General features: G+C 62.3%; 51 protein-coding genes and 1 tRNA gene. 31 read left to right on the forward strand and 21 right to left on the reverse strand.

Annotated features, from left to right (window positions below):
• The first annotated feature begins 816 nt into the window (after window positions 1-816).
• Entirely contained in the window at window positions 817-1,008 is a 192-nt protein-coding gene (locus C0Z16_RS39020; RefSeq protein WP_244201400.1) for a hypothetical protein, read from the forward strand.
• A gap of 44 nt (window positions 1,009-1,052) precedes the next feature.
• On the opposite strand, the gene C0Z16_RS29475 is transcribed toward C0Z16_RS39020, so the two are convergent.
• The gene (locus C0Z16_RS29475) at window positions 1,053-1,973 is read right to left on the reverse strand and encodes a dTDP-4-dehydrorhamnose reductase family protein (RefSeq protein ID WP_102635580.1); all 921 of its coding nucleotides are present in this window, start codon (window positions 1,971-1,973) and stop codon (window positions 1,053-1,055) included.
• A 13-nt stretch (window positions 1,974-1,986) separates the two neighbouring features.
• On the reverse strand, window positions 1,987-2,229 hold the full coding sequence (locus tag C0Z16_RS29480) for a heavy-metal-associated domain-containing protein (RefSeq protein ID WP_102635581.1): 243 nt from the start codon (window positions 2,227-2,229) through the stop codon (window positions 1,987-1,989).
• A 119-nt stretch (window positions 2,230-2,348) separates the two neighbouring features.
• Between C0Z16_RS29480 and cueR the strand changes: the two genes are divergently transcribed.
• From cueR to C0Z16_RS29500, 4 genes are all read left to right on the forward strand, one after another.
• The gene (cueR, locus tag C0Z16_RS29485) at window positions 2,349-2,771 is read left to right on the forward strand and encodes a Cu(I)-responsive transcriptional regulator (RefSeq protein ID WP_102635582.1); all 423 of its coding nucleotides are present in this window, start codon (window positions 2,349-2,351) and stop codon (window positions 2,769-2,771) included.
• 300 nt (window positions 2,772-3,071) lie between these two features.
• Window positions 3,072-3,218: a DUF3563 family protein gene (locus C0Z16_RS29490; RefSeq protein ID WP_102635583.1), complete on the forward strand. Its 147-nt coding sequence runs from the start codon at window positions 3,072-3,074 to the stop codon at window positions 3,216-3,218.
• 224 nt (window positions 3,219-3,442) lie between these two features.
• Window positions 3,443-3,784: a hypothetical protein gene (locus C0Z16_RS29495; protein WP_102635584.1), complete on the forward strand. Its 342-nt coding sequence runs from the start codon at window positions 3,443-3,445 to the stop codon at window positions 3,782-3,784.
• A gap of 218 nt (window positions 3,785-4,002) precedes the next feature.
• Window positions 4,003-5,040 carry an ABC transporter substrate-binding protein gene (locus C0Z16_RS29500; protein ID WP_102635585.1) on the forward strand — a complete coding sequence of 346 codons (1,038 nt, stop codon included), beginning with the start codon at window positions 4,003-4,005 and terminating at the stop codon, window positions 5,038-5,040.
• Between the two features lie 51 nt (window positions 5,041-5,091).
• Here C0Z16_RS29500 and C0Z16_RS29505 read toward each other — a convergent pair whose 3' ends face one another.
• Window positions 5,092-5,937: a 23S rRNA (adenine(2030)-N(6))-methyltransferase RlmJ gene (locus C0Z16_RS29505; RefSeq protein WP_102635586.1), complete on the reverse strand. Its 846-nt coding sequence runs from the start codon at window positions 5,935-5,937 to the stop codon at window positions 5,092-5,094.
• Window positions 5,938-6,176: 239 nt separating this feature from the next.
• A complete protein-coding gene (locus tag C0Z16_RS29515; RefSeq protein WP_102635588.1) occupies window positions 6,177-7,148 on the reverse strand; it encodes a potassium channel beta subunit family protein in 972 nt (323 codons plus the stop codon).
• A 244-nt stretch (window positions 7,149-7,392) separates the two neighbouring features.
• Here C0Z16_RS29515 and C0Z16_RS29520 point away from each other — a divergent pair, with 244 nt between their 5' ends.
• Together C0Z16_RS29520 and C0Z16_RS29525 are read left to right on the forward strand one after the other, a co-directional pair.
• A complete protein-coding gene (locus C0Z16_RS29520) occupies window positions 7,393-8,190 on the forward strand; it encodes a 3-hydroxybutyrate dehydrogenase (RefSeq protein WP_102635589.1) in 798 nt (265 codons plus the stop codon).
• Window positions 8,191-8,200: 10 nt separating this feature from the next.
• Window positions 8,201-9,439, forward strand: a complete 1,239-nt coding sequence (locus C0Z16_RS29525; protein WP_102635590.1) for a DUF3734 domain-containing protein — start codon at window positions 8,201-8,203, stop codon at window positions 9,437-9,439.
• A gap of 162 nt (window positions 9,440-9,601) precedes the next feature.
• Here C0Z16_RS29525 and C0Z16_RS29530 read toward each other — a convergent pair whose 3' ends face one another.
• Window positions 9,602-10,801 (reverse strand): amino acid aminotransferase, encoded by a 1,200-nt coding sequence (locus C0Z16_RS29530; RefSeq protein WP_102635591.1) that lies wholly within the window; start codon window positions 10,799-10,801, stop codon window positions 9,602-9,604.
• Between the two features lie 325 nt (window positions 10,802-11,126).
• Here C0Z16_RS29530 and uvrB point away from each other — a divergent pair, with 325 nt between their 5' ends.
• From uvrB to C0Z16_RS29555, 5 genes are all read left to right on the forward strand, one after another.
• Window positions 11,127-13,235, forward strand: coding sequence for an excinuclease ABC subunit UvrB (gene uvrB / locus C0Z16_RS29535; protein WP_102635592.1), 2,109 nt, complete (start codon window positions 11,127-11,129; stop codon window positions 13,233-13,235).
• Between the two features lie 353 nt (window positions 13,236-13,588).
• The gene (locus C0Z16_RS29540; RefSeq protein ID WP_102635593.1) at window positions 13,589-14,137 is read left to right on the forward strand and encodes an iron transporter; all 549 of its coding nucleotides are present in this window, start codon (window positions 13,589-13,591) and stop codon (window positions 14,135-14,137) included.
• 116 nt (window positions 14,138-14,253) lie between these two features.
• Window positions 14,254-14,586, forward strand: a complete 333-nt coding sequence (locus C0Z16_RS29545) for a cupredoxin domain-containing protein (RefSeq protein ID WP_102635594.1) — start codon at window positions 14,254-14,256, stop codon at window positions 14,584-14,586.
• An 80-nt stretch (window positions 14,587-14,666) separates the two neighbouring features.
• Complete coding sequence (locus C0Z16_RS29550; RefSeq protein ID WP_102635595.1) at window positions 14,667-15,512, forward strand: FTR1 family iron permease; 846 nt, start codon at window positions 14,667-14,669, stop codon at window positions 15,510-15,512.
• Window positions 15,509-16,915 (forward strand): 4Fe-4S binding protein, encoded by a 1,407-nt coding sequence (locus tag C0Z16_RS29555; RefSeq protein WP_102635596.1) that lies wholly within the window; start codon window positions 15,509-15,511, stop codon window positions 16,913-16,915. Before C0Z16_RS29550 ends, C0Z16_RS29555 begins: the two co-directional genes overlap by 4 nt.
• A 291-nt stretch (window positions 16,916-17,206) precedes the next feature.
• On the opposite strand, the gene C0Z16_RS29560 is transcribed toward C0Z16_RS29555, so the two are convergent.
• From C0Z16_RS29560 to C0Z16_RS29575, 4 genes are all read right to left on the reverse strand, one after another.
• Window positions 17,207-17,479, reverse strand: a complete 273-nt coding sequence (locus C0Z16_RS29560; protein WP_102635597.1) for a hemin uptake protein HemP — start codon at window positions 17,477-17,479, stop codon at window positions 17,207-17,209.
• 242 nt (window positions 17,480-17,721) lie between these two features.
• Window positions 17,722-18,204 carry an SRPBCC family protein gene (locus C0Z16_RS29565; RefSeq protein ID WP_102635598.1) on the reverse strand — a complete coding sequence of 161 codons (483 nt, stop codon included), beginning with the start codon at window positions 18,202-18,204 and terminating at the stop codon, window positions 17,722-17,724.
• A 76-nt stretch (window positions 18,205-18,280) separates the two neighbouring features.
• The gene (locus C0Z16_RS29570) at window positions 18,281-18,679 is read right to left on the reverse strand and encodes an OsmC family protein (protein ID WP_102635599.1); all 399 of its coding nucleotides are present in this window, start codon (window positions 18,677-18,679) and stop codon (window positions 18,281-18,283) included.
• A gap of 212 nt (window positions 18,680-18,891) precedes the next feature.
• Window positions 18,892-19,770, reverse strand: a complete 879-nt coding sequence (locus C0Z16_RS29575) for a pirin family protein (protein ID WP_102635600.1) — start codon at window positions 19,768-19,770, stop codon at window positions 18,892-18,894.
• A gap of 122 nt (window positions 19,771-19,892) precedes the next feature.
• Here C0Z16_RS29575 and C0Z16_RS29580 point away from each other — a divergent pair, with 122 nt between their 5' ends.
• Window positions 19,893-20,876 (forward strand): LysR family transcriptional regulator, encoded by a 984-nt coding sequence (locus C0Z16_RS29580; protein ID WP_102635601.1) that lies wholly within the window; start codon window positions 19,893-19,895, stop codon window positions 20,874-20,876.
• Window positions 20,877-21,269: 393 nt separating this feature from the next.
• On the opposite strand, the gene C0Z16_RS29585 is transcribed toward C0Z16_RS29580, so the two are convergent.
• The 8 genes from C0Z16_RS29585 to C0Z16_RS29620 form a co-directional block, all read right to left on the reverse strand.
• Window positions 21,270-21,689 carry an ExbD/TolR family protein gene (locus tag C0Z16_RS29585; RefSeq protein WP_102635602.1) on the reverse strand — a complete coding sequence of 140 codons (420 nt, stop codon included), beginning with the start codon at window positions 21,687-21,689 and terminating at the stop codon, window positions 21,270-21,272.
• Window positions 21,690-21,717: 28 nt separating this feature from the next.
• The gene (locus C0Z16_RS29590) at window positions 21,718-22,449 is read right to left on the reverse strand and encodes a MotA/TolQ/ExbB proton channel family protein (RefSeq protein ID WP_027779251.1); all 732 of its coding nucleotides are present in this window, start codon (window positions 22,447-22,449) and stop codon (window positions 21,718-21,720) included.
• A 26-nt stretch (window positions 22,450-22,475) separates the two neighbouring features.
• Window positions 22,476-23,213, reverse strand: coding sequence for an energy transducer TonB (locus C0Z16_RS29595; protein ID WP_102635603.1), 738 nt, complete (start codon window positions 23,211-23,213; stop codon window positions 22,476-22,478).
• 284 nt (window positions 23,214-23,497) lie between these two features.
• Window positions 23,498-23,734, reverse strand: coding sequence for a (2Fe-2S)-binding protein (locus C0Z16_RS29600; protein WP_102635636.1), 237 nt, complete (start codon window positions 23,732-23,734; stop codon window positions 23,498-23,500).
• Between the two features lie 218 nt (window positions 23,735-23,952).
• Window positions 23,953-24,840: a glutamate racemase gene (gene murI, locus C0Z16_RS29605; protein WP_102635604.1), complete on the reverse strand. Its 888-nt coding sequence runs from the start codon at window positions 24,838-24,840 to the stop codon at window positions 23,953-23,955.
• Between the two features lie 149 nt (window positions 24,841-24,989).
• The gene (gene bfr / locus C0Z16_RS29610) at window positions 24,990-25,469 is read right to left on the reverse strand and encodes a bacterioferritin (RefSeq protein WP_020069969.1); all 480 of its coding nucleotides are present in this window, start codon (window positions 25,467-25,469) and stop codon (window positions 24,990-24,992) included.
• A 218-nt stretch (window positions 25,470-25,687) separates the two neighbouring features.
• Window positions 25,688-27,223 carry a fumarate hydratase gene (locus C0Z16_RS29615; protein WP_102635605.1) on the reverse strand — a complete coding sequence of 512 codons (1,536 nt, stop codon included), beginning with the start codon at window positions 27,221-27,223 and terminating at the stop codon, window positions 25,688-25,690.
• 52 nt (window positions 27,224-27,275) lie between these two features.
• Window positions 27,276-27,842 carry a TIGR00645 family protein gene (locus C0Z16_RS29620; RefSeq protein ID WP_217479636.1) on the reverse strand — a complete coding sequence of 189 codons (567 nt, stop codon included), beginning with the start codon at window positions 27,840-27,842 and terminating at the stop codon, window positions 27,276-27,278.
• Window positions 27,843-28,738: 896 nt separating this feature from the next.
• Between C0Z16_RS29620 and acs the strand changes: the two genes are divergently transcribed.
• The 6 genes from acs to C0Z16_RS29660 all read left to right on the forward strand — a co-directional run bounded on the left by acs (window position 28,739) and on the right by C0Z16_RS29660 (window position 35,951).
• Window positions 28,739-30,721 carry an acetate--CoA ligase gene (gene acs / locus C0Z16_RS29630; RefSeq protein ID WP_102635637.1) on the forward strand — a complete coding sequence of 661 codons (1,983 nt, stop codon included), beginning with the start codon at window positions 28,739-28,741 and terminating at the stop codon, window positions 30,719-30,721.
• Between the two features lie 144 nt (window positions 30,722-30,865).
• Window positions 30,866-31,303, forward strand: coding sequence for a DUF4212 domain-containing protein (locus tag C0Z16_RS29635; protein WP_102635608.1), 438 nt, complete (start codon window positions 30,866-30,868; stop codon window positions 31,301-31,303).
• 4 nt (window positions 31,304-31,307) lie between these two features.
• Entirely contained in the window at window positions 31,308-33,326 is a 2,019-nt protein-coding gene (locus C0Z16_RS29640; protein WP_102635638.1) for a sodium:solute symporter family protein, read from the forward strand.
• A 60-nt stretch (window positions 33,327-33,386) separates the two neighbouring features.
• Window positions 33,387-33,477, forward strand: a tRNA-Ser gene (locus C0Z16_RS29645).
• A 393-nt stretch (window positions 33,478-33,870) separates the two neighbouring features.
• Entirely contained in the window at window positions 33,871-35,169 is a 1,299-nt protein-coding gene (locus tag C0Z16_RS29655) for an MFS transporter (RefSeq protein WP_175130713.1), read from the forward strand.
• A 137-nt stretch (window positions 35,170-35,306) separates the two neighbouring features.
• On the forward strand, window positions 35,307-35,951 hold the full coding sequence (locus C0Z16_RS29660) for a pyridoxamine 5'-phosphate oxidase family protein (protein WP_102635609.1): 645 nt from the start codon (window positions 35,307-35,309) through the stop codon (window positions 35,949-35,951).
• A 305-nt stretch (window positions 35,952-36,256) separates the two neighbouring features.
• On the opposite strand, the gene C0Z16_RS29665 is transcribed toward C0Z16_RS29660, so the two are convergent.
• Window positions 36,257-37,231, reverse strand: coding sequence for a chemotaxis protein (locus C0Z16_RS29665; protein WP_102635610.1), 975 nt, complete (start codon window positions 37,229-37,231; stop codon window positions 36,257-36,259).
• Window positions 37,232-37,616: 385 nt separating this feature from the next.
• Here C0Z16_RS29665 and C0Z16_RS29670 point away from each other — a divergent pair, with 385 nt between their 5' ends.
• Genes C0Z16_RS29670 through C0Z16_RS29675 form a run of 3 tightly spaced genes read left to right on the forward strand, consistent with a single transcriptional unit; the run spans window position 37,617 to window position 39,442 of the window.
• Entirely contained in the window at window positions 37,617-38,189 is a 573-nt protein-coding gene (locus C0Z16_RS29670) for a DUF4142 domain-containing protein (protein ID WP_102635640.1), read from the forward strand.
• A gap of 5 nt (window positions 38,190-38,194) precedes the next feature.
• Window positions 38,195-38,377, forward strand: coding sequence for a hypothetical protein (locus C0Z16_RS37550; RefSeq protein ID WP_146014371.1), 183 nt, complete (start codon window positions 38,195-38,197; stop codon window positions 38,375-38,377).
• 39 nt (window positions 38,378-38,416) lie between these two features.
• On the forward strand, window positions 38,417-39,442 hold the full coding sequence (locus C0Z16_RS29675) for an aldo/keto reductase (protein ID WP_102635611.1): 1,026 nt from the start codon (window positions 38,417-38,419) through the stop codon (window positions 39,440-39,442).
• A gap of 165 nt (window positions 39,443-39,607) precedes the next feature.
• On the opposite strand, the gene C0Z16_RS29680 is transcribed toward C0Z16_RS29675, so the two are convergent.
• Window positions 39,608-40,351 carry an SDR family oxidoreductase gene (locus tag C0Z16_RS29680; protein WP_102635612.1) on the reverse strand — a complete coding sequence of 248 codons (744 nt, stop codon included), beginning with the start codon at window positions 40,349-40,351 and terminating at the stop codon, window positions 39,608-39,610.
• Between the two features lie 123 nt (window positions 40,352-40,474).
• On the opposite strand from C0Z16_RS29680, the gene C0Z16_RS29685 reads away from it, so the two are divergent.
• The 8 genes from C0Z16_RS29685 (at window position 40,475) to rfbC (ending at window position 54,337) form a co-directional block, all read left to right on the forward strand.
• A complete protein-coding gene (locus tag C0Z16_RS29685) occupies window positions 40,475-41,389 on the forward strand; it encodes a LysR family transcriptional regulator (protein WP_102635613.1) in 915 nt (304 codons plus the stop codon).
• A gap of 93 nt (window positions 41,390-41,482) precedes the next feature.
• On the forward strand, window positions 41,483-42,406 hold the full coding sequence (locus C0Z16_RS29690) for a LysR family transcriptional regulator (protein WP_102635614.1): 924 nt from the start codon (window positions 41,483-41,485) through the stop codon (window positions 42,404-42,406).
• Window positions 42,407-42,514: 108 nt separating this feature from the next.
• On the forward strand, window positions 42,515-42,832 hold the full coding sequence (locus tag C0Z16_RS29695) for a single-stranded DNA-binding protein (RefSeq protein WP_102635615.1): 318 nt from the start codon (window positions 42,515-42,517) through the stop codon (window positions 42,830-42,832).
• A gap of 263 nt (window positions 42,833-43,095) precedes the next feature.
• Window positions 43,096-49,032 (forward strand): excinuclease ABC subunit UvrA, encoded by a 5,937-nt coding sequence (gene uvrA, locus C0Z16_RS29700; RefSeq protein ID WP_244201402.1) that lies wholly within the window; start codon window positions 43,096-43,098, stop codon window positions 49,030-49,032.
• A gap of 35 nt (window positions 49,033-49,067) precedes the next feature.
• Window positions 49,068-50,504 carry a TldD/PmbA family protein gene (locus tag C0Z16_RS29705; RefSeq protein WP_102635616.1) on the forward strand — a complete coding sequence of 479 codons (1,437 nt, stop codon included), beginning with the start codon at window positions 49,068-49,070 and terminating at the stop codon, window positions 50,502-50,504.
• Window positions 50,504-51,865, forward strand: coding sequence for a metallopeptidase TldD-related protein (locus tag C0Z16_RS29710; protein WP_102635617.1), 1,362 nt, complete (start codon window positions 50,504-50,506; stop codon window positions 51,863-51,865). The genes C0Z16_RS29705 and C0Z16_RS29710 overlap by 1 nt, the downstream gene beginning before the upstream one ends.
• Before the next feature lie 823 nt (window positions 51,866-52,688).
• Window positions 52,689-53,684 carry a GlxA family transcriptional regulator gene (locus C0Z16_RS29720; protein ID WP_102635619.1) on the forward strand — a complete coding sequence of 332 codons (996 nt, stop codon included), beginning with the start codon at window positions 52,689-52,691 and terminating at the stop codon, window positions 53,682-53,684.
• A 101-nt stretch (window positions 53,685-53,785) separates the two neighbouring features.
• Entirely contained in the window at window positions 53,786-54,337 is a 552-nt protein-coding gene (rfbC, locus tag C0Z16_RS29725) for a dTDP-4-dehydrorhamnose 3,5-epimerase (protein ID WP_102635620.1), read from the forward strand.
• A gap of 39 nt (window positions 54,338-54,376) precedes the next feature.
• On the opposite strand, the gene C0Z16_RS29730 is transcribed toward rfbC, so the two are convergent.
• On the reverse strand, window positions 54,377-55,267 hold the full coding sequence (locus C0Z16_RS29730) for an EamA family transporter (protein WP_102635621.1): 891 nt from the start codon (window positions 55,265-55,267) through the stop codon (window positions 54,377-54,379).
• A gap of 99 nt (window positions 55,268-55,366) precedes the next feature.
• On the opposite strand from C0Z16_RS29730, the gene C0Z16_RS29735 reads away from it, so the two are divergent.
• Window positions 55,367-56,269 carry a LysR substrate-binding domain-containing protein gene (locus C0Z16_RS29735; protein WP_102635622.1) on the forward strand — a complete coding sequence of 301 codons (903 nt, stop codon included), beginning with the start codon at window positions 55,367-55,369 and terminating at the stop codon, window positions 56,267-56,269.
• Window positions 56,270-56,489: 220 nt separating this feature from the next.
• On the opposite strand, the gene C0Z16_RS29740 is transcribed toward C0Z16_RS29735, so the two are convergent.
• Entirely contained in the window at window positions 56,490-56,651 is a 162-nt protein-coding gene (locus tag C0Z16_RS29740) for a DUF1328 domain-containing protein (RefSeq protein WP_102635623.1), read from the reverse strand.
• Between the last annotated feature and the right edge of the window lie 25 nt (window positions 56,652-56,676).

Consider the following 56,676-nt stretch of genomic DNA (forward strand, 5'->3'; position numbering starts at 1 on the left):
AACAGGACCGTGAAACGACTCTACGCCGATGATAGTGCGGATTACCCGTGTGAAAGTAGGTCATCGTCAGGCTCCCCTGCAGCACCAGAAACCCCACCCCGAAAAAGGTGGGGTTTCTGCGTTTACGGCGCGATAACACGCCACACACCGCGGCAGGAACATATCCCATCGCTCGTCAGTCCTTGCCGGTCCGCGTTCATGCGGCCCCAGCGCACTGTTTCACCAAACATTGGCGTAGAACGGCTTTCCACAAAGCCATCTTCTTGCCAGTATCTGTTTCATAGCGCTACGGACGGCAAACCAGCGTTCAATGGCAAGAAAAAAACCTGATCCAATCGTCTTCTCGGCACCTCAGCCGCCCCTCGTCCCGTCTTAACACCAACTCCAAAATACTGTATAAATATACAGTTCCGGCTCGTCGTCATTATTTGGCCCGAGGTCGGGCAGGGCGGAGCATTCTCTTCGAACGAGCGTGTCTATGGCAGCAGCGATTCAGCTTGCGACAACTCCGTTGACGCCACAATTGCGACGTCAAATATGGCAAGGCAATGAGCTTGCCGAGGCGGACTTGCGTGTGGCGCCGAGCGGCTCTACCGAGCGGGATCGGGCGTTATCGTGACGGGGTCGCCGGCCGGTAGCGTGACGGAGTTGCTGGTCGAACATTGTGGCGTTGGTGAAATGCGTTTGCTGGCCAACGCGCTTCGGCATCTTGCGAGGCAAGCCGGACGGCATGTCATGCTTGTGGCGGCGCCTCCTTACCAGCCATGCACCGCGGCATTGAAGGCTTGGGGTGTCGATGTCGAGTGAGTCCTATGAGTGCGTTCGAACGAAGACAACGCGCTGGGTGTGGCCGCTCAAGCATTGAAGCAGGATGGCATCGGCGCGAATCAGGCTGGCAAGGCAAGACGGAAGCACAAAGGCGAGGTGGTTCATCTAGTCGCCCATCATCCGGAAGATCTAAGTGAGTGGCTCGGGGATCTGGCTACCGCGAGCCGCGATTTTCATTGACGCCGATTTCCCTCCGTTCAGCCCGGCTATCTGCCATTCGCTTGTCAGGCCGCCGTATCGCCGCGCCACGGAAAGGCGGCCAATACCTGAGGTATCGCCGTCTCGAACGGCGTGCGGCGGCCGATACCAAGCTGTTCGAGTCGGTCCGACGCGAGATGGCAATTATGCGGGCGAGGCGTCGTATCGGTCGGCGTGTGCTGCGGCGTCAATCGCGCGTCGAGTTGCAGCGCATGCGCCAGACGCAGGGCGATCTCGTACTTCGTCATCGGTTCGTCACCCGACCATTGCACGATGCCGCGGATCGCGTTGCCCTCGGCATGACGCTCCAGCATCTGCCGGATCACGTATGCGACGTCCGGCGTGAAGGTCGGATAACGGATCGCCCAGGCGTCCATGGCAGCCGCCTCGCCCTGCGCCGAAGCCGCTGCGGCAATCGCCGGTACGAGACTCGTCACGGCGGATTCCGCCCAACTGACGATAGGCCCATATAGCAGCGGCAAACGCAGCACGCAGCCCAGGTCGGTCGTCTCCGTCAGCGCGTGCTCGCCCTCCAGCTTGCTGCGCCCGTACGCATTGAGCGGCGCGGGCGCGGAATCGTGCCGATAGGGCGGGTGTGTGCCGTCGAAAACGTAATCTGTGGAGATCGACAGCGTCCATGCGCCGCTCCGGTGCGCGGCAGCGGCGATTGCGCGCACGGCATCGACGTTCAGTGCGCGGGCAAGTTCGGGATGACGCTCGCACACGTCCGGGCGGCGCTCGGCGGCCGCAATCACGAGCGCGTCCGGCGCTTCGCGTTCGACAAACTGCCCGATTGCCCGCGTGTCGCGGACATCGAGCGCGACGGTGTTCGGACCGGGCCGGCTGAACGCGGTGGCCACGACGTCCCAGGTCTGCTGCCTGACCAGCTCATCGACGACAGCGCGGCCAAGCAGGCCCGAAGCCCCGATAACGGCGACTTTGAACATGATTGCGTCCGCCCTAATGTGCCGCGCCGCCGCTCGGGCCGCTCGCCGCGTCGGACGAGATGTCTTTGACGGTATAGCCGGCCTCGTCGATGGCGGCCTTCAATGTCTCCGCAGACTGGGTGGATTCAACCGCCACGCGGCCCGACGCGAGATCCACCTGCACTTGCGCGCCTTCGTCGTGTTCACGGATAGCGTTCGTGACTGCCGCCACGCAATGCTGGCAGCTCATGCCTTCGACCTGGAACTCAGTTTTCATCGAGATTGCCTCAGCAAACTATTGCGATAGTTGAATTATGCCTGCGGGACCCGATTTAAGTCGCTGACCTTCCCATGATGGGAAGGTGTACGATCGACGCAAACAGTGGGGAAACAGTGATGAACATCGGTGAAGCGGCCCGCGCGTCGGGCGTCACGGCGAAAATGATTCGCTACTACGAAAGCGTCGGCTTGCTCGCGGCAAAGGCTCGGACTAGCGCCGGCTATCGGGTCTATGGTCCGCAAGAGGTACATTCGCTGCGTTTCATTCGCCAGGCGCGGCGGCTCGGCTTTCTGGTCGAAGACATTCGACGGCTGCTGGCGCTGTGGCACGACCGCTCGCGCGCCAGTGCGGAAGTGAAGGCCATCGCGCTAGACCATGTGGCCGACCTTGATCGACGCATTGCTGAGCTCACCGATATGCGCGACACCTTGGCGCACCTCGCCAATCATTGTCACGGCGACGACCGCCCGGATTGCCCGATCATCGAGCGACTCGCCGACCACGAGGCGGTCCGCGGGACAGATTGCACGGCAGCGTGAGCGGCTACGGAGCGGCAGGGTGGAACCACGAGAGTTAAAACATCGCCACCGGTGGAAAATGCATCGTTATGGTGCAATATGCGCAAATTAGCTCGCCCTTTCAAAAACCTCGCAGCGGCGTTAATGAAATCAAGGACTTCTTTGCACCGTCGCCGTGCACCATTCCAAATCGGAATGCACTCCATGCGAGCATTTCACTGGCGCGGTTGCACCACGGGCCTATAATCAGGGTTAACCCTTTAACGGGAAATCCCTGATGCCCAATCCGCCGGGGATTCAATCTGATCCTTGGAGAACATCATGTTTGCATACGTCCTTGAAAAGCTGAGTACCTGGTTTGAAACTGCCGAACGCGATCGTCGCGAAGCGTACCTGGCTTCGTCGTCGGACATCGTCCAACTCGAGCAGCGCATCCGTTCGCTGGAAACCAATGGCTATTCGCTGTAAGTAGCATCCGGCGGCGCATGTTTCGCTGCCAGCGCAGTTCAGTTAAGTCAAGTGTTGAGCCCCGTCTGCGCGGGGCTTTGTCACATCTGGGCGCCACAATTGCTTCGGAAGGGCCGCCGAAAAAGTCAACGTGGCGAAAATCGCCTAGCCTCCGGCCCCGCGTCGCGGTAAGGTAAGACGTTTTCCGCGCAACCCCGGCATTCCTGAGTCAAACCGGTCCGCCCATGTCTCCCATCCGCTCGCTCAAAACCGCTGTGACCGCCATAGCAATCTCGCTGACCGTGGCGTGTTGCGCCGTGTCGAGCGTATTAGCGGCGTCGAGCAATAGCCGCAAACCGGTGATCCTCGACTCTCAGAGCGGTATCAGCGACGGCCAGAGCGGGACTGTCCTGCAGACAGCGCCGCTGTCGCGGCAGCCCATCGTCGAAGCACAGCCGATCGCGACGCCTACCGAACTGGCGCCGAATTCATCGGTGCCGATCGTCGTTGCGCCTTATATTCAGTTGCCTATCGGTGCGGGCGCGACGCCGCAACCGCAGCCTCGTCCAGCGCCGCATCCGCAGTAGGCGCAATCGCGCAAATCCCGTCTGTAGCTGTTGCTCACGTGCGCGTCGACGCGCCGAGCTGGCGAACGTGCGGCTCGCGTGCGCCATTCGGGTTTGGGCGCATGGCGCGGCTCCACTTGGACGACGACAATCTTCAAGCGGTCTCTCGCCCAAAGCGCAGGCTTCAGCTAGCCGGCTCAGCCACCGCATCGAACGAAAACAGAAAAAGGAGACGTCAAATGCCCAATCACTGGATGCGACGTGCCGTCGGCGTCTGTGCCGCCTTGTTTGCCGTCGTCGCGCTGCACGGCCAGGCGCTTGCGAAAGACACACCCGAAAAGCCAACGCTGACCATGGCCGTCGGCGGCCTGCCAGGTCTTTATTATTTGCCCGTACTGACCGCGCAGCAGTTGGGCTACTTCAAGGACGAGGGCCTCGACGTCACGCTCGAAGATTTCGCGGGCGGTTCTAAAGCACTGGAGGCGGTGGTAGGCGGCAGCGCGGATGTCGGTGCCGGTGCATTCGAGCACACGCTTTTCATGCAGGCCAAGGGACAGCGGTACCGGGCATTTGTGCTGATGGGCCGCGCGCCGCAGATCGTAGTCGCGGTATTGACGAAGGCTGACAAGATAAAAACGCTCGCAGACTTCAAGGGCGCGAAGGTCGGTGTGAGCGCGCCGGGATCGTCGACGGATCTCGTGCTTACCGTGGCGTTGCGCAAGGCAGGTGTCCAGAGAAGCGACATTTCCGCAATCGGCGTAGGCAGCGGCGCAACGGTGCTCGCAGCGGTGAGCAACGGTCAGATCGACGCGCTTTCCAACGTCGACCCGATGATAACGAAGCTCACGCGCAGCGGCGCGATCAAGGTGCTCGTGGATACTCGCACCGTAAAGGGCACGCAGGAAGTGTTCGGCGGGACGATGCCCGCAGCCACACTTTACGCGCCGGAGAGTTTCATCCAGAAGTATCCGAAGACGACGCAGGCGCTCGCCAATGCCATTGTGCGCGCGGATCATTGGCTACAGACCGCGAGCGATGCCGATCTGCTGAAGATGGTGCCGCCGGCCTATCTGCTCAACGACTCCGCGCTCTATGTCGAGGCTTTCCACAACGTACGCGACGCCTATTCGCCGGATGGCCTGATGCCCGCCGACGGTCCAGCGACCTCGTTGCGCGCGCTCGCGTCGTTCGATAACCGGCTCGACCCAAAAAAGATCGATCTGAACGCGACTTATACCAACGACTTTGCTCGCAAGGCCGCCGCACAACTCAAGTAAGCGACCTGGCTGGAGGCGCATCGTCCGCTTGCTTGCGCCTCCGGCTGAGACTCAATCGCCGCGGTATTCCACCTTGAACTGCGCGGCCTTGTCTTCGCCGAGGGCTTTCACCAGCCACGGCATCTCATCCTTCAGCATTTTCGGCAGCGTGTACGGCGGATTCAGGATGAACATGCCGCTGCCGAAAAGCCCAAAGCCGTCCTCCGGCGGATTGCTCACGGTCAGACTCACGTGCAACCAGTTGCGGTCCTGCAGCTTTTTCAACTGATCGGGAAAGCGCTGGGATTCAGGCCGCCTCACCTGCGGATACCAGACCGCGTACGTGCCGGTCGGAAATCGCTTCAGGCTTTCTTCGACGCAGCGTAGCGTGCGCGTGTAGTCGCGCTTGTCCTCATATGACGGGTCGAGCAGCACCAGCGCGCGGCGCGGCGGCGGCGGGAGCAAAGCCAGAATGCCGTCGAAGCCGTCGCCCGCATAGAGCATCGCGCGACGGCCGGCGTCGCGGAAATTGTGACGCAGTACGTCGATTTCAGTGGTGTGCAACTCGAACAGACGCATGCGGTCCTGCTCGCGCATCTGCCGCCAGGCGATATACGGCGAACCGGGATAGAAGCGCAAGTGGCCGTCGGAATTGAGTGCAGCGACTTCATCGACATAGTCGGCGAACATGGGCGGCAGATCGTTGCGTTCCCACAGCTTGGCGATGCCCGTCTGGAATTCGCCGGTCTTGACCGCGTAGCCTTCCTTCAGCGAATAGACGCCTGCGCCCGCGTGCGTGTCGATGTACCAGTAGGCTTTGTCCTTCTGGCCGAGATAGCGCAATAGCTGCAACATGACGGCGTGTTTCAGAACGTCGGCGTGATTGCCTGCATGAAAGGCGTGGCGATAGCTGAGCATGATGAGGAGACGCTGAAAGAGGGCGCGCCGCTCCAGATGGATTCGGCGATGCGGATGCAATGCGGCGGCACAGCGGCAAGGAACGCCGGAGTGCAGCGCGGTCGCGTATTGTACGCGACGCCGCGCGCTGCGCAGCGCAGTGCGTTGACGCGGCGCTTCTTGCGCGTTACCTGAGCGCAATGCTCACTGCGCGGCCACGATTCTGCCGCGGCCATAGCCAGAAGTCGGATACAGCGGCGTTAGTCGTACACATCGCCGAAAATCCCTTCGATCCGCTCCTTGATCTCCGGCGTGATCCGCTCGGCGACCTCGGCTGATTTCATGTTCTCGGCAATCTGCTCGACGCGCGATGCGCCTGTAATCACCGTGCTGACATGCGGATTTTTCAGAACCCACGCAATGGCGAGCTGACCGACGGTGCAGCCCAATTCGTCGGCCACTTCGGCGAGATTGCCGACCACATTGTTTTTGCCCGCGTCGGTAAGCTGTTTGCGCAGCCAGTCGTAACCTTGCAACTGCGCGCGGCTTTCCGCCGGCACGCCGTTGCGGTATTTACCGGTCAGCAGGCCCGACGCAAGCGGGCTCCACGTGGTCAGCCCCAGACCGATATCCTCGTAGAGACGCTTGTATTCCTGCTCCACGCGTTTGCGGTGAAACAGGTTGTACTGCGGCTGTTCCATGACCGGCTTGTGCAGATGGTGCCGCTCCGCAATGTCATAAGCGGCGCGGATTTCGTCGGCGCTCCACTCGGACGTGCCCCAGTACAGCGCCTTGCCGCGCGTGATCATGTCGCTCATTGCCCATACAGTTTCCTCGACCGGCGTGTTCGGATCCGGACGATGACAGAACACCAGATCGACATAGTCGAGCTGCAGACGTTTGAGCGATGAATCGATTGCGTTCAGCAGATATTTGCGGTTCAGCGTGTGGTACTGATTGGGCGCTTCCTCGAGTCCCCAGAAGAACTTGGTCGACACGACATAGCTCACGCGTGGCCACGCCAGTTCTTTGAGTGCCCCGCCCATGATCTCTTCGGACTTGCCGCCGGCGTACACCTCGGCATTGTCGAAAAAGTTGACGCCCGCGTCGCGAGCGGCCGCGAGCGACTCGCGCGCCGCGCGATGGTCGACCTGATTGCCGTACGTGACCCATGAGCCGATGGACAATTCGCTGACTTGCAGGCCTGAGCGGCCCAGACGCCGATAATTCATGCAATTCTCCTCGATAGTGATGCGACTTGAATGCTGCCGAAACGCCTAGTTTAAATAGATAAGCCCGGATGTGCGTTTTACCGATCGAGTCCACACGGTTCATGCACAATAGCAGGATTGGCCGCAGTGCAGCATTCAGCCGGACGGTATAGGAGAACGCCTATGCGGGCCTATGCCATTCGGCTGACTTCACACTGCGCGCGGCTCGTGGTCTCATTGCTCATCAACTGCATGGAGGTTCTGGATGTCGTCACTGAACACAAATCTGAATGGCAAGGTCGCGGTGGTTACGGGCGCGGCGAGCGGCATCGGCAAGCAGATTGCGTTGACTCTTTCGGCTGCGGGCGCGGCTGTCGCAATCGCCGATCTGAACCAGGACGGGGCGAACGCCGTCGCTGAAGAAATCACGAAGGGCGGCGGTAAGGCGATCGGCATTGCAATGGACGTCACAAACGAAGACGCGGTCAACCAGGGCATCGACAAAGTCGCCGCGGAATTCGGCTCGGTCGATATTCTCATTTCAAACGCCGGCATTCAGATCGTGAATCCAATTGAAAACTACTCGTTTTCGGACTGGAAAAAGATGCAGGCGATTCACGTGGACGGTGCGTTCCTGACCACCAAGGCGGCGCTCAAGCATATGTACAAGGACGATCGCGGCGGCATTGTGATTTACATGGGCTCCGTTCATTCGCATGAGGCGTCGCCGCTCAAGTCCGCATACGTGACGGCCAAGCATGCGCTGCTCGGGCTCGCGCGCGTGCTTGCGAAGGAAGGCGCGAAGCATAACGTGCGCTCGCATGTCGTGTGTCCCGGCTTCGTGCGTACGCCGCTCGTCGACAAGCAGATTCCGGAGCAAGCGAAGGAACTCAACATCAGCGAAGAAGAAGTGGTCAAGCGCGTGATGCTGGGCGGTACCGTCGACGGCATTTTCACCACCGTGGAAGACGTCGCGCAAACGGTCCTGTTCCTCTCGACTTTCCCCACGGCGGCGCTGACAGGCCAGTCCTTTATTGTGAGCCACGGCTGGTACATGCAATAAGGAGGCGCGCATGGCGCAACGCAATCTCAAGCGGGCGCGCATCGGCGCGCCCGGCAATGGGGAAGGCGCAGGCGCCGGCACGGCGTCCGCAACGGCTCCAGGCGGGCACACCCAATTGCCGGACTACGAAACCATCGCGCTGACGCTGCAGGGCGGCGGCGCACTGGGCGCTTACCAGGCCGGTGTTTTTCAAGGGCTTCATGAAGCCGGTATCGAGCCGAACTGGTTGGCCGGCATTTCTATCGGCGCTTTGAACACGGCGATCATCGCAGGCAATCCGCCGGAAAAGCGCGTCGAACGGTTGCTGCAGTTCTGGGAGACGATCTGCCAACCGGCATTCGGTTTCCCGTTACCGGCGTTTATCGAGCACGCGCTGTTCAATTCGAGCGACGCCGTGCGCAAGGCGTTCACGGCAACCCAAGCCGTCGGCGCGCTCGTCGAAGGGCAAAAAGGCTTCTTTGTCCCGCGCTTCCCGCCGCCGTTGCCGACTGTGTCTGGGCCGCCGCAAGCGGCCAGCTACTACGATACCGCGCCGCTCAAAGCCACGTTGGAAGCGCTGTGCGACTTCGACCGAATCAACTCGCGCGAAATGCGTGTGTCCGTGGGCGCTGTCAATTGCGGCACAGGAAATTTTGCGTACTTCGACAATACCCGCACGACGCTGAAGGCTGAACACTTCATGGCGTCGGGTGCGCTGCCGCCGGGCTTCGCGGCGGTCGAGATCGACGGTCAGTACTATTGGGATGGCGGTTTGATGTCCAACACGCCGCTATACGAAGTGATGCAGACCACGCCGCGTCGAGACACGCTGGCGTTCCAGGTCGATTTGTGGAGCGCGATCGGGCCGGTGCCAGACAGCATCACCGACGTGCAGGGGCGCATGAAAGACATTCAGTATTCGAGCCGCACTCGTCTTGTGACCGACATGCTGCAACGCTCACAGCGATTCCGGCATGTGCTGCGCGAGGTGCTGGACCGGGTGTCGCCGGACCAGCGCGACGATCCATGGTGCAAGCTCGCGGACGACCTATCGTGCTCCAAGCGCTACAACGTGATCCATCTCATCTATCGGCACAAAGAGTACGAAGGGCATTACAAGGACTTCCAGTTCGGCCTGTCCACCATGCGCGAACACTGGAAAAGCGGTCTCGAAGACATTCGCCATTCGCTGTCGCAGCCCGACTGGCTCGCTATGCCGGATAACGACGCGGGCTTCGTCACGCACGACATTCATCGCGATTCGCGCTGAAAGCCAATCGCGCAAAGCCAGCTCGAAAAACAAAAACGGCGCCCTCGGAGGGGCGCCGTTTCACGAGCAATTGAAGCAGCAGCAATCAGCACTGCAACTCAGAATCAGCACTGCAACTCAGCTTCAACAAAAAGCGCACGTCACCGCACGCTTGAAAACGCTTTACTTCAAAACGCGGGCCACCGCGTCGGCCACCGCGTCGAGGTTGCGCGTGTTCAACGCAGCCACGCAGATGCGGCCCGTGCTGACGGCATAAATGCCGAACTCTTCGCGCAGACGGTCCACTTGTGGTGCCGTCAGACCCGAGTACGAGAACATGCCGCGCTGCGCATTCACGAAGCTGAAGTCGCGATCCACGCCGCTGGCCTTCAGGCGTTCGACGAGGCCAATGCGCATTGCGCGGATACGGTCGCGCATTTCCGCGAGTTCCGTTTCCCACGTGGCGCGCAGCTCCGGCGACGCCAGCACCGCGGCGACGACAGACCCGCCGTGCGTGGGCGGGTTCGAGTAGTTGGTACGGATCACGCGCTTGAGTTGCGACAGCACGCGCGTCGCTTCCTCCTTGCCGCCCGTGATAATCGACAGCGCGCCGATACGCTCGCCGTACAGCGAAAACGACTTCGAGAACGACGACGAAACGAACACGTTCATTTCCGATGCCGCGAAGAGGCGCACGGCAGCAGCATCTGCCTCGATGTTGTCGCCGAAACCCTGATAAGCGATGTCGAGAAACGGCACCAGTTCGCGCGCCTTGACGACTTCGACGATCTGCTTCCATTGATCGACGGTGAGGTCGACGCCGGTCGGGTTGTGGCAGCATGCGTGCAGCACGACAACCGTGCCTGCTGCATAGCTGTTCAGCGCGCCCAGCATGGCTTCGAAGTTAACGCCGTGGGTGTGCGCGTCGTAGTACGGGTACGACACGACTTCGAAGCCTGCCGCTTCGAACAGCGCGCGGTGGTTTTCCCAACTCGGATCGCTGATGGCGACCTTGGCGTTCGGGTTCAGGCGCTTCAGGAAGTCGGCGCCGATTTTCAGCGCGCCGGTGCCGCCCAATGCCTGCGCCGTCACGACTCGGCCCGCGGCGATCAGCGGCGAGTCGTTGCCGAGCAGCAGCTTCTGCACGGCTGCGTCGTATGCGGCGATCCCTTCGATCGGCAGATACCCGCGCGGCAGAGCGGCTTCGACGCGCGCCTTTTCGGCCTCGCGCACCGCGCGCAGCAGCGGAATCTTGCCTTCTTCGTTGAAATACACGCCAACACCGAGATTGACCTTGGTGGCGCGCGTATCGGCGTTGAAAGCTTCGTTCAGGCCCAGAATTGGGTCGCGGGGAGCAAGTTCGACGGCGGAGAACAGAGACATGATGGGTGGGCAGCAGTAGTGAAAAGAGGGCGGCTACGAGCATGCGCGGCCATGACGGCGAGGTCTGATGCAAAACGCAAACGCCGGGTGACGCAAAACACGGACAGCGGCAAACGAGCGCAACGTCGCATTGTAACGAATCCGCGAACGTTTTTCGGACGAGAAAGTCCATCGGCGGACTTATTTGCTTGAAAAACAGGCAGTGCGTCTCTAAGTGCCTGGAGCGAACCGTCTCCAACAGCACTGCAAGCCTACGCAGACCCGCTCAGTTCGTCTCTGCGCAACCCGTTAGAATAGTTCTTTGCCCAAGGCCGCTGCCGCCCCCATGTCCGAACAACATCTGACCGAAGCCGACAAGACCGAAGCTGACAATACGCTCGACGAATCCAGGTTCGTCAGGTTCGAGGGCTCGCCGTTCCAGCTCTACCAGCCCTATCTGCCCGCCGGCGATCAGCCGACGGCGATCGAGACGCTCGTCGAAGGCGTCGAGGACGGCCTCGCATTCCAGACGCTGCTCGGCGTGACCGGGTCGGGCAAGACCTTCACGATGGCCAACACGATCGCGCGGCTCGGCCGCCCGGCCATCGTGTTCGCGCCGAACAAGACGCTCGCGGCGCAGCTTTACTCGGAGTTCCGCGAATTCTTCCCGCGCAACGCGGTCGAGTACTTCGTTTCGTACTACGACTACTATCAGCCGGAAGCGTACGTGCCGCAGCGCGACCTGTTCATCGAGAAAGATTCGTCGATCAACGAGCATATCGAGCAGATGCGGCTGTCGGCCACCAAGAGCCTGATGGAACGGCGCGACGTGGTGATCGTGGCAACGGTGTCGGCCATTTACGGTATCGGCAATCCGTCCGAGTACCACAAGATGATCCTCACGCTGCGCACGGGCGACAAGCTCGGTCAGCGCGACATCATCGCGCGGCTGATCGCGATGCAGTACAACCGCAACGAAGCGGACTTCCAGCGCGGCTCGTTCCGGGTGCGTGGCGATACGATCGACATTTTCCCGGCCGAGCACGCGGAAATGGCGGTGCGCGTCGAATTGTTCGACGACGAAGTGGAAACGCTGCAACTGTTCGATCCGCTCACCGGCCGCGTGCGTCAGAAAATTCCACGTTTTACGGTCTATCCGTCGTCGCACTATGTAACGCCACGCGATACGGTCGTGCGCGCGGTCGAAACCATCAAGAACGAGTTGCGTGAGCGGCTGGAGTTCTTCTATAGCGGAGGCAAGCTGGTCGAAGCGCAACGGCTCGAACAGCGTACGCGTTTCGATCTGGAGATGTTGCAGGAGCTCGGCTTCTGCAAGGGTATCGAGAATTACTCGCGGCACTTCTCTGGCGCGGCGCCCGGCGAGCCGCCGCCCACGCTGGTCGATTATTTGCCGTCGGACGCAATCATGCTGCTCGACGAGTCGCATGTGCTGATCGGCCAGTTGAACGGCATGTACAACGGAGACCGGGCGCGCAAGGAAAATCTGGTCGACTACGGTTTCCGTTTGCCGTCCGCATTGGATAACCGGCCGCTGAAATTCAACGAGTTCGAGCGCAAGATGCGCCAGGTCGTGTTCGTGTCGGCCACGCCGGCCGATTACGAGAAGAAGACCGCGGGACAGGTGGCGGAGCAACTCGTGCGGCCGACCGGGCTCGTCGATCCCGAAATCGAAGTGCGTCCGGCCCGCAGCCAGGTCGACGACGTGCTCGCCGAAATCAACGAGCGCGTCAAGGCGGGCGACCGCGTGCTGGTCACCGTGCTGACCAAGCGCATGGCCGAGCAATTGACGGAGTTTCTCGCCGACCACGGCGTCAAGGTGCGCTATCTGCACAGCGACATCGATACGGTCGAGCGGGTCGAGATCATCCGCGACTTGCGGCTCGGCACTTTCGACGTGCTCGTTGGGATCAACCTGCTGCGCGAAGGTCTGGATATTCCGGAAGTGTCGTTGGTCGCCATTCTCGATGCGGACAAGGAAGGCTTTCTGCGCGCCGAGCGCTCGCTGATCCAGACCATCGGCCGGGCGGCGCGCAACGTCAACGGCAAGGCCATTCTGTATGCGGACAAGGTGACCGATTCAATGCGCCGCGCCATCGACGAAACCGAGCGGCGGCGCGCCAAGCAGATCGCGTTCAATCTCGAACATGGCATCACGCCGCGCGGCGTAGTGAAGCGCATCCGCGACATTATCGACGGCGTGTACAACGTCGACGACGCTCGCGCCGAGTTGAAGGAACAGCAGACGCGCGCAAAGTTCGAGGACATGTCCGAGAAGCAACTCGCCAAGGAACTCAAGCGCCTCGAAAAGCAGATGATGGAGCACGCGAAGAATCTCGAATTCGAGAAGGCCGCACAAACGCGCGACCAGCTCGCGTTGCTGCGACAGCGCGTGTTCGGGGCGAATGTCGGCGATCACGTGTCGGGCGTCGAGTAAAAATGGCAACAGCCGCGGCGGGATAAACCGCAAGCCACGCAGCGAAATGAGCATGCCATGAAGCACTGCGCGGCAATGTGCCGCGCCTTCAGTGCCTTTCCTGTTGCATGACAGACGCGAGCCCCACATCCGCTTCATCGCCTCACACCGACATCCTTAAGGCTCCCTTAAGACCCTGCTGCCATGAGGTTTTGCGTGCGGCCATATTTGTTCCGGCAAGCGATCGATGATAAACTCGACCAATATTGAGAATGGTTCGCATTAACGTTCGTATATGCGATCTGCTTCGGTTTGTCGCCCGACGCACTGTTCCAATGGCTTGAAGTCGAGTCTGATAAAAACAAGGAGTTTTAATGCGGATTTCTTTATTTGTGCGCGGCGGCGTAGCAGTGGCGGCTGCGGTGGCGGCTCTCTCGGCAACAGCGGCTGAATACCCGATCGGCAAGCAGCAGATTCAGGGCGGCATGGAAATCGGCGCGGTATATCTGCAGCCGATCACGATGGAACCAGAAGGAATGATGCGTAAGGCATCTGACTCGGACATCCATCTTGAAGCCGACATCCACGCAGTCAAGAACAATCCGACCGGTTTCGCCGAAGGCGACTGGATGCCGTATCTGCAAGTGCGTTACGAACTGACGAAAGCCGGTTCGAAAGACACGCAAAAGGGCGACATGATGGCAATGGTCGCCAACGACGGCCCGCACTACGGCGACAACGTCAAGCTGCAAGGCCCCGGCAAGTACCACCTGAAGATGATCGTCGAAGCGCCGATGCAAACCGGCCATATGGCGTTCGGCCGTCACGTCGACAAGGAAACCGGCGTGGGAGCGTGGTTCAAGCCGATTACGCTCGAATACGACTTCACGTTCGCCGGCATCGGCAAGAAGGGCGGTTACTGATTTCGCGACCGTCGCGGCTCGCCATGCGGCATCGGGCGAGCACGCGTGACCAGTGAGTAAATGCAGCAGGCGGCGCGCGGACCCCACGCCTCGCGCCGCGTTTTCCGGAAAGACCCATGAGAATCAACCGAAAGATCGCGGTCCTCGCCTCGTCGATGTTGCTGGCGGGCGCAGCGCATGCAGCCGATCTGCCCACCTTCAAGCTGGAAATGAACGACGGCAAGCTGAATCCGGCGCGCATCGAAGTGCCGGCCGGGCAGCGTATCAAGCTCGAAGTGCGCAACATCGGCAAGGGCGCGGCTGAGTTCGAGAGCGTCCAGTTGCGTAAGGAAAAAGTGTTGGCGCCGGGCGCAGAGTCGTTCGTCGTGATCGCTCCGCTCGAGCCGGGCGAGTACAAGTTCTTCGACGATTTCCACCAGCAGGCGCAGGGCGTGATCGTCGCGAAGTAGCAGTGGTTTTTCAGGCGAGCGCAAGGCTTCCGAGCGGCCTGCGTTGGCGACAGCCGTAGCGAAGCAGAAGGGAGAGCTTGATGGGTCAGATTTTATTCATCGTGTGGCGGGAAAGTGTCGAGGCGTTGCTGGTCGTCGGCATCCTGTACGCGTGGTTGAAAAATGGCGACGACGATGCGCGCCGCGGTATGCCGTACCTCTGGGGCGGCGTCGCCGCTGGGCTGATCGCGGCCGTGGCGCTCGGCGCGGCGCTGGTCGGCTTTACCGAAGTGCTCTCCGGCGACGCGCAGGACTATTTCCAGACCGCGATGGTGCTCGTCGCATGCGTGCTGATCGTGCAAATGGTGCTGTGGATGAAACAGCACGGCCGCTCGCTGAAACGCGATATGGAACAGTCGCTGCAGAAAAACCAGCGCGACTCGAACTGGTGGGGCGTCGCCCTGCTGGTGGCATTGGCGATCGCGCGTGAAGGCAGCGAGACGGTGATCTTTCTGTACGGCCTGGGCTTCGGCCAGTCAGGTCACGTGGACGGCAGCCAGATGCTCGCGGTCGCGATCGGCCTAGGCCTCGCGTTTCTCACGTTCTATGTGCTGCAACTGGGCGGCAAGTTTTTCTCGTGGCGGCTTTTCTTCCGCGCCACGGAAATCATGCTGCTGTTCCTCGGCGCGGGTCTGTTCCAGACGGGCGTCGACAAGCTGATCGACAAGGAATTTCTGCCGACCATCGTTGACCAGTTGTGGAACACGTCGGCGATTCTCGATGATTCGCACACCTTCGGCTCACTCGTCGCGACGCTCACTGGTTATCGCGCGCATCCGGCGCTGATGAATCTGGTTGCTTACGCGGTGTACTGGGCGATCGTCTATCTGCTACTGCGTCGTGCCAACCGGAAGCCGGCGCGGCAAGCCGCAGGGCGTGCAGCATGAGTACGGTGATGACCCGTCCGGGGCGTCTCGCCGCGGCCGGGCAGTGGATGCAGCGTCATGGTGCCGTGATCCGCCACATCCAGTGGGTCGTGGTGGCGGTGTACGCGTTGCTGATTATCGTGCCGGCGGTCATGCCGCTGCCCGACGACAGCGCACATCTGTGGAACAACCTGACGCTTGCCGCGCAGTTCGTGTTCTGGGGCATCTGGTGGCCGTTCGTCCTGCTGTCGATGGTGATGCTCGGGCGCGTCTGGTGCGGCGTGCTTTGTCCCGAAGGCGCGCTCGCGGAATTCGCCAGCAAACACGGCCGCGGCAAGGCGATTCCGCACTGGATGCGTTGGGGCGGCTGGCCATTCGTCGCGTTCGGCATCACGACTATCTACGGTCAGATGGTGAGCGTCTACCAGTATCCGAAAGCGGTGCTGCTGGTGCTCGGCGGCTCGACCTTGGCGGCCATTGTCATCGGCTTGCTTTACGGGCGAGAGAAGCGCGTCTGGTGCAAATATCTGTGTCCTGTAAACGGCGTTTTCTCGCTTCTGGCGCGCCTCGCGCCGTTCCACTACAAAGTCGATGAAGACGCGTGGCGCCGCTCGTACAAGAACGGCGAGCACGGGCATCGCGTGATTCCGATCAATTGCGCACCGCTCGTGCCGTTGCGCAATATGAAGGGTGCGTCCGACTGCCACATGTGCGGCCGTTGCAGCGGTCACCGTGACGCGATCGCGTTGACGTGGCGCGCGCCGTCGTCGGAAGTCGTGCAGCTCGGCGACAAGCAGGCGAACGTGTGGGACACCGCGCTGATTCTGTACGGCCTGCTCGGCATCGCGATTGGCGCATTCCACTGGACAGCGTCGCGCTGGTTCATCGACCTGAAGATGTTTTTCGCCACGTGGCTGGTCGACCACGACATCACCTGGCCGCTCGACACCAACGCGCCGTGGTTCCTGTTCACGCATTACCCGCAACAGAACGACGTGTTCTCATGGCTCGACGGCACGATGGTGATTGGCTACATCCTCGCGACGGCGCTCGTCTACGGCACGGCGCTGCTGGTGTTGATGATGGGCGCGACGCGTATGCTGGGGCGCTTCAGCACCGTGCGTCTGCATCATCTGACGCAAGGGCTGATTCCGATTGCCGGCGCGGGCGTGTTCCTTGGCTTGTCGGCGACCACGCTGTCGCTGTTGCGGGCCGAGCATGTGCCGTTGTGGTGGGCGTCGGATCTGCGTATCGCGATTCTGGCGATTGCCAATTTGTGGAGCGCTTGGCTTGCCTGGCTCGTCACGCGTCGCTACAGCGAGCGCTTCGTTCAGCGCGGTCTCACGATGATCTGGTTCGCGGCTGCGTTGGCCGTGGTCGATAGCGCGTGGTGGCTGATGTTCTGGGGCTGGGCGTCGAAGTGAGCGGGCTTTCAGGCAAGCCGCGCCGAGGTTGAAGCAAATTCAGTCAACGCAAAAACAGAAGCCGTGGAGATGACATCATTTCCACGGCTTTTTCATTGGCATGACGGCATACGGCGTTTCGTGTCCGCATGGGCGGGAACCAAAAAAGCGGCCTGGCTGGCTGCGACGGCTGGCTTGGTGTCTGCACGAAGGGGTCTAGTTCTCACGTGCAAGCCGTCGTGGCTGGCTAATGCCCAACACCTCTCCTGGGAGGTGGTCCCCACAATACCCGGTACTGAAATCTCGTTTGCGTTACTTTGTCAAAATCAGCTTGCGCAAACGCGTGGCACGCAATTGGTAAGTTTCGCCGTTGTGCACGATGCTGACGTGACTATGTCCTTGCAGCAAAGCGTCGCTGCGTACAACGCGTTCTGCCGTTTGGTTCGACGCGCTCGACTCGTCCGCGCGGTTGGCAGCTGGCTTGGCGACGGCCGTTGTGCTTGCCGCCGCCGGCTTCGGGCGGCTTGTCAACGCGGCGGCCGGACGGCGCAGGCTGAGCGTGGAAGGTCGGGTGGTGTCGGTCATTCGTTCTTTGCTGTTGCTTGATTCGATGGGTGAATTCTAAATGATAACCATTCCTATTTACAAGAAGTAGAAATTGATCGGATCACTGTTTCGATAGCGGCGGCTAAGAGGAGGGCGAAAAAGTGCCGAGGGGAAAGGGTGACGGCTGCGCTTTGCACGCAGCGTCCCGCACCGCCCGCACCGCCCACTTCGCCCACTCTGCATGCGCACCGTGGGGGCCCTGCGGGCGGCGAGTGCAGGTGTCAGTGCAATGAACCCGGTTCCTGCTTCGTTTGCACGAACTGGCGAATCAGCCGCACCGTGTCGATGTCGTTCTCGCGATACGCGGACTTCACGATCTCCTGCGTCTGCACGGCGTCCTGGTCGTCGGAGACCGGCAGCGTGGTCGCGTATTCGAAGCGCAGGAACAACTGCAGTTCGTCTGGCTGCTCGATGGTCATCGTCAGTGAGCCGCCCACGTGGTCCGCCGTCGGCAGGATGTCGTAGCGCACGCTTTCGCTTTCGTGCAGCGTGACGCGGTCGCGGACCGTCGCCTGACCGTAGTGGAGCTCCCGTTCGAGCGTGTTGCCTTCGCGCGAAAGAATCGTGCAACTGTCGAGTCCGATCACGAACAGTTGCGGCTGTTCGGCGCGCAACACGAGCCCTTCCCACAACTGCTCGCGGGTCATCGAGTCGACAAATGGATTCAACGGGTCGTTGATCTGGATAAGGTGTTCGAAATTCAAAACGACAGCATCCTATGAAAACATTGCAATACGCGCGGCCCGGCTAGCTTGGCACGCTCGTCGGTCATTCGCCACGTCACGCGACGGTCAGCCCCGAGCGGATCGTGATCGAGCGCGTGAGTATCTTGTGAACCGGACACGCATTGGCGATTTGCAAAAGCCGTTCCCGCTGTTCGTCGGACAGCTCGCCGTGCAGCGTGATTTTGCGGTCGATAGTCGAGCCTTCGTCGCCGATTTCGACGTTGAGCGTGACGTGGACTTCTTCAAGCGGCCAGTTTTTGCGCTGCGCGTACATCTTCAGCGTGACCGAGGTGCACGCGCCCAGGCTCGATAGCAGCAACGAAACGGGAGTCGGGCCGCGATCGCCGCCGCCGAGCGATTCCGGTTCGTCGGCGAGCCACGTGTGCTTGCCGTCGTCGAAATGGACCTGGTAATTCGGCGAACCGATATGGGCGGTGACGGTGGCTTCTGCCATGCGCGCTCCTGAGCAGGGACGGAGATCGCCGCGCGCAACGGCTCAATGACTCGGAGACGAGGGCGCAGCACGAATTGCTATTGTGAACGAAGTCAGCAGCATTTGCGCCGTGCGATGCACGCCGGATTTGCGTGTCGGCGGATGCGGCAAGTGGTGCAAACGGCGCGGCAAGTGATGCAAATAGCGCAACCCACACGCGCCGCCCGAGAGGTTCAGTGCGTGATCGTACCCATGCGCCCGGCCTGATAGTCGACAACCGCCTGGCGGATTTCGTCTTCCGTGTTCATCACGAACGGGCCGTAACGCACGACGGGTTCCTTCAACGGCACACCGCCCAACAGAAGCACCTCGAGCGGTTCCGCGCCGGCCGTGAGCGTGACCGAGTCACCGTCGTTGTTGAACACGACCATCTTGCGTGCGTCGATTTCCTGGCGTGCGTCGCCTTCGCCGTAAAAGCCTTTGCCGGACAGGCCATACGCGAAAACGCGATACTCCGCGGGCACGGACTGCCGGATCGTCGCGCCGGGCTGCAACGAAAAGTGCTGATACAGAATGGGCGTGCGCGTTTCGACGGCGGCCTTCACACCAAGTGCCTCGCCGGCGATCACCTTGACTCGCACCTTGCCGTCTGCGGATGTCGCCACCGGAATTTCCGACGACGGCATTTCCTGGTAGCGCGGCGCGATCATCTTGTCCTGGCGCGGCAGATTCACCCACAGTTGCAAGCCGTGCACGCGTCCGCCCGTGCGCACGAACGACGGGTCCGGCATTTCGCTGTGCACGACACCGGCTCCCGCGGTCATCCATTGCACGTCGCCGGCGTGCAGCGTGCCCGAGTGGCCTGCCGAATCCTCGTGACCGAACTGGCCCTCGAGCACATACGTGACGGTTTCGAAGCCGCGGTGCGGATGATCCGGCGCACCCTTGGCCTCGCCCGGCGCGTAGTCGATCGGTCCCATCTCGTCGAGCAACAGGAACGGATCGAAATCCATCAGCATCCGGGTAGGAAACGGGCGGTGGACGATAAAGCCGCCACCTTCGGTTGTGCGAACGGCGGGAAACGTGCGTTCGATGGTGCGTGTAGCGGTCATCAATGTCACCTCGGAAAATGGGGAATAGCGTTATTTTTGAAACATGGAGCTATTATAGGGACCGTTTTTACGGGTGCCAGCCGCCATCACGCAATGGATTGTTCTGTTAATGGAACGATGAAATGAAGATCGATTCGCACAATCTGAATGACCTGATGTATTTCTCGCAGGTCGTCGAACATGGCGGTTTCTCCGCCGCCGAACGCGTGCTGGGCATTTCCAAGTCGCGCTTGTCGCGCCGCCTGACCGAGCTGGAAGCGTCGCTTGGCGTGCGGTTATTGCAGCGCTCGACACGCAAACTCGCGCTCACCGAAGCCGGGCAATTGTTCTACCAGCATTGCCAGGCGATGCTCAGCGAGGCGCAGGCGGCCGTCAACGTCGTGCAGCAGTTGCGGTCGTCGCCACGCGGCACGGTGCGCGTGAGCGTGCCGGTCACGGTCTCGCAGACCATTCTGTCGACGATCCTGCCGGAATTCATGCACCGCTATCCGGAAGTGCGCGTCGTGATGCGCGTGACGAACCGTGTGGTCGATCTGTTCGAAGATTCGATCGACGTCGCATTGCGCGTGCGCTCCGACCCGCCGGAAAACGCCAACATTGTCGTGCGCCCGCTGTGGCGCACGCAGCAGATGCTGGTCGGCGCGCCCAGTCTATTGCAGCAAAACGCGCCGCCGTTGCAACCGAACGATCTGTCGCGCTTCGAAACGCTTGACGTCCCGACGAGCGATGGACGGCACGTGTACAACCTGATCGCGCCGGACGGCACGCGTCACGCGCATGAACATGAGCCGCGTCTCGTGACCGCCGATTTCCTGACGATTCGTGAAGCCGTGCTTTCCGGCGTGGGCATCGCCGCTTTGCCCGAGATGATGTACGGCGCCGCGTTGCGCGCGGGACAGTTGTCGCCGGTGATGCCTGGCTGGACTTTCCCGATGCCGCAGTTGTACGCCGTATTCGTGTCGCGGCAGGGGATGGTGCCGGCCGTGCGCGCTTTTGTCGATTATCTGGTCGAGATGCTTGATCCCGACGAAGGCAAACACGTCATGGGCGAGTGCCCCGTACGCGAGGAGCCGACCGCCACGCGAGCGGCGGCCATCGCGCTATAGCAGATCGCGCGCTCCGTGGCATCGCTTTTAGCATTGAAGCGCGGCTTGTCATGAGTACTTTCAATGGCCGTTTGCTTGAATGCGCGAGCTCATGGGGCTATATTGAAATCCCTTCGCTAAGGAGTCTCTTATGCGAAAACTCATGGCCGCTATCATAGCCGGCCTGATAGGGCTGACCGCGCTGTCCGTGTCGAGCACGGCTGTCGCATGCGGTGAATCGAACTATCAGTCTTCGACCGATGGCAAATGATCCCGCCGCCCGAAGGCGCCGAGCGCGCACAAAAAAAGGCCTTCATCAGACGATGAAGGCCTTTTACTTTTCTACCCTTGTTTCAAGGGCTTTTCTTCATTTTCAGCAGACATTGTCTGAGTGGTCGCGGGCCCGCGAACGAATCACTTGCCTTTCGGTTGTGTGACGAAACCGATCTTCGTCAGGCCGCCTGCCTGCGCCGCCGACATCACTTGCGCCACCTTTTCGTAAGGCACTTTGCGGTCCGCATCGAGATGCAGTTCCGGTTGCGGATTCGCTTGCGCGGCCTCTGCAATTTTCGCGCTAAGTTGGGCTTCGTCCACTTTCTTGTCGTTCCACAGGACGTTGCCGTCCGCATCGACTGCGACCGTGACTTGGGAAGGCTTCGTGTCTTCCTTCTGACTGCTTGCGTGCGGCAAATCGATTTTCACCGCATGACGGATCACCGGAATCGTCACCATGAAAACGATCAGGAGAACCAACATCACGTCGACGAGCGGCGTCATGTTGATTTCATTCATCAGGCCGTCGTCATCGTCGCCGGCGAAGGGGCTCATTGCCATCTGTATGCCTCGTCGTTCAGTTGGCGCTTCAATTGGCGCGAGTCGCGAGGCGCAGGCCGTCGCCGCGTTTGGACGACGACAGGCGTGCGCCCGTCACGAAGAATGCGTGCAAGCCGTGCGCGAAGCGGCTCAGCTTGGCGACGATCGCCTTGTTCGCACGCGTCAGCGCGTTATAGCCGAGCACAGCCGGAATCGCAACGAAGAGACCGAATGCGGTCATGATCAGCGCTTCACCGACAGGACCGGCCACCTGGTCGATCGACGACTGGCCGCTTGCGCCGATCGCCAGCAACGCGTGATAAATGCCCCACACGGTGCCGAACAGACCGACGAACGGCGCTGTGCTGCCGATCGACGCGAGAATCGCCAGGCCGCTCTGCATGCGTGCGACGCTTTCGTCCATCGTGTCCTTAAGGCAGCGCGTGACCCAGTCGGACACGTCCATGCGATCGTGCAGATGCGGCTGCGTCTGATGGTGATGATCGGCCGCTTCCTGGCCCGACAGCGCGAGCGCGAGGAACGGATTGTCATGCGGCGTCGACGACCCGGCGCCAAGCTTCTTGACGCCGTCGGCGAGATCGTCCGAATGCCAGAACGCCTGCTCGGCATTTTTCGTGAGGCGGTTCAAACGCATCACATTCCATCCTTTGATGACAATCACGCTCCACGACATCACGGACATCACCAGCAGCGCCAGCGCAATACCGCGCGTGACGAAATCCCCTTGCGCCCACACGTGCGCCAATCCGTAGTTTTGCATAGCAATTCCTTTTTCTAAAATCTGCTTCAATCTTCGAGATTGAAGTTATAAGGCTGGGTGTACGCGGCCCGAACCGGCTGACCGTCCTCGAGATAGGGCTTGCACGCGCTTGCATGCGCGGCGGTGAGCGCGGCGTCGTCGAGGCGGCTGAAGCCGCTGCTTTTCTTCAATTCGATGTTCTCGAGCTTGCCGGTCAGGCCAACCACGAACTTCACATACGCGGTGCCAGTTTCGCCGCGGCGTCTGGAGAGCGTCGGATATTCGGGCTTGGCGATATTGCAGTCGAGATGCGAGACGTTCTTCGGCGCGGTGATCTCCATCGTCTGACGGCCGATGGTGGGCGCGGCCGGCGCTGGCGGGGCAACGGACGCAGGAGGGGCAGGCGGCGTCGGATCCGGAGCCGCCACGGGCGTCGGCGACGGTGCGGGCGCCTCGCGTAACGGCGTGGGAGTCGGTTTCGGCGTCGGCTTGGGCTGAACCTTCGGCTTCGTACGAACCGGCGGCGCGGGCGTGGGCGTGGGTGGCGGCGGCGCGACCGACTGCATCGCGACCGGCGCGGCAACAGGCGCGGGAGGCAGCAACTGCGCGGTCATCACGCGCGACTCGAGCGCGGGCTGCACGGGTTCGTGACGCAAGGTCAGGACCACGGCAAGCAACGCGACATGAACCGCTGCGACCATGGCGGTCGCGGTCAGGACGCGGGGATTCATTCGGGTGGACGAAGCCGGCGCGGCGCCGGCTGGGACGATAGGCGAAGCCTGCATGTTAGCGTGGCGACGCGCTGTCGATGCAGCGCGTCTGGCAAGACATCGTCATGTTCGGAAGATCAGCAGCGAAATAAACAAGGTGGTAACGAAACCAATCAGCAATTCCATCTCGAACTCCTTTGACGGGTGAGCGGGTAGCTGGCTGGCAGGGATACTGGCTTGCTGACGGCAGTGGGATTAACTCAACCGCGCTAGAACAGCGGTAAAGGAGTGCTAAAGGAGCGGCAAACGGTGCAGCACAAGCGCTGGGATGTGTCCTGCGCCGCGCGTCGCAATCCGTCTTAAGCCGCCTTGCGTTCGTAAAACGTCAGCGGCACAGCTTGCTGATGATGCTCGAAGCCGCAGCGGCTGGCGCACACGCCGCTTTGCATCATCACATCGCGCACGGAGTCCGCGCACTTGCCGCAGCACGACGCCACGCCGAGTTCGAATTGCAGCTCGTCGAACGAATCGACGCCTTCCGCGATCGAGGCACGGATCTTTCGGTCAGAAACAGACTTGCAGACACAGACAATCATGGCAGGCGTCATAGCTAACGTTAATGCGAATTATTATCATTATGTTTGAGTCGTTTGGCAAGCGTCCCAAGTGGTTTTTTGTAACAAAACCAGACTGTTAGAAGGGTTTCGGCTACGGGACGACCGCCTGGACCGCCGCCTGGCTGTACCGCGCAACGCATTGAAACAGCATAAAGAAGCAGAGAGAGGGCGCCACAAACGGCGGCGGAAGCGGCTTTTCAGGCCGGCTGCGAGGACAACGCCGCCGTGCGGGGCGAAGGAATGACCACGCGCTCGACGTCGGCGTCGATTTGCAGCAGTGTGGCGACGATTTGCCGCAGATGCGCGCCGTCGCCGGTGGAACAGAAGCGGGGCGGCGCGGCGCCCGCCGTTTGCGGCGCCGCGCGCATGCCGTGCTGTTCGAGCACGCGCTCCAACTGGCGGGCAATGGCCACGCTCGTGTCGATGAGCGCAAGCCGGTCGCCGACAATGTCGCGGATCGCCGCATCGAGGAACGGATAGTGAGTGCAGCCGAGCACCAGCGTGTCAGCGCCGGCGTCGAGCATCGGCTGAACGTAGTCGCGCAGCAACGCCCGCAGTTCCGGCGAACCGACGTCGCAGCGCTCGACGGCCTGCACGAGACCGTGGCCGGGCTGGCAGAGAAAGCGGCAATCCGCGGCGTAGCGTTCGAGCAGCGCCTGAAAGCGCGCGCTGCGCAACGTGACTTGCGTGGCGAGAACGCCGGCCACGCGGGTTTTCGACTGCAGCGCGGCGGGTTTGATGCCCGGCTCGACGCCCACCAGCGGAATGGGCAGTTTTTCACGGACCAGCGCAATGGATTGCGCGGTCGCCGTGTTGCAGGCCACGATCAGCGCTTTCGCGCCCTGTTTGACGAGCCACTCGCCGATTGCCAGCGTGCGGTCGGCGATGAAGTCGTCGTCGCGCTCACCATAGGGCGCGTACAGCGAATCTGCGAGATACAGCAGCGCCTCGTCAGGCAATTGCGCCCGGACCGCCCGCAGCACCGACAAACCGCCTAGACCCGAATCGAAAATGCCGACCGGCGCGCGCGACTGCACTCCCACGGAGGCAACTGACGCGTTCAAAGACGATGGTTCTGCAGGCATAGGCAATCAGGACACGCGCGAAGCGGCGGTCAGCGAAATCTTGGGCAAGGGGCGAGCGCAAGTATATCGCCCGATATCGCCCGCACGGCGCATGCTGTCTCGCATGAGCGGACTCATGTGCCGGCGCGCGGAGGTGCCGTGTGATCCGCTCAGGACTCGACCGAGCCCATTGCGGTCTGCTGATAGTTCTGAATGCCGACCTTGTCGATCAGGTCGAGCTGGGTTTCGAGCCAGTCGATGTGCTCTTCGGTGTCGTCGAGAATCTTCACGAAAATTTCACGCGAGATGAAATCACGAACCGATTCGCAATAGGCAATGGCTTCCTTGCAGGTGCTCTGCGAAATCTGTTCGAGCTTCAGATCGCATTCGAGGATTTCTTTCGTTTCCTCGCCGATCAGCAGTTTGTGCAGATCTTGCAGGTTCGGCAGACCGTCGAGCATGAAGACGCGTTCGATCAACCAGTCGGCGTGCTTCATTTCGCCGATCGACTCGTCGTATTCATGCTTGCCGAGTTTCTCGAGGCCCCAATGCTTGTACATCCGCGCGTGCAGGAAGTACTGGTTGATCGCGGTCAGTTCGTTTTTCAACTGAGCGTTCAGATACTCGATAACTTTCTTGTCGCCTTGCATGATCTTTCCTTATTTGGGGACTTCAATTTTCCAACAACAATAAACGCCATACCTGAAAAAGCCAAGAGAACGGAACACCTTTTGACGTCGTTCCTGGCGTTGTTCCGGTCGTCATTCGCTAGACCGCTTATGGCGCGCGGCCGGCCATGAAAAAAGCCGGGACCGTGGTCCCGGCTTCTCAGAACACGCGATGACACGCGATACGCGTGGGCGGCGAATCAGACGGTTGCGACCGGAATCTTGCCGATCTTCGCTTGCCATTCCTTTGGGCCGGTCTGGTGCACCGAGGTGCCGCTCGAATCGACCGCGACCGTTACCGGCATATCTTGCACGTCGAACTCGTAGATCGCTTCCATGCCGAGGTCTTCGAACGCGAGAACCTTCGCGCTGCGAATCGCCTTCGACACGAGATACGCTGCGCCGCCCACGGCCATCAGATAGGCGGCCTTGTGCTTCTTGATCGCCTCGATCGCAACGGGCCCACGCTCGGCCTTGCCGATCATCGAAATAAGACCGGTTTGGGACAGCATGGTCTCGGTGAACTTGTCCATGCGCGTTGCCGTGGTCGGGCCCGCCGGGCCGACCGCTTCATCGCGCACCGGATCGACCGGGCCGACGTAGTAGATCACGCGGTTCGTGAATTCGACCGGCAGCTTTTCGCCCTTTGCCAGCATATCGGCGATGCGCTTATGCGCAGCGTCGCGGCCCGTCAACATTTTGCCCGACAGCAGGAGTGTCTGGCCCGGCTTCCACGCAGCGACTTCTTCCGGCGTCAACGTGTTCAGATCGACACGCTTGCTGGTTTCCGTGTTCGGTTCCCACTGCACTTTCGGCCATGCGTCGAGCGACGGCGCTTCGAGCTTCGCAACGCCCGAGCCATCAAGCGTGAAGTGCGCGTGACGTGTGGCCGCGCAGTTCGGGATGATCGCAATCGGCTTGGACGCGGCGTGCGTCGGCGCCGCCATGATCTTCACGTCGAGCACGGTGGCGAGACCGCCCAGACCTTGTGCGCCGATGCCGAGCGCGTTGACCTTTTCGTGCAGTTCGACGCGCAGCTCTTCGATCCAGTCTTTCGGGCCGCGTGCGATCACGTCTTGGATGTCGATGGGGTCCATCAGCGATTCCTTGGCCATCACCATCGCTTTTTCAGCGGTGCCGCCGATGCCGATACCGAGCATGCCCGGCGGACACCAGCCCGCGCCCATGGTCGGCACGGTCTTCAGAATCCAGTCGACGATCGAGTCCGACGGATTGAGCATCGCGAACTTCGACTTGTTTTCGGAGCCGCCGCCCTTGGCGGCGACCTGCACGTCGACTTTATCGCCCGGCACGATCTCGTAGTGGATCACGGCTGGCGTGTTGTCTTTCGTATTCTTGCGCGCACCTTCCGGCGGGCTCACGATCGACGCGCGCAGCACGTTGTCCGGATTCAGATAACCCCGGCGCACCCCTTCATTGATCATGTCGGTGACGCCCATCGTCGCACTGCCGTTTTCACTCGCCCAACGCACGTCCATGCCGACCTTGACGAACACCGTGACGATGCCCGTGTCCTGGCAGATCGGCCGCTTGCCTTCGGCGCACATGCGGCTGTTGGTGAGAATCTGTGCAATCGCATCTTTCGCGGCCGGGCTCTGTTCGAGTTCGTACGCGCGGCCCAGGGCCTGGATGTAGTCGAGCGGATGGTAATAGCTGATGTACTGCAACGAATCAGCAATGCTCTGAATCAGATCTTCCTGTTTGATGACGGTCATGGCTAAGCTCGGTGGGGACGGTAGCGCTTTTTTCTGTTCGCAGGCTATGCGGTCAGTCGTGCGCATTCAGGGGAGTGGAACCATTGGAGCCCAGCGGCCGTAAATCCGCGGGTTCCTGAAAATGAGTCGGATGCGTATGCGTGGTCAGCCGGTCGACGAAGGCCATGATCAATGCCGAGAAGAGGAACGCGACATGGATGATGACTTGCCACATGATCGTGTGCGTCGAATTCTGGTCGGGGCTGATAAACGTTTTCAGCAGATGGATCGACGAGATGCTGATGAGCGCCATGGAGAGCTTCACTTTCAGCACGCCGGCGTTCACATGGTCGAGCCATTCCGGTTCGTCCGGATGACCCTCGACACCGAGCCGCGACACGAAAGTTTCATACCCGCCGATGATCACCATGATCAGCAGGTTCGAGATCATGACCACATCGATCAGGCCGAGCACGACCAGCATGATGTTGGTTTCGTTGAGCGTCATGGACGCTGTGACCAGATGCCAGACTTCCTTCAGGAACAGCACCACGTAGACGCCCTGGGCCACGATCAGTCCCAGATAGAGCGGCACCTGCAGCCAGCGGCTCATGAAGATGATGACGGGCAGCGGGCGCATGGGGCGGCGTTGACGCGCAGAGTCGGGTCGCGGAGCGGACATAGGCAAGAGTCGGATCGAACGCAGGTGATGGAACGTGGACCAAATGCGCCGCCCGCGTGCGAATCACGCGCGGATCGGGCACGCAAAGCGAGGCGCGGATGGCGGCGGCGCGAGAGGGAAGCGGCCCGCTACAGGTCATCAGCGAGCCACTAGCGGGCCGGCAGCGCTCGCATCAGCGCGCGCTATTGTACAGCGTCGGGCGTGTTTGCTGCGGCGCGGCGGGCAGGGTGGGCGCCGTGGCGGCGCGAGCAATGCAACCGGCGCGCGATGCCCCCGCATGACCCCCCGGCACATCACGGCGTGAATAATGTCGCCATGGCGATCATGAATCCAGCAGCGCAAAGAGAGGAACGGGACGTGCTCGACAATTAATCTACCAATCCGACTGCTGCGCGCCAGGCATCGAAGCGATGAGAAGCAGGCGTAGCGATTCAAACTGGAATCCGGGGGGCTAGTTCAGTTAGCATTGTGTCGGGGCCCGCAACGCAGCGTAAACGCGAGCGCCCATGAACGCAGCGTAGCGCGTAGCATGCTTGGCTTGATGAACGCGTCGGACGAATCGCCTAAGGGTTTGTGCGGGCAAGCCAACGCCGCCCGCGTAAGTGGCCGGTAAGTTGCACCGCTTATGGTTGAACGTGAGAGTGGACGTTGCCGCGCAAGTATTCATGTTGCATTGCCACATGAGTGCAGGCTGACGGAACGGTCTGCGGCGCAGCGACTTTTGATAGTCGACGCGCGAGGCGGGAGACAGCGCGCCGGCAATCGGTCTTTCCGATTGCGGCGTCAACATGACACGGCGCGCCAACGGTGCGCCGGCACAGGTTTTACGTTTCATCTTCACCAAGGGGTTGTCGATGTCTGCGATTGAATCGGTTCTTCACGAACGCCGTGTTTTCCCGCCCTCCGCTGAAGCAGCGGCCGGCGCCACGATCTCCGGCATGGACGCTTACCATGCGCTGACCGCCGAGGCCGAACGCGACTATGAAGGCTTCTGGGGGCGCCTCGCTCGCGAGACGCTTAGCTGGAACAAGCCTTTCACGAAGGTGCTCGACGAATCCAAAGCGCCGTTCTACACGTGGTTCGAAGACGGTCAGCTGAACGCGTCGTACAACAGCATCGACCGTCACGTGGAAGCGGGCAACGGTGAGCGCGTCGCGATTATTTTCGAAGCCGACGACGGCACCGTCACCAACGTCACCTATCAGGATCTGCTGCAACGCGTGTCGCGCTTTGCGAACGCGCTGAAGAAGCGCGGCGTGAAGAAGGGCGATCGCGTGGTGATCTATATGCCCATGTCGATCGAAGGCATTGTCGCGATGCAGGCTTGTGCGCGTATCGGCGCGACGCACTCGGTGGTGTTCGGCGGCTTCTCGTCGAAGTCGCTCAACGAGCGCCTCGTGGATGTGGGCGCGGTCGCGCTCGTCACGTCCGACGAACAGATGCGCGGCGGCAAGGCCTTGCCGCTGAAGAACATCGCCGACGAAGCGCTCGCAATGGGCGGCTGCGATGCAGTGAAAAGCGTGATCGTCTACCAGCGCACTGGCGGCAAGATTGCGTGGGACGAAAGCCGCGATCTGTGGATGCACGAGATCACGCAGGCCGAGTCGGATCAATGCGCGCCCGAGTGGGTCGGCGCGGAGCATCCGCTCTTCATCCTTTACACATCCGGTTCGACGGGCAAGCCGAAGGGCGTGCAGCACAGCACCGGCGGCTATCTGTTGTGGGCGGCGCAGACCATGAAGTGGACCTTCGACTGGAAGCCCACCGACGTGTTCTGGTGTACTGCCGACATCGGCTGGATCACGGGTCATAGCTACATCACGTATGGTCCGCTGACGCTCGGCGGCACCCAGGTCGTGTTCGAAGGCGTGCCGACCTATCCGAACGCCGGCCGCTTCTGGGACATGATCGCGAAGCACAAGGTGACGCTGTTTTATACGGCGCCAACCGCGATCCGCTCGCTGATCAAGGCCGCCGAAGCGGACCAGAAAGTGCATCCAAAGAGCTACGACCTGTCGACGCTGCGCATCATCGGCACGGTCGGCGAGCCGATTAATCCGGAAGCGTGGGTGTGGTACCACGAGAACGTCGGCGGCGGGCGTTGTCCGATTGTCGATACGTGGTGGCAAACGGAAACCGGCGGTCACATGATTACGCCGTTGCCGGGCGCAACGCCTTTGGTGCCGGGTTCGTGCACGCTGCCGTTGCCGGGCATCATGGCGGCGGTCGTCGACGAAACCGGACAGGACGTGCCGAACGGGCAGGGCGGCATTCTCGTGGTGAAGCGGCCGTGGCCGGCGATGTTGCGCAACGTGTGGGGCGATCCGGACCGCTACAAGAAGAGCTATTTCCCTGAGGAACTCGGCGGCAAGCTCTATCTCGCCGGCGACGGCGCGGTGCGCGACAAGGAAACCGGCTACTTCACGATCATGGGCCGCATCGACGACGTGCTCAATGTGTCGGGTCACCGCCTCGGTACGATGGAGATCGAATCGGCCCTGGTGTCGAACCCGATGGTCGCTGAAGCCGCGGTGGTGGGGCGTCCCGATGCTACGACCGGCGAAGCGGTGTGCGCGTTCGTCGTGTTGAAACGCGCGCGTCCTGAAGGCGAGGAGGCGGTCAAACTCGCCAACGAACTGCGCAATTGGGTCGGCAAGGAGATCGGTCCGATCGCAAAGCCGAAGGACATCCGCTTCGGCGAGAACCTGCCGAAGACGCGTTCGGGCAAGATCATGCGCCGTTTGTTGCGTTCGCTTGCGAAGGGCGAAGCGATCACACAGGACGTGTCGACGCTCGAGAATCCGGCGATTCTCGATCAACTCGGCGAGTCGCTGTGAGCATGCGTTTGGCTATGCGTTTCATGTCGTCGGTATGAAAAGGCGGGGGCGTGTCGAACGACGCGCTCCTCGCCGGATGCCTGGATCAGCCATCGCGCGGACAACCCCGATTGCCTGCCCGGTGCCTTTTTGATACATAGGCGCATGGCCGCGCCACATCACTCTTCTCACGCTACGCAAAATCCTGCGCCCGAACCGCCCGCGGTTTCGGCCGCGCTGGCTCGCGCGCATCAAAAGTACTGGCGCTTCAACCTCGCGCTGATTGCAGCGTTGATGTCCGTGGGCTTCGCGGTCTCGTTCCTGTTGCCGCTAGTCGCGCCCGCGCTGTCGCACGTGCGTTTTGCCGGCTTCAGATTGCCGTTCTACTTTGGCGCACAGGGTGCGATCCTGATCTACCTCGCGCTGATCGTCGTGTACATCCTGTCGATGCAGCGTGCCGACCGTCAACTGCAACGCGCATTCGATGCCGACGCCAATGCGGCCGCGAATGCCAACGCCGATTCGAGCACCGCTGCCAACGCCGCTGCAAGCGTGACAGCAAGCACGAATACGGCCGCCGATGCCGGCGCGCACGGAACGTGAGCCGATGAAGCTCACGAACCGCCTCATCCGCTCGTACGCGTTTTATACGCTCGGCTTCCTGTTTTTCATCTATGTGATGTGGCGCATCGAGCGCAAGACCGGTCCGGGCATGTGGATCGGCTATGTGTTCCTGTTCGTGCCGATTGCCGTGTATGCGGTGATCGGCTTGCTGTCGCGCACTTCCGATCTCGTCGAATACTACGTGGCCGGGCGACGCGTGCCGTCCGCGTTCAACGGCATGGCGACCGCGGCCGATTGGCTCTCGGCAGCATCGTTCATCGGTCTCGCCGGTTCCATCTATGCAACCGGTTATGACGGCCTTGCCTATCTGATGGGCTGGACCGGCGGCTATTGCCTCGTTGCGTTTCTGCTCGCGCCGTACGTGCGCAAGCTCGCGCGCTACACGATTCCCGACTTTCTCGGCACGCGCTTTTCGAGCAACGCCGTACGCGGCCTTGCCGCGTTGTCCGCGATCCTGTGTTCGTTCGTCTATCTCGTCGCGCAGATTCAGGGCGTCGGTCTCATTGCGACGCGCTTTATCGGTGTCGACTTCGCAGTCGGTATTTTCTGCGGGCTCGCCGGCATTCTCGTGTGCTCGTTTCTCGGTGGCATGCGCGCGGTGACGTGGACTCAGGTTGCGCAATACATCATCCTGATCGCTGCGATCCTGATTCCCGTTTCGATGATCGCGCATAAAGACGGCCTCGGCTGGGTGCCGCAATTGAGCTACGGCCGTTTGATGGAGCGCGTCGAAAGTCTTGAGAAGCAGGTGCGGGATGAGCCGCTCGAGCAGACCGTGCGCGACGACTACCGCCGTCGAGCCGCGTTGATGCAGCAGCGGCTCGACACGCTGCCGCATTCGTTCGTCCAGCAAAAGCTGCGGCTCACGCAGGAAGTTGCCGACTTGCGCCGCCATAATGGTCCGCTGCGCGAGATCAAGGAGCGCGAAAAAGCGCTGGAACAATTTCCGCGCGATGCCGCCGCCGCGCAGATCGTGTGGACTCAACAGCGCGACGAAATGCTGATGCGCGCTGCGGCGCCGCTGCCGATGCACGAGCCGTTCCCCGCAGCAAGCGACGAAGAGCGGCGCATGCATGAGCGCAATTTTCTTTCGCTGTTGCTGTGTCTGTCGCTGGGCACTGCGAGTCTGCCGCATATTCTGACGCGCTATAACACGACGACGTCGGTGGCTTCCGCGCGACGCTCCGTCGGCTGGACGCTGTTTTTCGTCGCGCTGTTCTACGTGACCGTGCCGGTGCTCGCGGTGCTGATCAAGTACGAGATATTGACGAACCTCGTCGGTCATCACTTTGCCGATTTGCCGCAATGGCTCACGCAATGGCGCAAGGTCGAGCCGAGCCTGATTACTCTCGCCGACACGAACGCCGACGGGATCGTGCGATGGAGTGAGATTCAGATGCAGCCCGACATGGTCGTGCTCGCCGCGCCCGAGATTGCGGGGCTGCCGTATGTGATGTCCGGCCTGATCGCGGCGGGCGCGTTGGCCGCGGCGCTGTCGACCGCCGATGGCTTGCTGCTAACGATTGCCAACGCTTTATCGCACGACGTGTATTACCACATGGTCGATCCGGGCGCATCGAGTCAGCGGCGCGTGACCATTTCGAAGATTCTGCTGCTAGGGGTGGCGCTGTTTGCCTCGTATGTGGCGTCGCTCAATACCGGCAACATTCTGTTTCTGGTGGGCGCGGCGTTTTCGTTGGCTGCATCGAGCCTGTTCCCGGTGCTCGTGCTGGGCGTGTTCTGGAAGCGCACGACGCGGCTAGGGGCGGTGGCCGGCATGCTGGCGGGACTGCTGGTGTGCATCTACTACATCGTCTCGACGTATCCCTTCTTCGCACAGATGACGGGTTTCGCGGGACCGCGATGGTTCGGCATCGAGCCGATCAGCTCGGGCGTGTTCGGCGTGCCTGCGGGCTTTCTGGTGGCGATCGGCGTGAGTCTCGTCGACCGCAAACCGGATGCTTATACGAGGGCGCTGGTGGACTACATCCGGCATCCATAGACGCGTTTGCGCGGGAGTGTGGCGCACCGCGCGAAGTTTGCTATAATTCGGCTCCCCGCCGGAGAGATGGATGAGCGGTTTAAGTCGCACGCCTGGAAAGCGTGTATAGGTTAATAACCTATCCGGGGTTCGAATCCCCGTCTCTCCGCCACCCTTCCATCAAGCCTTTACGGCTTTTCAAAGTTCAGCGCTGAGCCACAAACCCACGCTGTGCCATAGAAATTCATTCCAAACGTCTCACGCGTTCCGGTTTTTTCGCCGGTAAGTCCGCTGCATCATCTTACCGTCGGCATGCGCAAGAAGTGCTTGAGCGTGCACGAGTGTTTCGGCATCGCTCGTGTCGCCGCGGAAACTGCGCTGGCGTTCGTACTCGCCGCCCATGTACAGCTCGTGACGCATGCTCGTGACGCATGCCCGCGAGATCCAGATTGCCGATCGCGCCGACGGTGGCGCCGTAAACGACAGTGAGGGCGCCTCAGCAAAACAGATAGCGTTGCTCTAAACTAGCTGCCCGCCCAAGCCAGCCAGTAGAGACCACGACTCGATGCCGCCCGTTCCCGCCAATCCCAACGATTCCAACGACTCCAACGACTCCACCGACTCCACCGACTCATCAACACTCAGCTTGCCGAAGCAACCGGCGTTTCAACGCTTCTGGTGCACGCGCATTCTGTCGTCACTGTCGTTCCAGATGCTCGCGGTCGCAATGGGATGGCACATCTACGCGCTCACTCACAGCGCGTTCGCTCTGGGCCTCGTCGGCCTCGCACAATTTCTGCCGATGTTCCTGCTCACGCTCGTAGTCGGCCACTTCGCGGACCGCTACGACCGTCGACGTATCGCGGCCATCTGTCAAAGCCTGGAAAGCGTCGCTGCGTTGCTATTCGCGTGCGGCACCTTCGGTGGCTGGATCAGCGCGCCGGTCATCTATGTGCTGGCCGCATGCGTGGGCGCGGCGCGCGCGTTCGAGTCGCCGGCGGTCGCTTCGCTGTTGCCGGGCGTCGTGTCGCGCGGCCAATTGCCGAAAGCGACGGCGTGGGCCACCTCGGCGAATCAGACCGCGCAGATCGCCGGTCCGGCGCTGGGCGGTCTGCTGTACGGCATCGGCCCGGGCGCCGCTTATCTTGCGTGCACGCTGTCATTCGCCGCTGCGGCCACGGCCGTGTGGGGCATTCCGCTGCGCATGAAGCCGGCGAACCGCGCGCCCGTCACGCTTGGATCGGTGTTCTCCGGTATCGCGTTCATCCGCAAGGAGCCGGTGATACTCGGGGCGTTATCGCTCGATCTGTTCGCCGTACTATTCGGCGGCGCGACGGCGTTGCTGCCGGTATTCGCGCGCGACATCCTGCACACGGGGCCGCTCGGCCTCGGCCTGTTGCGCTCGGGCACCGCCATCGGCGCGCTCGCGGGCACCATCTGGCTTGCGCATTTTCCGCTGCGTAACCGGCCCGGCGCGGCCATGTTCGGCGGCGTGATCGCGTTTGGCTTCGCCACGCTCGTGTTCGGGCTGTCGCATCAGTTCATCGTCTCGCTGATTGCGCTGATGGTTCTCGGCGCGTCGGATACGATCAGCGTCGTCGTGCGCCTGTCGCTCGTGCAGCTTCGCACGCCGGATGAAAAGCTCGGACGCGTGAGCGCCGTCAATTCGCTTTTCATTGGGACGTCGAATCAATTGGGCGAATTCGAATCCGGCGTGACGGCAGGCTGGTGGGGCGCGCGAACGGCTGTGCTGGTGGGCGGTGTCGCGACGATCACGGTCGCCTTGCTGTGGATGAAGTTCTTCCCCGAACTCAGGAACACGCGTTCGCTGGAGCGCGAAGAGGAACTCGTGCCGAGTGCCTGAGGTGCGTGCGGCTCATAAAGCGCGTTATTCTCGATTTATGAAAACCCGGTTCCCAATTCAGCCGGGTTCTCTGCAAAGACTCAAACGGGTAAGGTTGAACGCGTCACCTGCGGGGCATCCCGCGAAGGAGCCGCTTCATGACACGCCTCGTCCCGCATCGGCACGTTCACCCCAGCGACATTGCCTTTACGCCGACCGTCAAGGCATTGCAGAGTCGCAACGGCTCGCGCGATGCCTATGCGCGCATGGAAGAAGACCACGGGTGGCAGACGCGCCTGACGCCTGACGTCGCGAGTTTCATCGAGCAGCAGACGAGCGTGTTTTTTGCAACGGTCAGCGGCGAAGGGCAGCCGTATATTCAGCATCGCGGCGGCCCGCCGGGTTTCTTACGCGTGCTCGACGACCACAGCATTGCGTTTGCCGATTTCGCCGGTAATCGCCAGTACATTACGGCCGGCAACCTGGTGGACAATCCGAAGGCGCATCTCTTTCTCGTCGACTACGCGCATCGTCGGCGCATCAAGATATGGGGCGAGGCACGCGTGATCGACGACGATCCGGCGCTGCTGGCGAAGCTGATGCCCGAGGATTACAAGGCGCGCGGCGAACGCGTCATCGTGATGACGGCGCGTGCCTGGGACGTCAATTGTCCGAAGCATATTCCGCAGCGGTTCGAGGCTGCCGATGTGGCTGCCGCGCTGAAGGAGCGCGATGAGCGCATCGCGGAGCTGGAGGCGCAAGTGGCGGAACTCAAGCGTTTGGGGGCCGCCTCCGCCGCATGATTCAGGGCGATTTGCGCCGGCTTGATTGCCAAAGTCGAAACCGTCAGGCAAGCAGGACGCGACTCGTTGCAAAGCTATGCGAACGCCGGTGTGCCGATGCGTTGAGGCTGCCCTCGTTCCCTAGAATCCGTTGCGCTATCCAATGCTTCATTGCAAGCGCAACGCTTCACGCGATCACGAGGAGAACGCACGTGACCTGGGACACGGGCGGGCCGATTGCGGCGACCGTCTCGAGCCGGCTGGCTTTCTCCGTCGTGCGTCGATAGAAGCGATGTCAGAGAACGCGCATCGCGTAGGCGCTCCTCTCAGGCCGCAGCCTCGGCGGCAGACAACAGCGCGGTGCGAATCGCGTTGGCCAGTTCGCCGGCCGCAAACTTGGCGACATAACCGTTCGCGCCGGCGTTCTTCACATGCGCCTCGTTGGCCGCGCCCGTCAACGAGGAATGGATGATCACCGGAATGTCGCGCGTGCGTTCGTCGGCCTTGATCTGGCGAGTCAGCATGAAGCCGTCCATTTCCGGCATCTCCAGGTCGGTCAGCACGAGGGCGATGCTGTCCTTGACGCGCGCGCCGCTCGACTCCGCTTCTTTGGCAACCTGCTGCAACGTCTGCCAGGCCTCTTCGCCTGTCTTGGTCATCACGTACTCCGCGCCGATCGCGGTCAGCGCCTGTTCGATCAGCTTGCGGGCGAAGCCGGAGTCGTCGGCGGCAAGAATCTTCGCGCCGGGGCGAATGCCCAGCGCGTCGCCGACCGACGCCGGGTCCACGCTCGGATGCTGCGACGGGAACACATCGCGCAACACCTGCTCGACGTCGATCACCTGCGCGAGCCGCGAGTCGCCCGTATTGCCGTCGATCCGCGCAATGCTCGTGACGAGATTGCCGCCGGCCGCGCCCTCGGCGGATAACACCTGATTCCATTCGAGACGGACGATGTCGTCGACTTCCTCGACCGCGAACGCCTGCGTGGAGCGCGCGAATTCGGTCACGAGCAGAATGTTCAGGCCGCGCGTGGGCTCGCAGCCCATCAGCCGCGGCAAGTCGATCACAGGGATGATCTGGCCGCGAATGTCCACCGCGCCCATCACGTACGGCGACGAACCGGCGATAGGCGTCACCGTCGGCATGGTCGAAATCTCGCGGACCTTGAATACGTTGATGCCGTAAAGCTCGTGCGCGTCACTGCCGGGAACGGAACCCAGCCGATACAGCAGCAGTTCGAATTTGTTGGAACTCGTCAGGTTGCTGCGTTCGTCGTGCGCGCGGTTATCTGCTGCCATCGAATCTCTCCAGGATTACGGTGCCTGGGCGCGCGCTCGCGTTGCGTTCAAGCCCACGCGCCTCTTACTTTCAGTTATCGGCGCGGTTGCCGAAAAATTCAGCGCTTCGTCGCGATTGTGCTCGGAATCCCTGGGTGAGCCGACGCACGTTCGGGAGTCATTTGTATGAAGGTTACCTAACGTTACACAAGCGACAGCGTCGTTTCACACGTTCTTCCAGGCGGCTCCTAGAATTTCCCGGCGATGAAACGTGGCGCCGCGCGGCGCTTGCGGCGGCTCCCAAACGCGGGCGGCTGTGAAATCGCCAGCCAGTCGGGCGGGCGCGCAGTCGCAGCGCAAAGGCGCACGCATCGTTGCCGTTTCGCATTCAATCGAAGGAGAACATATGATCCGCTTGCCTCTCGCCACTATCACGAGTGCCTGCATGGCCAGCCTGCTGGTCGTTGCCACGGCGGCCAGCGCCCAGACGGCCCCGGCCGCTACGACAGCCGCCGCGCCGGACGCGGGCCGTCTGCATGCCGCCGACCAGACGTTCATCGCCGACGGCACCCAGGCCGTCGCCACGCAACGCGATGCCGCTCGCATCGCCACGTCGCGCTCGATCGACCGCGACGTGAAGGCATTCGCCGAGCGCGTCTCGACCGACAACGCCAAAATCTCGGACGCGCTGCGCGCCGCAAGCCCCCGCGGCGTCGACGTGCCGAAGAACGATCCCGATACCGCAGTGCTCGCGAGCATCAACAATCTGCGTGGCGCCGAGTTCGACAAGGCGTACATCGAGCAGGTCGCGCTTGCCGGCGAGCGCAAAGCGCTGTCGGCGTTCCAGGCGGAAATCGCTTCGGGCCGCGATCCGCAGTTGAAAGACGCGGCGAGAAAGGCGCTGCCGACCATCCAGGAGCATTACGCGCTAGCTCAGGAACTGGCCAAGCGCAAGCATCTGACAGCGGCCGCGCAGTAATCTTTTTGCGGAGCCCAACGCCGCTCGTGAATGGCGTGATCGTGCCGATATTCGCGCGCGGCGACACGTCCTGGTATCCGCGCGCGAGGCTGTCCAGGCAGCCCGCGGTGGGCAATTGGGGCAGCGTGATGCAAGCCGTGCGCACTGCACTCGCCGACGACGCGTTCGCGCGGACCGGCGTAGACTGAATCTCCGTTTCACGACGGCTATGCCACGGAGATTCATCAATGGAATACAGACATCTGGGTGCATCCGGTTTCAAGGTGCCGGTGCTGAGTTTCGGCACGGGCACGTTCGGCGGCAAGGGCGATTTTTTCAAGGCATGGGGCTCCACTGACGTCGACGAAGCACGGCGTCTGATCGACATCTGCCTCGATGCGGGCGTGACCATGTTCGATACCGCCGACATGTATTCGCGCGGCGCTTCCGAATCGGTGCTCGGCGAAGCGCTGAAGGGCAGGCGCGATAAGGCGATCATCTCGACCAAGGCGACCTTCCGTTTCGACGACGGTCCGAACAACGTCGGCTCGTCGCGCTTTCATCTGATTCAGGCCGTCGACGCGGCGCTCAAGCGCTTGCAAACCGATTACATCGACCTGTTCCAGTTACACGGTTTCGATGCCAGAACGCCGGTCGCCGAAGTGCTGTCCACGCTCGACGACCTCGTGCGCGCCGGCAAGATCCGCTACACGGGCGTGTCGAACTTTTCCGGCTGGCATTTGATGAAGTCGCTCGATACGGCGGATCGCTACGGCTATCCGCGCCATGTCGCAAACCAGACGTATTACTCGCTCGTCGGCCGCGATTATGAGTGGGAGCTGATGCCGCTCGGCATCGATCAAGGCGTGGGTGCGGTGATCTGGAGTCCGCTCGGCTGGGGGCGTCTGACCGGCAAGATCAAGCGCGGCCAGCCGTTGCCCGATACGAGCCGTCTGCACAAGACCGCCGACATGGGCCCGCCGGTGCCGGAAGAGTATCTGTTCCGCGTGCTCGACGCCATCGACGAAATCGCCGTGGAAACCGGCAAGACCGTGCCGCAGATTGCGCTGAACTGGCTGTTGCAGCGTCCCACGGTGTCGACGGTGCTGATCGGCGCTCGCAATGAAGAACAATTGCGGCAGAACCTCGGCGCGGTCGGCTGGAATCTGACGCCGGAGCAGGTCGCGAGGCTCGACGCGGCGAGCGCCGTGCGGCCCGCTTATCCGTACTGGCATCAGGAAGGGTTCGCCGAGCGCAATCCGAAAGCGGTGTAAGCGAGATTTGCGACGTGCTTTGATGCGTTAGTTCGGGGTTTCTTTATAAGTGTCCGAACTAACGCTCGCCGCGCTTCTGTTCATGCCGCTTCTCGGCCGCTTTGAGCCGCCGAAGGCCACTTAAGGCCACATCAAGTCCTCAAGTCCTCAAGTCCCCAAGCCACCTCAAGCCAGCCCGCCGTTCGCGCGCAGCACCTGGCCGTTGACCCAGCCGGCTTGCGCGCTGACGAGGAACGCCACCACCGACGCAATGTCTTCGGGTTGGCCCAGGCGTTCCAGCGGCGGCATCTTCGCGAAGTGCTGGATCTGCTCCTCGGTCTTGCCGTCGAAGAACAGCGACGTCGCCACCGGACCCGGCGCCACCGCATTCACGGTGATGTTGCGCCCGCGCAGCTCCTTCGCGAACACATGCGTGAACGCTTCCACAGACGCCTTCGTCGCGTTGTAGATCGCGTAGCCGGGCATGTTGAGCGCCAGCGTGGTGCTCGAAAAATTGACGATGCGTCCGCCGTCGTTCATGCGGCCTGCCGCTTCGCGCAATGTGTTGAAGGTGCCGCGCACGTTGATGTCGAATGCGCGGTCGTACAACTCGTCGCTGGTATCGGCGAGCGGTGTCGGCTTGTTCATGCCGGCGTTGTTGATCAGCACGTCCACTTTGCCCAAATGCTGCTCGGTGGTGCCGAACATGCGGCGCACATCGGCAGCGTTCGACACATCGGCCTTCACTGCGATCGCCCTCGCGCCGGCGGCATTGAGTTCGGCGACGAGCGCGTCGGCTTCCTTCGAGCTCGACGCATAGTTGACGGCCACGGTGAAACCGTCGTTTGCGAGACGTCGTGCAATGGCCGCGCCAATGCCGCGCGATGCGCCGGTCACAATGGCGACTTTAGCGTTTCCGGTCGTGTTCATGGTTCGTTTCCTTCTCGGTAGTGGGTAAGAGTGACGTCAATGATGGACGCGTTCGACGTCGGGATAATCGGGTTAGACTTGCCATCATCATTCCATTCTCGTTAACAATAGGTAAGGCCGGCCATGGACCGTTTCGAGGAAATGCGGGTTTTCGTGCGGGTCGCCGAGCGCCGGAGCTTCACGCGCGCCTCCGACGACCTGCAGATTCCGCGCGCCACGGTGACCAACCTCGTCAAGCGCATGGAGGAGCGGCTCGGCGCGCGGCTGCTCGAACGCACCACGCGCACGGTCCGCCTCACGCCTGACGGCGAGGCGTATTACGGCCGCTGCGTGCGGCTGATCGCCGATATGGAGGAGGCGGAGGGCTCGTTCTCCAACCTCGCGCCGAAGGGACTGTTGCGCGTGAATCTGCAAGGCACGCTCGCGCGGCACTTCGTGGTACCGGCGCTGCCGGCGTTTCTCGCGCGCTTTCCCGACATCGAACTGACAATCGGCGAAGACGACCGCCTCGTCGACCTGGTGCGCGAGGGCATCGACTGCGTGTTGCGGGCGGGCAACCTGCAAGATTCGTCGATGGTCGGGCGACGCGTCGCGCAATTGCGGCAAGTGACCGTGGCGAGCCCGGTCTATCTGGAGAAATATGGCGAGCCCGCCGCTCCCTCGGCGCTCGCCGCGCACCGCGCGGTCAACTATGTGTCGAGCGCGACTGGCAGGCCGGTGCCGCTGGAGTTCAGCATCGAAGGACGCATGACGCCGATGCTGCTGCCCGATGCGGTGTCGGTGACGGGCACGGAACTCTATACGGGCTCGGCGGTGGCCGGCCTCGGCATCGTCCAGGTGCCGCACTATCGCGTGACGGATGAACTGGCGGCGGGGCGGCTGAAGATCATCCTCGCGGATTTCCCGCCGCCGCCGATGCCTGTCTCAGTGCTGTATCCGCAGAATCGCCAGTTGTCCTCGCGCGTGCGCGTGTTTGCGCAGTGGTTGCGCGATATTTTCGAAGCGGCGGCTGCGGCAAGCACGGCCGGCACGCCGTGAACGCATGACGTTGGCCGCAATTCGGCTGTGCCGGGCGAGGCGCCATGCTTTGCCGTACGATCTTGCCGGTGATCTCGTTCGAAGGAATGGAACATGTTGTCAGAGGAAGAACTAGCGTTGCTCGAAGCGATACGGCAGACGGGCAGCCTGTCGCGCGCGGCGGCGCGCCTCGGCAAAGCGCCGTCGACGGTCTCGCATGCCGCCCGCCAACTGGAGACGCGCTTCGACGCGCTGCTGTTCGACCGGCGGCGTTATCGCCTGCAACTCACGCCCGCGGGTCAGCTTCTCGCGGATGAAGCCGCGCGTCTGATGCTCGACATGTCGCGCATGACGCAGCGCGTGCGGCAGATCGCGAGCGGCTGGGAAGACCGGCTGTGGATCGTGACCGACGAGGTGATCGAATTCGAACTGCTGATGCCGGTCGTGCGCGCATTCGATGCGCTCGACTCCGGCGTCCGGCTGCGTTTCACGCACGAGGTCTTGAGCGGCACATGGGAAGCGCTGCGCGACGGCCGCGCGGATGTGATCGTCGGCGCGACTAACGAGCCGCCGGCGATTCCCGGTCTGCGCTGGTTCGAACTCGGCGTGATGGACTGGGCGTTCGCGGTGTCGCCGCGTCATCCGCTGGCGAGCATCGACGGCCCACTCGAACGCGAGCGCATTCTGGCGCATCGCTCCGTCGTGGTGGCCGATTCGTCGCGTACCACCGCAGGTCGAGCGTACGGCGTGATAGGCGGGCAGACATCGCTTGCGGTGCCGACCATGCGGGCAAAAATCCTCGCGCAAAGGGATGGCCTCGGCGTGGGTTGGCTGCCGCGTCAGCGGATCGCGTCGTTGGTCAAACGAGGTGAGCTGATCGAAAAGACCACGGCCGATCCGCGCGAGCCGAACGTGCTGTATGTCGCGTGGCGCGGCGACCATGAGGGTCGTGCATTGCAGTGGTGGCTCGATCAGTTGCGGCAACCGCGGCTCGCAAAACGGCTCGTGCGCGGTGTGGATATCGCGGTCAGCGCATGAACAGGAGCATGACGAAGCGTTGTCTCCGATTTGCAAGCGGCGCCGCGTCTCATGGGATCATACGCATCGCGCACGGTATGCGCGGCATGCAATCAAGGGAGCGGAAAGATGATAGATGGACTGGTGAGCGGGCGTTTATACGGTGAGGCGCAGATTCGCACGGGGCAAAACGGCACGCGTTTCGTGACCTGTAAAGTGCGCGCGGCTACCAATGACGGCGATACGCTCTTCGTCAACGTGATTGCTTTCGACAACGACGTACAAACCGCGTTGCTCGCCTTGAGCGACGCCGACAGCATTGCGTTGAGCGGCGCGCTGACGCCCAAGGTATGGACCGACAAGAACGGTCTCGTGAAACCCGCTGTCGACATGGTCGCCCAGAAGGTGCTGACGGCGTATGACGGACGCAAGGAAGGCGGCGCCTGAAATTGCGGTTCCATGCCGCGCTCACTGCCTGGTGCTTGCGCTGCGTGGCTTGCGGCCTGAGCGGTGATGCCATGCGCTGACTGCCGCGCGGCCACGCCCGGCTCGGGCCGTCATGATGTGATCTGCGCGGCTCGTGGAAAACTGTATAGATATACAGTATAGTGTTCCACTGCCGGCGGGCCTTCGGCATGTCTTCGTCACCGCCCGCTGCACTGAACTTGCGCGGTCGCGAGGCGTCCGTGAGAGGTGGCCCACTCATTCAGATGGTCGAAAAATTGTCATCCAACGGCATTATCAAGATTCGCGGCGCGCGCCAGCACAACCTCAAGAACGTCGATCTCGACGTAAGAACCGGCGAAATGACGGTCGTGACCGGCCCGTCCGGTTCCGGCAAGTCGAGCCTCGTGTTCGACACGCTTTATGCGGAAGGGCAGCGGCGCTACGTCGAAACCTTCAGCGCCTACGCCCGGCAGTTTCTGGATCGCATGGACCGGCCGCAAGTCGACCGGGTCGACGGCGTGCCGCCCGCCATCGCGATCGATCAGACCAATCCGGTACGCAGTTCGCGCTCCACCGTCGGCACCATGACGGAGCTGAACGACCATCTGAAGCTGCTCTACGCTCGCGCGGCCGAACTGTTCGACCGCAAGACTGCGCGGCAGGTGCGCCACGACACGCCTGAGACCATCTACGCGGACCTGCTCGAGCGCACCGTAGAAGACGATCCGCGGCTCGTCGTCACGTTTCCGGTCGAATTGCCGGAGTCCGCATCGGAGCAGGAAGTCGAGCAATGGCTGTCGGCGAGCGGCTATACGCGGGTACAGGCGCAACGCGAGGTCGATTCGCCCACCGGCAAGCGCAAGCTGCTCGACGTCGTGGCTGACCGCTTCCGCTTGCGTCAGGCCGACAAACAGCGTGTGATCGAGGCGATCGAGGCGTCGCTCAAGCGCGGCGGCGGGCGCGTCAATATTTATGTGCTGCCGAGCGCTCCGGAAGTGCCGCAAGCGCCCGAGGCGCAGCAACCCGAGCCGCCAATCTGGCGGTTTTCCACCGGCCTGCACAGCCCGGAGAGCGATCTGCGCTACGCTGATCCGCAACCGGCGCTGTTCTCGTTCAATTCGGCCTACGGCGCGTGCGACGTGTGCCGCGGATTCGGCCGCGTGATCGGCGTCGACCTCGGCCTCGTCATTCCCGACGCGCGCAAGACGCTGCGCGACGGCGCGATCAAACCCATGCAAACGCCCGCGTGGAAGGAGTGTCAGGACGACCTCATGCGCTACGCGGCGAAGGCCGACATCCGCCGCGGCACGCCGTGGGGCGAACTCACGGATGCCGAGCGCGACTGGGTGATCAACGGTTCGCCGGACTGGAACGGCAAGTGGCAAAGCCATTGGTACGGCGTGAAACGCTTCTTCGAGTATCTCGAATCGAAAGCGTACAAGATGCATATCCGCGTGCTGCTGTCGAAGTACCGCAGCTATACGCCGTGCGAAACCTGCGGCGGCGCGCGTCTGAAAACGGAATCGCTGCTGTGGCGCCTCGGCACCAGGGCGAATGCGGACCAGGTGCTGACGCCCGCCCAGCGCTTCATGCCGCGCGGCGTCGAATGGAACCGCGCGCAACTCGAAGCACTGCCCGGCCTGACCGTGCATGACCTGATGCTGATGCCGATCGAGCGCATTCGCCGCTTTTTCGACGAAATCAGTTTGCCGAGCGCCTTGCTCGACGACGCGCTCAAGCTGCTGCTCGCCGAAGTGCGCACGCGCCTCAAATACCTGTGCGACGTCGGCCTCGGCTACCTCACGCTCGACCGGCAAAGCCGCACGTTGTCGGGCGGCGAAGTGCAGCGGATCAACCTGACCACGGCGCTCGGCACATCGCTGACCAAAACGCTGTTCGTGCTCGACGAGCCGAGCATCGGCCTGCATCCGCGCGATCTGAACCGGATCGTCGAAGCCATGCATCGTCTGCGCGACGCGGGCAATACGCTGGTGGTGGTTGAGCACGATCCGTCAGTCATGCTGGCGGCGGATCGTCTGATTGACATGGGGCCGGGACCAGGCGAGCGCGGCGGTTCGATCATTTACGACGGCGCGCCCGAGGCGATCCGCTCGTCGGGCACGCTCACCGGCGAGTACCTCGGCGGCCGCCGGCACGTGGCGGACGCGGCGCACTGGTCACAGCGTCCGGTCGATGCGAGCACGCCGCGCATCGTGCTCGAAGGCGCGACCGAACATAACCTTTGCGATGTCACGGTGGAGATTCCGTTGCAGCGGCTCGTCTGCGTGACGGGCGTGTCTGGCTCGGGCAAGTCGACCTTGCTGCAAGACGTGCTGCATCCGGCCATGGCGCGGCACTTCGGTCTCGCCACGGAGTCGCCGGGCGCATTCCGCAACCTGACCGGCGCGGACCAGGTGAACGACGTCGTGTTCGTCGACCAGTCGCCGATCGGCAAGACCGCGCGCTCGAATCCGGCCAGCTATGTCGGCGCGTTCGACGAAATCCGCAAGCTGTTCGCGAAGGCGCCGCTCGCACAACAACGCGGCTATGGCCCCGGCATGTTCAGCTTCAATTCCGGCGACGGGCGCTGCCCGACGTGCGGCGGCTCCGGTTTCGAACACATCGAAATGCAGTTCCTGAGCGACGTGTACTTGCGTTGTCCGGATTGCGACGGGCGCCGTTATCGCGCGGAACTGCTCGAAGTGAAGATCGAACGCGGCGAACCGGCGCGTGCGTTGAGCATTGCGGACGTGCTGGAACTGACCGTCAGCGAAGCCGCTGCCTATTTCGCCAGGGATGCCGAAGTATTGCGTGTGCTCCAGCCGATCGTCGATGTCGGCCTCGAATATGTAAAGCTCGGGCAGCCGGTGCCCACGCTGTCGGGCGGCGAGGCGCAGCGGCTCAAACTGGCTGGTTTTCTCGCCGAATCCGCGCAGGCGCGCACCGCGCGCGGCGCGAAGCAGGCGGTCGCCAAACGGCTTTTCATGTTCGACGAGCCGACCACGGGCCTGCATTTCGACGACATCGCGAAGCTGATGCAGGCATTCGGCAAGCTGCTGGCAAGCGGCCATTCGCTGATCGTGATCGAGCACAATCTCGACGTGATTCGCGCGGCCGACTGGCTGATCGATCTCGGTCCTGAAGGCGGCGACGGCGGTGGCCGCGTGTTGTGCGCCGGCACGCCGGAAGACGTCAAGCGTTGTCCGGAATCGCATACAGGCGAGGCACTGTTGCAATACGACCGCGCGATGGGCGCGGCGGCGGAACACGCCGAGGCAGCTTCGCAAGGCATTCCGTTGCAGAAGGCGCTGAGCGCGGCGCGGGCGCGGCGGGCTATCGAAGGCGAGGACGTGGTGCGTATCGTCAACGCGCGCGAGCACAACCTGAAGGCGCTGGACGTCGACATTCCGCATGGCAAGTTCAACGTGATCACCGGCGTGTCCGGATCGGGCAAGTCCACGCTCGCCTTCGACATTCTTTTCCACGAAGGGCAGCGTCGTTATCTCGAATCGCTCAATGCCTATGCGCGCTCCATCGTGCAGCCGGCCGGGCGGCCTGAAGTCGACGCCGTGTACGGCATCCCGCCGACGGTCGCCATCGAGCAGCGTCTGTCGCGCGGCGGCCGCAAGAGTACCGTGGCGACCACGTCCGAGGTGTGGCATTTCCTGCGCTTGCTGTATGTGAAGCTTGGCTTGCAGCATTGCATTCATGACGGCACGCCGGTTACGTCGCAGAGCGTCGAGTCGATTGCGGCGCAGTTGCTGCGCGACCACAAAGGGCAGCACGTCGGATTCCTCGCGCCGCTGGTGGTCAACCGCAAGGGCGTGTACACCGATCTCGCGAAGTGGGCGAAAGCGCGCGGCAATACGCATCTGCGGGTGGACGGCGAGTTCGTGCCGGTGGACCCGTGGCCGAAGCTCGACCGCTTCCGCGAGCACACCATCGAATTGCCGGTGACCGACATGATCGTGTCGGCGGACAACGAAGCGGAGCTGCGCCAGGCGCTCGATCAGACACTGGAAGTCGGCAAGGGCGTGATGCATCTGCTTGCGCCGCTAGACGGCTTGCACAACGCGATGAACGGCGGACTGCCTACTGCGAAGCTCGGCGCCGTGAAAGTCCTGTCCACCAAGCGGGCGTGTCCCGTGTGCGGCACGAGCTATCCCGAGCTCGATCCGCGCATGTTCTCGTACAACAGCAAGCATGGCTGGTGCACGACCTGTGTCGGCACGGGCCTCGCGCTCACGCGTGAACAACGCGCCGCGTACGACGATACGATCGTCGTCGACGACAATCGCGGCCGTGAACAAAGCTTGCCGTCCGAAGAACAGGAACCCGAAGGTCTCGTCGACGAACCGTGTCCGGATTGCACGGGCACGCGTCTGAACCCAACGGCGCGCGCGGTCACGTTCGACGCGCACGCCATTACGGGCGTCGCGCAATGGACCGTATCCGGCACGCGCGCGTGGGTCGAGAGCTTGCAGATGACCGGCCGCGACGCGGAGATCGCCCGCGACGTGGTCAGCGAAATCGGCAGCCGTCTGCAATTCCTCGAAGAAGTCGGGCTCGGTTATCTGAGCCTCGACCGCGCGGCGCCGAGCCTGTCTGGCGGCGAGGCGCAGCGCATCCGGCTCGCCGCGCAACTGGGCAGCAACCTGCAAGGCGTCTGCTATGTGCTGGATGAGCCGACCATTGGCCTGCATCCGCGTGACAATCAGATTCTGTTGAACGCGCTGCGCAAGCTCGGCGACAAGGGCAATACGCTGGTGGTCGTCGAGCATGACGAGGACACGATCCGGCGTGCCGATCACATCATCGATATTGGGCCGGGCGCGGGTAAGCGCGGCGGCACACTGATCGCGCAGGGCAGCGTCGCAGATCTGTCCGCGCAACCCGAATCGCTGACCGGGCAGTTTCTGGCAACGCCCATCGTGCATCCGTTGCAGCCGCGCCGCAAAGTGGTTGCGCCGGGCAAACGCGCCGCGGCGGTCCCGGAGAACTGGCTGACCGTGCATGGCGGCAAGCTGCACAATCTGCGCAACGTGACCGTGGGAATTCCGCTTTCGCGGCTCGTTGCGGTGACGGGTGTCAGCGGCTCGGGCAAGTCGACGCTCGCGCGCGACGTGCTGATGGCCAATCTGCTCGACGCAGTCGGTCGGTCGGTGTTGTCGTCGCCGGCCACGAGGCGCGCGCGCGCCGCGGCGGCGGAGAAGCCGGCCGCGAACCGCCGCTCGAGTGTGCTCGCACGCAGCGCGCCGCGAGCGCCGCTGAACGTCACGCATACGTGGCAGGGCTGCGATTCGATCACGGGTTGGGAAACCATCGACCGTGTGCTCGAAGTTGACCAGACGCCGATTGGCAAGACGCCGCGTTCGTGTCCTGCAACTTACATCGGCGTATGGGACGCGATTCGCAAGCTGTTCGCCGGTACGCTCGAAGCGCGGGCGCGCGGCTACACGGCGTCGCGCTTCTCGTTCAACACGGGCGAAGGCCGTTGTCCGGCTTGTGAAGGGCAGGGCGTGCGCACCATCGGCATGAGCTTTTTGCCGGACGTGAAAGTGCCTTGCGATGTTTGTCACGGGCAGCGCTTCAATCCGGAAACGCTCGCGGTCACGTGGCGCGGCAAGAATATCGGCGACGTGCTCACCATGGAAATCGACGAAGCCGTCGAGTTTTTTGCGCCGATCTCGAACATCGCGCATCCCTTGCAGTTGATGAAAGACGTGGGGCTCGGTTACCTCACGCTGGGTCAGCCGTCGCCTACCTTGTCCGGCGGCGAGGCGCAGCGCATCAAGCTCGTCACGGAGTTGAGCAAGGTCCGCGACGACATTACGCGGCGCGGTCAGAAGCCGCCGCATACGTTGTATGTGCTCGACGAACCGACCGTCGGCTTGCACATGGCCGACGTCGCGAAGCTGATCCGCGTGCTGCATCGTCTCGCTGACGGTGGACACAGCGTGGTCGTGATCGAGCACGATCTCGATGTGATCGCCGAGGCGGACTGGATCATCGACCTGGGGCCCGAAGGTGGCGTGGGTGGCGGAACGATCGTCGCTGCTACAGACCCGGAAGGAATTGTTCAAGTGCGGGCGAGCCACACGGGGGCCGCGTTGAAGCCGGTGGTCGCACGCGCGGCAAGCGCTGGTGCGGGTGCTTCGGGCGCTGCGCCAGTCGAGGCGGGCGAAGGTACAAACGGGTAGTGCGGTTTCCGCATCGGTTGCCATACGGAGCTTGAATGATCGATGAACGTTGGGCGCAAGCCGCCCGCTCGCTTACGAGCCGCGCTGCATTCTGGTCACTGCGCATTGTCGACGAACAGATCGACGATCATGAGATTCGCAACGACATAGCGCAGCCGCTGCGCACGGTGCGCGATCGCGGCGCGATGCTGATCGCGTGGGTCGGCGCGGGAGCTGGTTACGCGGCGACGGCGAATCTGTCGGCGGCCGGTTTGCAGAAGGCGCTCGATCTCGCCACCGCGCGCGCCGCAGCGATGGCGGCGTTGTCATTGATCGATCATCGCGAGGTGGCGCGTCCGTCGGCGAGCGGGGAGTATGTGTCGCCGAATGCGCAGCATGCGTTGCCGGGCCGCGCCGAGTGGCTCGATCGTCTGGGTGCCGAATGCGCGGCCGCGAATCTCGATTCACGCATCGTCGAGCGGGTGGCGGCGGTGCAGATCATCCACACCGATCAGCTTTACATGACCGGCGACGGCGTGCGTATCGATCAACGATTCCGTTTCGTGATGCCGCAATTGAGCGTGGTCGCGCATGCGAATGGCGACACTCAGACGCGCACCCTCGGCGGCAATTACGGCACGCTCGGGCAGGGCGGCATGGAAGTGCTGGCGCGCTTCGGCTTCGAGGGCTCGGGCGCGCGCGTGGCCACGGAAGCGTTGCAATTGCTGGCCGCGCCGAACTGCCCGTCGGGCAAGCGCGATCTTCTGCTGATGCCCGACCAGATGATGTTGCAGATTCACGAGTCGATCGGACATCCGCTGGAACTGGACCGTATTCTCGGCGACGAGCGCAATTTCGCGGGCTGGAGTTTCGTGAAGACCGACATGTTCGGCTCCTATCGCTACGGATCCGAACTGCTGAACGTCACCTTCGACCCGGAGTTGCGTGAAGAAGCCGCAGCCTACGCATTCGACGACGACGGCACCGAAGCCCACAAGGAATATCTGATTCGCAACGGCGTGCTCGAACGTCCGCTCGGCGGCGCGCTTTCGCAGCAACGCGCGGGCATGCCGGGTGTCGCGAATTCGCGCGCGTCGAGCTGGAACCGGCCGCCGATCGACCGCATGGCGAATCTGAACATCGAGCCTGGGAAGAGTTCGCTCAGCGAGATGATCGGCAACATCGAACACGGCATTCTGATGCGCACGAACACCTCCTGGTCGATTGACGACCATCGCAACAAATTCCAGTTCGGTTGCGAATTCGGGCAACTGATCGAAAACGGCAAGCTCGCGCATATCGTCAAGCAGCCGAATTATCGCGGCATTTCCGCGAATTTCTGGCGCAGCCTCAGCGCGGTCGGCAACGCGGCCACGCGCGAAGTGTATGGCACGTCGATGTGCGGCAAGGGAGAGCCGGCGCAGATCGTTCGCGTCGGACACGCGTCGCCGGCTTGCGTGTTCAGCAATGTCGACGTATTCGGAGGCGCATGATGAGCCACTTCATGTCATCGCGCGCCACGCACTCGGCGGACTGGCAGCGGTATTTCACGTCGCTCGCCGACGCGATCGAGCGTCTTCAGCAAGGCGGCGAAACTACGCTCAGTTCGTTCGCCGGCGAGCAGTCCGATTTCATCCGCTTCAACGCAGGCAAGGTGCGGCAAGCCGGCACGGTGTCGCAAGGCAAGCTGACCTTGCGTCTGATCGACGGCGCGCGTCAGGCGTATTCCACGCTGACGGTACGCGGCGATCTGCAACAGGACGTCGACGACGTGAGCGCCGCGCTCGCTACGTTGCGTGACGGTCTGCGCGATGCCGCCGACGATCCGCATCTGCTGTTCGACACATCCGCATGGCAACGCTCCACGCAGCGTTCCGGCAAATTGCCCGAGCCGGAAGGCTTGTTGCGTGTCGTCGCGGAATGCGCGCAGGGGCTCGATTTCGTGGGCTTTTACGCGGGCGGCACGATCGTGCGCGGCTTCGCGTCGACGCGCGGCAGCCGCGGCTGGTATCAAGTGGACAATTTCAGTTTCAGTTGGTCGCTGTACGACCCGAGCGGCCGCGCGATCAAAACCACTTACGCCGGCGACGACTGGAGCGATGCTGTATTCGCGGCAAAAGTCGACCAGGCGGCCGCGCGCCTCACGGTGCTCTCTCGCACGCCGCGCGTGCTGGCGCCGGGGCGCTATCGCGCGTGGCTCGCGCCAGCGGCGCTTGCCGAACTGCTCGGCGTCACCGCCTGGCGCGGGTTTTCGGCGCGTGCTCAGGCCAGTTCGCGCAGCGAGTTGTACAAGCTGCACACGGGAGAAATTGCGCTCGACCCGCGCGTGACAATCGGCGAAGAACTGAATCTCGGCATTACGCCGGGCTTCAACGACGACGGCTATTTGCGCGACAGCGTTGCGCTCGTCAATGGCGGCCGCAGCGCAGGGCAACTGACCAACGCGCGCAGTGCGCGGGAATATGGCTTGGCGCCAAACGGCGCACTCGCGGAAGAATCGCCTACGGCGCTTGCCATGCAGGGCGGCGACCTGGCGGAAGGCGACGTTCTGGCCCAACTCGGCACGGGGCTTTACATCGGCAATCTGTGGTACGTGAACTTCTCGGACCGGATGAATTGCCGCCTCACCGGCATGACGCGCTTCGCGACGTTCTGGGTCGAAGACGGGCAGATCGTTGCGCCGCTGGAAGCCATGCGTTTCGACGACAGCCTGTATCGTCTGCTTGGCAGCGAACTCGAGCGGATCGGCGCGCAGGCCGAATTGCTGTTGAGCGACTGGACTTGGGGCGAGCGTGGGACAGGCGGCATGCAATTGCCGGGTATTCTGCTGAAATCGTTCCATTTGACTTTGTGAGCGCCACAAGTCCGGCTTGTTGCTGACTAACGCGGGCCGTGCGGGCCGTGCAGGAGTGCGACGGTGCAACACGCGCGCGCCGTGCACGCGTCGCCCCCTGTCCCCGTTCCCGCCGTTTGCGTGACGTGTGCGGCGGCTAGCGCCCTCAGCAGCCAGCCTGCACTCGCCAAATTGCGCCGCGAAACCACACGCGCCCGCCGCACTGCAAAAACGCCAGCTAATCGTCTGACCATCGGCGAAGCCCGCTTCCTTACAATGGGATTAAATCAGATGAATCAGCGTGCAACGTTTCAAATCCGAAACATTTTCCGCGGGCATGAAAGCTGTGCATAAAGAGATAATCATCGAAATATAATGCCCGCAGCGCAATTGCCAATAGGCCGGCGGGGAATTGCCGATTTGCGAATAGAAAATCGAATTAAAAGGGACATTGTGGCGCGCCGGCGTGTTCACCTTTGAAACATTTCCGCTCGCTCAGAAACCGGAGCGCGGCCCTATTCGATGCCTGTATCCGCCGCCGGCTGGGAAGGGCCAGTGCACGCGGTTCTCCGAGCGCCCACTCGGACGACCCGGTATGTTTTTCCGCTGCTTTTCGCCCCAGTGCTACATATTACTTACATCAAACGAGAATCGATTTCTTCATACTTTAAACGCGCGTCTATTACAGGCGTTTTCAAATTTACTAATGGGATTCATTCGGATAACATCACGCATAATCCGTGAAGCGGCGTTTGCCGAAAGTTTGAATCGCGATTATCAATCATCGATATCGTCAGGCGGACGCGCGTCCTCGTCCAACCACGTAGACATTTTGAGGAAGACCATGTCTCACATCCACGTCGATACTGCGAGGGTCACCTGGTTGCATACGCCAACCGTCAACGTTCGTACCGCAGCGCGGCGAATCGGCGTGCTGCTGTTCGACGGTTTCTGGCTGCTCGGCCCTGGCACGGTCGTCGAAATGTTCCAGACCGCGAACGAGCTCTCGGGCGCCCGGCCAGGCGAAGAGCCGCCGTATGAAGTGCAGTTTCTGTCGCTGGACGGCGGCAGTGTGCCGAGTTCGTCGGCCGCACGGATCTGGACCGACCGCATCGACACGCGCTATGGAAGCGGCTTCGACGTTCTGTTCGTCGCCGGGGGACACGGCGCGCACGAGGCCGCCCACGACCCGCGTCTGCTCACCTGGCTGCGCTCGGTGCAAGCACGTACTCGCGCGATCGAAACCATCGGCGAAGGGCGGCTCGTGCTCGAGGCCGCCAATCCCGGCGACCCGGAAGTCTTGCAGATTGGCCGCTATGGTCGTAGCGCGACGGACGCGATACTCAGCGCGTCCAACGACCGCAACGACTGCGCCCGCAGCGCGCTGATGTTCATCAAGCGCGATCTCGGCGCCGAGCTTGCGCGCAGCGTCGCGGAGCGCGTAATGCCCGGCATGGCGGCGACGTGGGTTCCGCTGCCGGCCGAAGGCGGCACGCTCAGCGTCGCCGAGAAGATCCGCGCGGCGGCGCGCTGGATGGAAGCGAACTGCGACCGTCCTGTGTCGGTGGCCGACGCCGCCCAGGTCGCCGCCATGAGCGAGCGCAATTTTCTGCGGCGCTTCAAGAATGAAATGCACGTCACGCCGTCGGACTATCTGTTGCAGGTGCGGCTGCGCATCGCATGCAACTTCTTGACCGAAACCGAATTGCCGGTCGACAAGATCGCGCGGCGCAGCGGCACCGGCAACGGCGACCGCCTCGCGAAGATTTTCCGCAAGCGCATGGCGTTGTCGCCCACGGAATATCGCGCACGCAGCCGGCTCGCTGCGGCCGAACCCTGATAGCCAAGCGGTGCCTGGAATGGAGGCACGCCTTCAACCGTCGCCGAGCGCGCGGCGGCATCCTGTTCTTTGTTCGGGCAGTCTCTTACGGGCACAGTGGCATGGGCAACCAGGTGTTGGCAACGGCACTGCCGGAAGTGAAACTCATCGAACCCGAGGTGTTTGGCGACGAATCCGGTTTCTGTTACGAGAGCTTCAGCGCCGACGAGTTTGTCGACGACATCGCGCGCGGTTTCGACTTCGTGCAGGACCGGCATCTGCGCGCGGTGCATGGCGTACTGCGCGGGCTGCACTATCAGGTGCAGCGTCCGCAAGGGCGGCTCATGCAGGTCGTGGTGGGCGAAATATTCGACGTCGCCGTGGACGTGCGGCTCAAATCGCCGAACTTCGGCAAATGGTGCGGCTCATATTTGAGCGCGGAAAACCATCGGCAGGTGTGGGTGCCGCCGGGCTTCGCGCATGGCTTCGTGGTGCTCTCGGAGGTCGCCGAATGTCTGTGGAAGACGACCGAATACTGGTTTCCCGAACTCGAGCGTTGCATCTTGTGGAGCGACCCGGATATCGGCATTGAATGGCCGATCGCCTTCGAGCCGATCGTCGGCGCAAAAGATGCCGCAGGGCGGCGCTTGTATGAAGCGGAGAATATGGCCTAGCGGCCAATGCGCTGCCTGTCGCGTTGCCTGCTGCGTTGCCTAGCGCGCGGCCATCACCGCGCCGACACTCGCGGCAACCACCAGCAATGTCCCCACGATCTGCAAAACGCCCATCGGCTGATGCAATACGATGAAGCCTGCCACCGCGCCGATAGCGGGCTCGACGCTCATCAGGATTCCGAACGAACCTGCCGGCATATGACGCAGCGCCACCATTTCGAGCGCATACGGCAATAGCGGAACGAGTATCGCGAGGCCCGCCGTTGCCGCGAGTTGGCCTGGCGCGATGTGCAGACCGCTCTCCGCGAGGCCGAAAGGCGTGGCGATGAGCGCCGCTGCAATCAATGAAACCGACAGGCCCTCGAGTCCGACGAACAGCTTGCCGGCCTTTTTCATCAGCACGATGTAGCTGCCCCAGCCTAACGCCGCTGCCAATGCAAGCAATACGCCGAGCGGTTCGCCGATCCTGCCTGCGCGATCGCGCGAGAGCAGCACGACGCCCGCAATCGCCAGCACGGGCCACAGCAGCGCGCGTGCGCGGCGCACAGCGAGCGTCGCGACTGCCAGCGGCCCGAGAAAATCGATCGCGACGGCAAGGCCGAGCGGGATGCGTTGAAGCGCCGCAAAAAAACATAAGGTCATGCCGGCCATCGCGGCGCCGAGCGCGCCCGCGGCGACCCAATGCGCACGGGAATAAGCGAGAAGCCGCGGACGCACCAGCACCGCGAGCACCAGTGCGGCCCAGCTCAGGCGCAGCCACGTCGTGCTGAGCGAACCGTAAGCGGCCATGGTCGGGGCGGAAAGTGCAGCGCCGAATTGCACACTCGACATCGACAGCATGCACAGCAGCGCCGCCCCGGCTGCGGCGCTCGCCGGCTTCATGGTGGTGTGCGCCGGGTCGATCGCGCGCTTGATCGTCGTGTGCTGCATGGTGTCTTTTGCGGTTTATGGGGAATGGTCACGCTATCTTATCGGCTCGTGCGCTACTAAGATAAGTTGATATTTCTTATGCCGGCTTCAGGAATCGTGATGACCCGTGACATCGACAGCAGTTTGCTTCGCGCGTTTGTCACCGTTGCCGAGGCGGGCGCGGTGGGAGTGGCCGCGAGCCGCCTCGCGCGCACTCAGGCGGCGGTGAGCATGCAATTACGCCGCCTTGAAGAAGACCTCGGCCAGCGCCTGCTCGACCGCTCGCCACGCGGCGTGCAACTCACCGAAGCCGGGCATCTGCTGCTGCCCTATGCGCAAGCCATCCTCGGCGCAGGCGCGGATGCACGGCGCGCGCTGAGCGCGGGGCAAGTCTCCGGCACTGTGCGGCTCGGCATGCTCGAGGACATCGCGGTGGGCCGTTTGCCGCGTGCGTTGCGGCGCTTCTCGATTGCTTATCCGCGGGTCGCGCTGGAGATCGTCGTGGACAGTAGTGCCACATTGTCGAAGCGCCTCGCGGACGGCGGTCTCGATGTGGTCGTCGCTGATCCGGCGCTGGTGGACGCGGCGCCACTGCTCACGTGGACGCAGCCTTTGTTCTGGATTGGCGCGCGCGGCTATAACCGCGAAGCGCAGACGGCCTTGCCCGTGGTCGCGTTCGGCGGCCCGTGCTTGTGGCAGCAGAATGTGTTGACGGCGCTGCGCCGCGCGGGCATCGCGTGGCGCATCGTGTGCACGAGCACGAGCTTGCCGGCGGTGCAGTCGGCGGTTGAAGCGGGGCTCGGTGTGTCGGTATTGCTCGAAGGCAATATTCGTTCGGAGTCCATGAAGATTCTCGGTCGCGCCGATGGCCTGCCGGATGCGCCCACTGCGGACTTCGGACTCTTTATGCGCGAAGTGGTGGGCACACAGGCGGCTGCGGTGCATACGTTGCAGAGTTTTCTGTGTGAGGAACTGCATCTGGGCTTGCGCGAGAGCGAGCCTCTGCTGCCGTCGATGGACTGACGTTCATGCGGACGCAGGATGCAGAGGAACGTCGAAGGGAAACGTCGAAGGGAACCGGCGCGAAAAACTGATAGCTTGCGTAGAGCATTGCGCCTGCTGCATTGCGGGGAAACCCCAGCGGGAGCAGCAACTATTGCAATACGCCGTGGCAAGTATTGCAACGTGTCACTGGCACGCGCGCCGGGGCGGTCGTCCTCCGTTCACACAGTCAATTCGGCGATCAGCGCCGGATCACGCCCATCAGCAAGGTGACGAGGAAAATCACCACGAAGATGAAGAACAGCACCTTGGCGATCTCGGATGCGCCGGCGGCGATGCCGCCAAAGCCGAATACCGCGGCGATGATAGCGATGACGAAGAAGATTGCAGCGTATCGAAGCATGAGGCCTCCCACCGATGAATTGCTG

Origin of the sequence: Paraburkholderia rhynchosiae, assembly GCF_002879865.1 — a bacterium.
Lineage (GTDB): Bacteria > Pseudomonadota > Gammaproteobacteria > Burkholderiales > Burkholderiaceae > Paraburkholderia > Paraburkholderia rhynchosiae.

What these genes read in the sequence shown, in the direction of transcription:
- C0Z16_RS29705 (WP_102635616.1), top strand. Translation starts at nt 49,068, where the DNA reads ATGATCGATGAACGTTGGGCGCAAGCCGCCCGCTCGCTTACGAGCCGC.
- C0Z16_RS29720 (WP_102635619.1), top strand. Translation starts at nt 52,689, where the DNA reads ATGTCTCACATCCACGTCGATACTGCGAGGGTCACCTGGTTGCATACG.
- C0Z16_RS29620 (WP_217479636.1), bottom strand. Translation starts at nt 27,842, where the DNA reads ATGCGCCCGCTGCCCGTCATCATCTTCATGAGCCGCTGGCTGCAGGTG.
- C0Z16_RS29660 (WP_102635609.1), top strand. Translation starts at nt 35,307, where the DNA reads ATGACACGCCTCGTCCCGCATCGGCACGTTCACCCCAGCGACATTGCC.
- murI (WP_102635604.1), bottom strand. Translation starts at nt 24,840, where the DNA reads ATGCCTGCAGAACCATCGTCTTTGAACGCGTCAGTTGCCTCCGTGGGA.
- C0Z16_RS29615 (WP_102635605.1), bottom strand. Translation starts at nt 27,223, where the DNA reads ATGACCGTCATCAAACAGGAAGATCTGATTCAGAGCATTGCTGATTCG.
- C0Z16_RS29655 (WP_175130713.1), top strand. Translation starts at nt 33,871, where the DNA reads ATGCCGCCCGTTCCCGCCAATCCCAACGATTCCAACGACTCCAACGAC.
- C0Z16_RS29595 (WP_102635603.1), bottom strand. Translation starts at nt 23,213, where the DNA reads ATGCAGGCTTCGCCTATCGTCCCAGCCGGCGCCGCGCCGGCTTCGTCC.
- C0Z16_RS29490 (WP_102635583.1), top strand. Translation starts at nt 3,072, where the DNA reads ATGTTTGCATACGTCCTTGAAAAGCTGAGTACCTGGTTTGAAACTGCC.
- C0Z16_RS29575 (WP_102635600.1), bottom strand. Translation starts at nt 19,770, where the DNA reads ATGACCGCTACACGCACCATCGAACGCACGTTTCCCGCCGTTCGCACA.
- C0Z16_RS29580 (WP_102635601.1), top strand. Translation starts at nt 19,893, where the DNA reads ATGAAGATCGATTCGCACAATCTGAATGACCTGATGTATTTCTCGCAG.
- C0Z16_RS29500 (WP_102635585.1), top strand. Translation starts at nt 4,003, where the DNA reads ATGCCCAATCACTGGATGCGACGTGCCGTCGGCGTCTGTGCCGCCTTG.
- C0Z16_RS29505 (WP_102635586.1), bottom strand. Translation starts at nt 5,937, where the DNA reads ATGCTCAGCTATCGCCACGCCTTTCATGCAGGCAATCACGCCGACGTT.
- C0Z16_RS29640 (WP_102635638.1), top strand. Translation starts at nt 31,308, where the DNA reads ATGAAGCTCACGAACCGCCTCATCCGCTCGTACGCGTTTTATACGCTC.
- bfr (WP_020069969.1), bottom strand. Translation starts at nt 25,469, where the DNA reads ATGCAAGGCGACAAGAAAGTTATCGAGTATCTGAACGCTCAGTTGAAA.
- C0Z16_RS29530 (WP_102635591.1), bottom strand. Translation starts at nt 10,801, where the DNA reads ATGTCTCTGTTCTCCGCCGTCGAACTTGCTCCCCGCGACCCAATTCTG.
- cueR (WP_102635582.1), top strand. Translation starts at nt 2,349, where the DNA reads ATGAACATCGGTGAAGCGGCCCGCGCGTCGGGCGTCACGGCGAAAATG.
- C0Z16_RS29475 (WP_102635580.1), bottom strand. Translation starts at nt 1,973, where the DNA reads ATGTTCAAAGTCGCCGTTATCGGGGCTTCGGGCCTGCTTGGCCGCGCT.
- C0Z16_RS29710 (WP_102635617.1), top strand. Translation starts at nt 50,504, where the DNA reads ATGAGCCACTTCATGTCATCGCGCGCCACGCACTCGGCGGACTGGCAG.
- uvrA (WP_244201402.1), top strand. Translation starts at nt 43,096, where the DNA reads ATGGTCGAAAAATTGTCATCCAACGGCATTATCAAGATTCGCGGCGCG.
- C0Z16_RS29670 (WP_102635640.1), top strand. Translation starts at nt 37,617, where the DNA reads ATGATCCGCTTGCCTCTCGCCACTATCACGAGTGCCTGCATGGCCAGC.
- C0Z16_RS29495 (WP_102635584.1), top strand. Translation starts at nt 3,443, where the DNA reads ATGTCTCCCATCCGCTCGCTCAAAACCGCTGTGACCGCCATAGCAATC.
- C0Z16_RS29540 (WP_102635593.1), top strand. Translation starts at nt 13,589, where the DNA reads ATGCGGATTTCTTTATTTGTGCGCGGCGGCGTAGCAGTGGCGGCTGCG.
- C0Z16_RS29695 (WP_102635615.1), top strand. Translation starts at nt 42,515, where the DNA reads ATGATAGATGGACTGGTGAGCGGGCGTTTATACGGTGAGGCGCAGATT.
- C0Z16_RS29585 (WP_102635602.1), bottom strand. Translation starts at nt 21,689, where the DNA reads ATGGCAATGAGCCCCTTCGCCGGCGACGATGACGACGGCCTGATGAAT.
- C0Z16_RS29560 (WP_102635597.1), bottom strand. Translation starts at nt 17,479, where the DNA reads ATGACCGACACCACCCGACCTTCCACGCTCAGCCTGCGCCGTCCGGCC.
- C0Z16_RS29675 (WP_102635611.1), top strand. Translation starts at nt 38,417, where the DNA reads ATGGAATACAGACATCTGGGTGCATCCGGTTTCAAGGTGCCGGTGCTG.
- rfbC (WP_102635620.1), top strand. Translation starts at nt 53,786, where the DNA reads ATGGGCAACCAGGTGTTGGCAACGGCACTGCCGGAAGTGAAACTCATC.
- C0Z16_RS29740 (WP_102635623.1), bottom strand. Translation starts at nt 56,651, where the DNA reads ATGCTTCGATACGCTGCAATCTTCTTCGTCATCGCTATCATCGCCGCG.
- C0Z16_RS29665 (WP_102635610.1), bottom strand. Translation starts at nt 37,231, where the DNA reads ATGGCAGCAGATAACCGCGCGCACGACGAACGCAGCAACCTGACGAGT.
- C0Z16_RS29635 (WP_102635608.1), top strand. Translation starts at nt 30,866, where the DNA reads ATGGCCGCGCCACATCACTCTTCTCACGCTACGCAAAATCCTGCGCCC.
- C0Z16_RS29690 (WP_102635614.1), top strand. Translation starts at nt 41,483, where the DNA reads ATGTTGTCAGAGGAAGAACTAGCGTTGCTCGAAGCGATACGGCAGACG.
- C0Z16_RS29525 (WP_102635590.1), top strand. Translation starts at nt 8,201, where the DNA reads ATGGCGCAACGCAATCTCAAGCGGGCGCGCATCGGCGCGCCCGGCAAT.
- C0Z16_RS29600 (WP_102635636.1), bottom strand. Translation starts at nt 23,734, where the DNA reads ATGATTGTCTGTGTCTGCAAGTCTGTTTCTGACCGAAAGATCCGTGCC.
- C0Z16_RS29515 (WP_102635588.1), bottom strand. Translation starts at nt 7,148, where the DNA reads ATGAATTATCGGCGTCTGGGCCGCTCAGGCCTGCAAGTCAGCGAATTG.
- C0Z16_RS29480 (WP_102635581.1), bottom strand. Translation starts at nt 2,229, where the DNA reads ATGAAAACTGAGTTCCAGGTCGAAGGCATGAGCTGCCAGCATTGCGTG.
- C0Z16_RS29570 (WP_102635599.1), bottom strand. Translation starts at nt 18,679, where the DNA reads ATGGCAGAAGCCACCGTCACCGCCCATATCGGTTCGCCGAATTACCAG.
- C0Z16_RS29685 (WP_102635613.1), top strand. Translation starts at nt 40,475, where the DNA reads ATGGACCGTTTCGAGGAAATGCGGGTTTTCGTGCGGGTCGCCGAGCGC.
- C0Z16_RS29555 (WP_102635596.1), top strand. Translation starts at nt 15,509, where the DNA reads ATGAGTACGGTGATGACCCGTCCGGGGCGTCTCGCCGCGGCCGGGCAG.
- C0Z16_RS29545 (WP_102635594.1), top strand. Translation starts at nt 14,254, where the DNA reads ATGAGAATCAACCGAAAGATCGCGGTCCTCGCCTCGTCGATGTTGCTG.
- C0Z16_RS29680 (WP_102635612.1), bottom strand. Translation starts at nt 40,351, where the DNA reads ATGAACACGACCGGAAACGCTAAAGTCGCCATTGTGACCGGCGCATCG.
- C0Z16_RS29735 (WP_102635622.1), top strand. Translation starts at nt 55,367, where the DNA reads ATGACCCGTGACATCGACAGCAGTTTGCTTCGCGCGTTTGTCACCGTT.
- uvrB (WP_102635592.1), top strand. Translation starts at nt 11,127, where the DNA reads ATGTCCGAACAACATCTGACCGAAGCCGACAAGACCGAAGCTGACAAT.
- C0Z16_RS29730 (WP_102635621.1), bottom strand. Translation starts at nt 55,267, where the DNA reads ATGCAGCACACGACGATCAAGCGCGCGATCGACCCGGCGCACACCACC.
- C0Z16_RS29590 (WP_027779251.1), bottom strand. Translation starts at nt 22,449, where the DNA reads ATGCAAAACTACGGATTGGCGCACGTGTGGGCGCAAGGGGATTTCGTC.
- acs (WP_102635637.1), top strand. Translation starts at nt 28,739, where the DNA reads ATGTCTGCGATTGAATCGGTTCTTCACGAACGCCGTGTTTTCCCGCCC.
- C0Z16_RS29550 (WP_102635595.1), top strand. Translation starts at nt 14,667, where the DNA reads ATGGGTCAGATTTTATTCATCGTGTGGCGGGAAAGTGTCGAGGCGTTG.
- C0Z16_RS29520 (WP_102635589.1), top strand. Translation starts at nt 7,393, where the DNA reads ATGTCGTCACTGAACACAAATCTGAATGGCAAGGTCGCGGTGGTTACG.